Origin of the sequence: Pseudoalteromonas sp. DSM 26666 (genome assembly GCF_900116475.1) — a bacterium.
GTDB lineage: Bacteria > Pseudomonadota > Gammaproteobacteria > Enterobacterales > Alteromonadaceae > Pseudoalteromonas > Pseudoalteromonas tetraodonis.
In genome coordinates this window covers 36,514-94,184 of the sequence record NZ_FPAR01000009.1, presented here as the reverse complement: position 1 = coordinate 94,184, position 57,671 = coordinate 36,514, and the positions used below count along the sequence as shown (strand labels likewise).

The 57,671-nt window shown below is 41.4% G+C and carries 53 protein-coding genes and 1 riboswitch (1 of these 54 running past the window's edge); of the genes, 27 read left to right on the top strand and 26 right to left on the bottom strand.

Annotated elements, in window-relative coordinates; genetic code table 11:
* The 3 genes from cysQ to BM380_RS15205 all read left to right on the top strand — a co-directional run.
* Window positions 1-605, top strand: the 3' portion of a protein-coding gene (gene cysQ / locus BM380_RS15215) for a 3'(2'),5'-bisphosphate nucleotidase CysQ (protein WP_033103599.1). Its footprint begins 166 nt before the window's first position; 605 of the gene's 771 nt are visible here — the last part of the coding sequence; its start codon lies beyond the left edge, outside the window; the stop codon is at window positions 603-605.
* A 299-nt stretch (window positions 606-904) separates the two neighbouring features.
* The gene (locus BM380_RS15210; protein ID WP_058154035.1) at window positions 905-2,176 is read left to right on the top strand and encodes an aromatic amino acid transport family protein; all 1,272 of its coding nucleotides are present in this window, start codon (window positions 905-907) and stop codon (window positions 2,174-2,176) included.
* 128 nt (window positions 2,177-2,304) lie between these two features.
* On the top strand, window positions 2,305-3,642 hold the full coding sequence (locus BM380_RS15205; RefSeq protein WP_064663601.1) for a M24 family metallopeptidase: 1,338 nt from the start codon (window positions 2,305-2,307) through the stop codon (window positions 3,640-3,642).
* A gap of 63 nt (window positions 3,643-3,705) precedes the next feature.
* Here BM380_RS15205 and speD read toward each other — a convergent pair whose 3' ends face one another.
* The 8 genes from speD to BM380_RS15165 all read right to left on the bottom strand — a co-directional run bounded on the left by speD (window position 3,706) and on the right by BM380_RS15165 (window position 11,540).
* Window positions 3,706-4,518, bottom strand: coding sequence for an adenosylmethionine decarboxylase (gene speD / locus BM380_RS15200; RefSeq protein ID WP_013463831.1), 813 nt, complete (start codon window positions 4,516-4,518; stop codon window positions 3,706-3,708).
* Between the two features lie 87 nt (window positions 4,519-4,605).
* A complete protein-coding gene (locus tag BM380_RS15195; RefSeq protein ID WP_028835943.1) occupies window positions 4,606-5,019 on the bottom strand; it encodes an OsmC family protein in 414 nt (137 codons plus the stop codon).
* 95 nt (window positions 5,020-5,114) lie between these two features.
* Complete coding sequence (locus BM380_RS15190) at window positions 5,115-5,453, bottom strand: DUF3802 family protein (RefSeq protein WP_013463829.1); 339 nt, start codon at window positions 5,451-5,453, stop codon at window positions 5,115-5,117.
* A gap of 137 nt (window positions 5,454-5,590) precedes the next feature.
* Entirely contained in the window at window positions 5,591-7,060 is a 1,470-nt protein-coding gene (gene astD, locus BM380_RS15185; RefSeq protein WP_090495059.1) for a succinylglutamate-semialdehyde dehydrogenase, read from the bottom strand.
* A gap of 15 nt (window positions 7,061-7,075) precedes the next feature.
* Window positions 7,076-8,092: an arginine N-succinyltransferase gene (astA, locus tag BM380_RS15180; protein ID WP_028835942.1), complete on the bottom strand. Its 1,017-nt coding sequence runs from the start codon at window positions 8,090-8,092 to the stop codon at window positions 7,076-7,078.
* An 84-nt stretch (window positions 8,093-8,176) separates the two neighbouring features.
* Window positions 8,177-9,382, bottom strand: coding sequence for an aspartate aminotransferase family protein (locus BM380_RS15175; RefSeq protein ID WP_013463826.1), 1,206 nt, complete (start codon window positions 9,380-9,382; stop codon window positions 8,177-8,179).
* Window positions 9,383-9,752: 370 nt separating this feature from the next.
* Window positions 9,753-10,913, bottom strand: a complete 1,161-nt coding sequence (locus BM380_RS15170) for an HDOD domain-containing protein (protein ID WP_028835941.1) — start codon at window positions 10,911-10,913, stop codon at window positions 9,753-9,755.
* Window positions 10,914-10,958: 45 nt separating this feature from the next.
* Entirely contained in the window at window positions 10,959-11,540 is a 582-nt protein-coding gene (locus BM380_RS15165; RefSeq protein WP_090495057.1) for an anthranilate synthase component II, read from the bottom strand.
* Window positions 11,541-11,771: 231 nt separating this feature from the next.
* On the opposite strand from BM380_RS15165, the gene BM380_RS15160 reads away from it, so the two are divergent.
* From BM380_RS15160 to glpD, 3 genes are all read left to right on the top strand, one after another.
* Window positions 11,772-12,014: an HP1242/YdcH family protein gene (locus tag BM380_RS15160; protein ID WP_013463823.1), complete on the top strand. Its 243-nt coding sequence runs from the start codon at window positions 11,772-11,774 to the stop codon at window positions 12,012-12,014.
* A gap of 168 nt (window positions 12,015-12,182) precedes the next feature.
* The gene (gene glpK, locus BM380_RS15155) at window positions 12,183-13,688 is read left to right on the top strand and encodes a glycerol kinase GlpK (protein ID WP_090495056.1); all 1,506 of its coding nucleotides are present in this window, start codon (window positions 12,183-12,185) and stop codon (window positions 13,686-13,688) included.
* 5 nt (window positions 13,689-13,693) lie between these two features.
* Window positions 13,694-15,196: a glycerol-3-phosphate dehydrogenase gene (glpD, locus tag BM380_RS15150; protein ID WP_090495055.1), complete on the top strand. Its 1,503-nt coding sequence runs from the start codon at window positions 13,694-13,696 to the stop codon at window positions 15,194-15,196.
* Between the two features lie 7 nt (window positions 15,197-15,203).
* Here the strand turns inward: glpD and BM380_RS15145 are convergent, their stop codons facing one another.
* Window positions 15,204-15,602 (bottom strand): acyl-CoA thioesterase, encoded by a 399-nt coding sequence (locus BM380_RS15145; protein WP_024602231.1) that lies wholly within the window; start codon window positions 15,600-15,602, stop codon window positions 15,204-15,206.
* A 31-nt stretch (window positions 15,603-15,633) separates the two neighbouring features.
* Between BM380_RS15145 and BM380_RS15140 the strand changes: the two genes are divergently transcribed.
* Window positions 15,634-16,338, top strand: coding sequence for a 2OG-Fe(II) oxygenase (locus tag BM380_RS15140; protein ID WP_024602232.1), 705 nt, complete (start codon window positions 15,634-15,636; stop codon window positions 16,336-16,338).
* Window positions 16,339-16,544: 206 nt separating this feature from the next.
* Here BM380_RS15140 and BM380_RS15135 read toward each other — a convergent pair whose 3' ends face one another.
* From BM380_RS15135 to BM380_RS15110, 6 genes are all read right to left on the bottom strand, one after another.
* The gene (locus BM380_RS15135) at window positions 16,545-17,777 is read right to left on the bottom strand and encodes a cysteine desulfurase-like protein (RefSeq protein WP_090495053.1); all 1,233 of its coding nucleotides are present in this window, start codon (window positions 17,775-17,777) and stop codon (window positions 16,545-16,547) included.
* A 10-nt stretch (window positions 17,778-17,787) separates the two neighbouring features.
* A complete protein-coding gene (locus BM380_RS15130; protein WP_013463817.1) occupies window positions 17,788-18,420 on the bottom strand; it encodes a 2OG-Fe dioxygenase family protein in 633 nt (210 codons plus the stop codon).
* Between the two features lie 201 nt (window positions 18,421-18,621).
* Window positions 18,622-21,219 (bottom strand): bifunctional aconitate hydratase 2/2-methylisocitrate dehydratase, encoded by a 2,598-nt coding sequence (acnB, locus tag BM380_RS15125; RefSeq protein ID WP_028835937.1) that lies wholly within the window; start codon window positions 21,217-21,219, stop codon window positions 18,622-18,624.
* 255 nt (window positions 21,220-21,474) lie between these two features.
* Window positions 21,475-22,539 carry an OmpA family protein gene (locus BM380_RS15120; RefSeq protein ID WP_013463815.1) on the bottom strand — a complete coding sequence of 355 codons (1,065 nt, stop codon included), beginning with the start codon at window positions 22,537-22,539 and terminating at the stop codon, window positions 21,475-21,477.
* Window positions 22,540-22,860: 321 nt separating this feature from the next.
* Window positions 22,861-24,270 carry a protein adenylyltransferase SelO gene (locus tag BM380_RS15115; protein ID WP_090495051.1) on the bottom strand — a complete coding sequence of 470 codons (1,410 nt, stop codon included), beginning with the start codon at window positions 24,268-24,270 and terminating at the stop codon, window positions 22,861-22,863.
* An 8-nt stretch (window positions 24,271-24,278) separates the two neighbouring features.
* On the bottom strand, window positions 24,279-24,977 hold the full coding sequence (locus BM380_RS15110) for a DNA-3-methyladenine glycosylase I (RefSeq protein ID WP_058154018.1): 699 nt from the start codon (window positions 24,975-24,977) through the stop codon (window positions 24,279-24,281).
* Between the two features lie 187 nt (window positions 24,978-25,164).
* Window positions 25,165-25,344, top strand: a riboswitch (Lysine riboswitch).
* A 127-nt stretch (window positions 25,345-25,471) separates the two neighbouring features.
* Between BM380_RS15110 and dapA the strand changes: the two genes are divergently transcribed.
* The 5 genes from dapA to BM380_RS15085 all read left to right on the top strand — a co-directional run bounded on the left by dapA (window position 25,472) and on the right by BM380_RS15085 (window position 30,653).
* A complete protein-coding gene (gene dapA / locus BM380_RS15105) occupies window positions 25,472-26,356 on the top strand; it encodes a 4-hydroxy-tetrahydrodipicolinate synthase (protein ID WP_090495049.1) in 885 nt (294 codons plus the stop codon).
* A 15-nt stretch (window positions 26,357-26,371) separates the two neighbouring features.
* Entirely contained in the window at window positions 26,372-27,112 is a 741-nt protein-coding gene (locus BM380_RS15100) for a 2,3,4,5-tetrahydropyridine-2,6-dicarboxylate N-succinyltransferase (RefSeq protein WP_090495048.1), read from the top strand.
* Window positions 27,112-28,317: a PLP-dependent decarboxylase gene (locus BM380_RS15095; protein ID WP_090495047.1), complete on the top strand. Its 1,206-nt coding sequence runs from the start codon at window positions 27,112-27,114 to the stop codon at window positions 28,315-28,317. Before BM380_RS15100 ends, BM380_RS15095 begins: the two co-directional genes overlap by 1 nt.
* A gap of 5 nt (window positions 28,318-28,322) precedes the next feature.
* Window positions 28,323-29,444, top strand: coding sequence for a succinylglutamate desuccinylase/aspartoacylase family protein (locus tag BM380_RS15090; RefSeq protein WP_090495045.1), 1,122 nt, complete (start codon window positions 28,323-28,325; stop codon window positions 29,442-29,444).
* A 177-nt stretch (window positions 29,445-29,621) separates the two neighbouring features.
* Entirely contained in the window at window positions 29,622-30,653 is a 1,032-nt protein-coding gene (locus BM380_RS15085) for a phospholipase A (protein ID WP_090495044.1), read from the top strand.
* Between the two features lie 54 nt (window positions 30,654-30,707).
* Here the strand turns inward: BM380_RS15085 and BM380_RS15080 are convergent, their stop codons facing one another.
* Window positions 30,708-31,601 (bottom strand): bifunctional GNAT family N-acetyltransferase/hotdog fold thioesterase, encoded by an 894-nt coding sequence (locus tag BM380_RS15080; RefSeq protein WP_028835930.1) that lies wholly within the window; start codon window positions 31,599-31,601, stop codon window positions 30,708-30,710.
* 122 nt (window positions 31,602-31,723) lie between these two features.
* Here BM380_RS15080 and BM380_RS15075 point away from each other — a divergent pair, with 122 nt between their 5' ends.
* The gene (locus tag BM380_RS15075) at window positions 31,724-32,470 is read left to right on the top strand and encodes a spermidine synthase (RefSeq protein ID WP_090495042.1); all 747 of its coding nucleotides are present in this window, start codon (window positions 31,724-31,726) and stop codon (window positions 32,468-32,470) included.
* On the opposite strand, the gene dtd is transcribed toward BM380_RS15075, so the two are convergent.
* Both dtd and BM380_RS15065 read right to left on the bottom strand, forming a co-directional pair.
* Complete coding sequence (dtd, locus tag BM380_RS15070; protein WP_090495041.1) at window positions 32,467-32,904, bottom strand: D-aminoacyl-tRNA deacylase; 438 nt, start codon at window positions 32,902-32,904, stop codon at window positions 32,467-32,469. The genes BM380_RS15075 and dtd overlap by 4 nt on opposite strands.
* Window positions 32,905-33,786 carry a virulence factor BrkB family protein gene (locus BM380_RS15065; protein WP_090495064.1) on the bottom strand — a complete coding sequence of 294 codons (882 nt, stop codon included), beginning with the start codon at window positions 33,784-33,786 and terminating at the stop codon, window positions 32,905-32,907. It lies immediately after the preceding gene.
* Between the two features lie 86 nt (window positions 33,787-33,872).
* Here BM380_RS15065 and BM380_RS15060 point away from each other — a divergent pair, with 86 nt between their 5' ends.
* From BM380_RS15060 to BM380_RS15045, 4 genes are all read left to right on the top strand, one after another.
* Window positions 33,873-34,526: a DUF2959 domain-containing protein gene (locus BM380_RS15060; protein WP_013463802.1), complete on the top strand. Its 654-nt coding sequence runs from the start codon at window positions 33,873-33,875 to the stop codon at window positions 34,524-34,526.
* A gap of 138 nt (window positions 34,527-34,664) precedes the next feature.
* Complete coding sequence (locus tag BM380_RS15055; RefSeq protein ID WP_013463801.1) at window positions 34,665-35,756, top strand: MBL fold metallo-hydrolase; 1,092 nt, start codon at window positions 34,665-34,667, stop codon at window positions 35,754-35,756.
* Window positions 35,757-35,844: 88 nt separating this feature from the next.
* Window positions 35,845-36,270 (top strand): BLUF domain-containing protein, encoded by a 426-nt coding sequence (locus BM380_RS15050; RefSeq protein WP_016900061.1) that lies wholly within the window; start codon window positions 35,845-35,847, stop codon window positions 36,268-36,270.
* Window positions 36,271-36,349: 79 nt separating this feature from the next.
* Window positions 36,350-37,081: a CBM9 family sugar-binding protein gene (locus BM380_RS15045; RefSeq protein WP_175527472.1), complete on the top strand. Its 732-nt coding sequence runs from the start codon at window positions 36,350-36,352 to the stop codon at window positions 37,079-37,081.
* A gap of 159 nt (window positions 37,082-37,240) precedes the next feature.
* Here BM380_RS15045 and BM380_RS15040 read toward each other — a convergent pair whose 3' ends face one another.
* Window positions 37,241-37,558, bottom strand: coding sequence for a hypothetical protein (locus BM380_RS15040; protein ID WP_090495038.1), 318 nt, complete (start codon window positions 37,556-37,558; stop codon window positions 37,241-37,243).
* Between the two features lie 210 nt (window positions 37,559-37,768).
* Window positions 37,769-39,592: a translational GTPase TypA gene (typA, locus tag BM380_RS15035; protein WP_013463797.1), complete on the bottom strand. Its 1,824-nt coding sequence runs from the start codon at window positions 39,590-39,592 to the stop codon at window positions 37,769-37,771.
* Window positions 39,593-40,100: 508 nt separating this feature from the next.
* Here typA and glnA point away from each other — a divergent pair.
* The 5 genes from glnA (at window position 40,101) to BM380_RS15010 (ending at window position 45,185) form a co-directional block, all read left to right on the top strand.
* Complete coding sequence (glnA, locus tag BM380_RS15030; RefSeq protein WP_013463795.1) at window positions 40,101-41,507, top strand: glutamate--ammonia ligase; 1,407 nt, start codon at window positions 40,101-40,103, stop codon at window positions 41,505-41,507.
* A 114-nt stretch (window positions 41,508-41,621) separates the two neighbouring features.
* A complete protein-coding gene (locus BM380_RS15025) occupies window positions 41,622-42,143 on the top strand; it encodes a DUF4124 domain-containing protein (RefSeq protein ID WP_024601187.1) in 522 nt (173 codons plus the stop codon).
* Window positions 42,144-42,223: 80 nt separating this feature from the next.
* Window positions 42,224-43,294: a nitrogen regulation protein NR(II) gene (gene glnL, locus BM380_RS15020; RefSeq protein ID WP_013463793.1), complete on the top strand. Its 1,071-nt coding sequence runs from the start codon at window positions 42,224-42,226 to the stop codon at window positions 43,292-43,294.
* 15 nt (window positions 43,295-43,309) lie between these two features.
* Window positions 43,310-44,695, top strand: a complete 1,386-nt coding sequence (ntrC, locus tag BM380_RS15015; RefSeq protein WP_010391999.1) for a nitrogen regulation protein NR(I) — start codon at window positions 43,310-43,312, stop codon at window positions 44,693-44,695.
* 31 nt (window positions 44,696-44,726) lie between these two features.
* Window positions 44,727-45,185, top strand: coding sequence for a Crp/Fnr family transcriptional regulator (locus tag BM380_RS15010; RefSeq protein ID WP_090495036.1), 459 nt, complete (start codon window positions 44,727-44,729; stop codon window positions 45,183-45,185).
* A gap of 1 nt (window position 45,186) precedes the next feature.
* Here BM380_RS15010 and BM380_RS15005 read toward each other — a convergent pair whose 3' ends face one another.
* Both BM380_RS15005 and BM380_RS15000 read right to left on the bottom strand, forming a co-directional pair.
* Window positions 45,187-45,852, bottom strand: coding sequence for a hypothetical protein (locus BM380_RS15005; RefSeq protein WP_013463791.1), 666 nt, complete (start codon window positions 45,850-45,852; stop codon window positions 45,187-45,189).
* Between the two features lie 56 nt (window positions 45,853-45,908).
* Window positions 45,909-46,187, bottom strand: coding sequence for a hypothetical protein (locus BM380_RS15000; RefSeq protein WP_013463790.1), 279 nt, complete (start codon window positions 46,185-46,187; stop codon window positions 45,909-45,911).
* Window positions 46,188-46,431: 244 nt separating this feature from the next.
* Here BM380_RS15000 and BM380_RS14995 point away from each other — a divergent pair, with 244 nt between their 5' ends.
* From BM380_RS14995 to BM380_RS14980, 4 genes are all read left to right on the top strand, one after another.
* Window positions 46,432-46,815 (top strand): RNA-binding S4 domain-containing protein, encoded by a 384-nt coding sequence (locus tag BM380_RS14995; RefSeq protein WP_013463789.1) that lies wholly within the window; start codon window positions 46,432-46,434, stop codon window positions 46,813-46,815.
* 96 nt (window positions 46,816-46,911) lie between these two features.
* Window positions 46,912-47,340 (top strand): hypothetical protein, encoded by a 429-nt coding sequence (locus BM380_RS14990; RefSeq protein ID WP_013463788.1) that lies wholly within the window; start codon window positions 46,912-46,914, stop codon window positions 47,338-47,340.
* 200 nt (window positions 47,341-47,540) lie between these two features.
* A complete protein-coding gene (acnA, locus tag BM380_RS14985; RefSeq protein WP_033102717.1) occupies window positions 47,541-50,285 on the top strand; it encodes an aconitate hydratase AcnA in 2,745 nt (914 codons plus the stop codon).
* Window positions 50,286-50,442: 157 nt separating this feature from the next.
* The gene (locus tag BM380_RS14980; RefSeq protein WP_024601183.1) at window positions 50,443-50,679 is read left to right on the top strand and encodes a hypothetical protein; all 237 of its coding nucleotides are present in this window, start codon (window positions 50,443-50,445) and stop codon (window positions 50,677-50,679) included.
* Between the two features lie 10 nt (window positions 50,680-50,689).
* Here the strand turns inward: BM380_RS14980 and BM380_RS14975 are convergent, their stop codons facing one another.
* The 4 genes from BM380_RS14975 to BM380_RS14960 form a co-directional block, all read right to left on the bottom strand.
* Window positions 50,690-51,220 (bottom strand): DUF4124 domain-containing protein, encoded by a 531-nt coding sequence (locus BM380_RS14975; RefSeq protein WP_013463785.1) that lies wholly within the window; start codon window positions 51,218-51,220, stop codon window positions 50,690-50,692.
* 136 nt (window positions 51,221-51,356) lie between these two features.
* On the bottom strand, window positions 51,357-52,097 hold the full coding sequence (locus BM380_RS14970; RefSeq protein ID WP_028835921.1) for a phosphoadenylyl-sulfate reductase: 741 nt from the start codon (window positions 52,095-52,097) through the stop codon (window positions 51,357-51,359).
* 42 nt (window positions 52,098-52,139) lie between these two features.
* Entirely contained in the window at window positions 52,140-53,837 is a 1,698-nt protein-coding gene (cysI, locus tag BM380_RS14965) for an assimilatory sulfite reductase (NADPH) hemoprotein subunit (protein ID WP_028835920.1), read from the bottom strand.
* Window positions 53,838-53,899: 62 nt separating this feature from the next.
* Window positions 53,900-55,714 carry an assimilatory sulfite reductase (NADPH) flavoprotein subunit gene (locus BM380_RS14960; protein WP_090495034.1) on the bottom strand — a complete coding sequence of 605 codons (1,815 nt, stop codon included), beginning with the start codon at window positions 55,712-55,714 and terminating at the stop codon, window positions 53,900-53,902.
* A gap of 298 nt (window positions 55,715-56,012) precedes the next feature.
* On the opposite strand from BM380_RS14960, the gene BM380_RS14955 reads away from it, so the two are divergent.
* On the top strand, window positions 56,013-57,626 hold the full coding sequence (locus BM380_RS14955) for an endonuclease (RefSeq protein WP_090495032.1): 1,614 nt from the start codon (window positions 56,013-56,015) through the stop codon (window positions 57,624-57,626).
* Window positions 57,627-57,671 lie beyond the last annotated feature (45 nt).

Sequence of the window (57,671 nt, the reverse complement as noted above, 5' to 3'; positions counted from 1 at the left end):
AAGAGCTCACCCCCGATATTCCTGTGCTTAGTGAAGAAAGTGCCGATATTGGTTGGGATGTACGCCAAACATGGAAAAGCTACTGGCTGGTTGACCCAATCGATGGCACCAAAGAATTTATAAAAAAGAACGGCGAGTTTACCGTTAATATTGCCCTAATCGAAAATGGCAAACCGGTTTTAGCCGTGGTTGATGCCCCTGCACTGGGTGTATCTTATTTAGCCGCCGAAGCCATTGGTGCTTTTAAAGATAAAGGCGATGAGCGCATCGAGCTTAAAGTGACCACCAAGCCTAACAAAGGCCTTATTCGTGTTGTAGGTAGCCGCTCGCACCCTTCCCCTGATTTAGCTGAATTTGTAAAACGCTTTGATGAGGTTGAAATGGTGTCAAAAGGCAGCTCACTGAAACTGTGTTTAGTCGCCGAAGGCAGCGCCGACATATACCCGCGCTTAGGCCCAACTTGTGAATGGGATACCGGCGCAGGCCACGCCATCGCTGAAATAGCCGGCGCTAAAGTCACTCAACTTGATGGCAGCCCGCTTTTGTACAACACCAAAGATGAGTATTTGAATCCATTTTTTGTGGTATCAGCACTCGAAGAATAAAGGCAGTTGAGCGTAAGTTGGGTTGAGCGAGCCGAAACCCAACAAGTATTTACCACTTTAACAAATACATATAAATATTTTCCTCACACTCTTAACTCCAAAAGTGATGATTATTCACTCATTTCGCGGCATACTCCTGCACTAATTGCGCAGCTTTTAAACACTGTTTCATATTCGTGACAGTCAGTAACTAATACGCTACAACAAATTTATATCCAAGACATAAAAACACATGAAATGAGTGCCTAAAAACTATATTCTTCGGCGCAATTATTATGATAAATAATGGATACACACACATGACAACATCTCAAGGTGCAACGCTTTCAAATGCACCAACACAAGACGCACACACGTCTAAATCAAAATGGAACCTGCATGATACGCAGTGGACACTGAGCCTTTTTGGCACCGCAGTAGGTGCAGGTATTTTATTTTTACCGATTAACATTGGTATTGGTGGTTTTTGGCCGCTGATTATTATGGCGTGTTTAGCCTTTCCGATGACCTTTTTAGCCCACCGTGGCTTGGCGCGTTTTGTATTATCGTCAAAAAATAAAGAGGCTGATTTTACCGATGTGGTAGAAGAGCACTTTGGCGTAAATGCGGGTCGACTGATCTCCTTGTTATACTTTTTATCAATTTTTCCTATTTTGCTTATTTACGGTGTGGGTTTAACCAATACGGTAGACAGCTTTATGGTCAATCAGCTAGGGATGGAGTCGCCGTCACGCGTTGCGTTATCGGGTATCTTAGTTGCGCTGATGATTGGCTTAATGATGGGCGGTGAGCGCTTAATGCTGCGCGCCTTTGCTATTTTAGTGTATCCGTTAGTGGGTATATTATTCTTTTTATCGCTGTATTTAATCCCAAGCTGGCAAATGCCGGATACAAGTTTGCCTGAGCTAGGCAGCTTTAGTAAAACACTTTGGTTATCAATTCCTATTATTGTATTTTCGTTTAGCCATGCAGCGGCTATTTCAAGCTTTGTTAATAAACAACGCAGCCACTACGGTGAACTGGCAACGTCTAAGTCAGAAGCGATTTTAAAGCGCACTAGTTTATTACTGATCACCTTTGTTTTGTTATTTGTGTTCTCATGTGTGCTATCACTTACCGGTGAACAAATGGCAGAAGCTAAAGCGGCAAACGTTTCTGTTTTGTCTTACTTAGCTAATATTACAGAAAACTCATTCATTGCAACGCTGGGACCTTTGGTTGCCTTTATTGCGATAATGTCGTCGTTTTTAGGTCACTTTTTAGGGGCGCGCGAAAGCTTTACCGGATTAGTAACTAAACACTCAAGCATGAGCCCTAAAGTGGCTGACAAAGTGGGTGCGGTACTGATGTTTTTTGCTATTTGGTTCTGCGCGGTTAAAAACCCAAGCATACTAGATATGATGGATCAGTTATCGGGCCCAATCATTGCGATGATTTTATTCATTATGCCAATGATTGCGGTTTACAAAGTACCTAGCTTACAAAAATACCGTAACCGTTTAAGTACCTTATTTGTACTGGCGGTCGGTTCGTTAGCCGTGTGTGCGTTACTGTACAGCATGCTTAGCTAAACGTTTTGACTCTAAAAAGCCCAGTATTTTGCTGGGCTTTTTTGTGCCTGCGGTTTATCGCAAATGATTTTTTTATCGTATTGCTTGTGAGATGTTAGCTTATATATTCGCCTAAAAATAAGCCAACTATGCAAAACAATAAATGCGTTTTTTTATTAGCCTTTATACTCATACTTCTTAGCCCTGTAATTAAAGCCGCTGAGTCCCCGACTATTTTATCAATGAAAAACAGGGCCGCGTTTATCGATAGCATTACCGAAAAACGCATCAATACGTTATTACCCACATTAATGCAGCAACACAATATAGATATGTGGCTAATGATAAGCCGCGAATATAATGAAGATCCGATATTAAAAACCATGCTGCCAGCAACGTGGTTGTCGGCAAGACGCACCACCATTTTAGTGCTAGCACGCAATGCCTCAGGGGCTGTAGATGCTTTTGCTATTGCGCCTTATAAAATAGGGAATGTGTTTAAAAAGGCATGGGACAAGCAAGCCCAGCCCAATCAGTGGCTTGCCCTTAATGAGCTTATTGAGCAATACCAACCGCGAAATATTGCTCTCAATACATCTACAGACTGGGCACACGCTGATGGCTTAGTGCTTGGCGATTACACCACTTTAATGGCCAACTTACCTGCGACATATAAAAATAAAATAACCTCAGCCGAGCCGCTGGCTGTTGCATGGTTAGAGCAACGCATTCCAGAAGAAGTGGACATGTACAAACACATTGTTGCTATTGCTCATTCTATTATTGCTGAGGGCTTTTCAAATAAAGTAATTACGGTGGGCAAAACAACCAGCGACGACTTAGTATGGTGGTTTAGAGAGCGCGTAAGGGAGCTTAAACTGCAAACGTGGTTTCACCCAAGTATTGCAATACAACGCGCCGACAGTAAATCGTTCCACCACGAAGACAGTTTTACCAATGGCTATGCCGACAATGTTATTCAAGCTGGCGATTTACTGCATGTTGATTTTGGTATTACGTATTTACGCCTAAATACCGACACTCAACAACATGCGTATGTTTTAAAACCAGGCGAGACAAAAGCCCCAGATTACCTTGTTGATGCGTTAAAAAAGGGTAATAAGCTACAGGACATTTTTACGGCTGAATTTACAGCTGGGAAAACGGGTAATCAGGTATTAAAAGCCGCCCGCGAAAAAGCCATTGCACAAGGTTTAAAACCCACTATTTATACGCACCCGCTTGGCTATCATGGCCATGCAGCTGGCACGACATTAGGCATGTGGGATTCACAGCAAGGTGTGCCGGGTGATGGCGATTACCCACTGCATTTAAATACCGCTTATTCTATTGAGCTTAACAATGCGGTGTTTATAAAGCCGTGGAATAAAGAAATAAGAATAATGCTAGAAGAAGACGCCCTATTTGATAAAACCGGTGTGTGGTATCTAAATGGCCGACAAACCGAGTTATTACTGATTAAGTAGCATTAAACAACACATACAAAAATGGCGCTCAGTGAGCGCCATTTTTTATTTAATGCGTTGCTATTATTCTGTATCTGGCAGATTACGACCATAGAATATTTCTTGCATTTCACGTGTTAGTTTTGAGCGAATCTCTTCTTCTTCGTCATCTGACAAATCATCAGTAGATAAACCAAATAAATACGTATTTAAATCGGTTTCTTTTAACATCATTTTGGTATGAAACAGGTTTTCTTGATACACGTTCACGTCCATCATTTGGTACGCTTCTTTAGTATCTTCTGTCATGAAGTTTTGAATCGAGTTAATTGCATGGTCAATGTAATGTTTAACGCCGTTAATATCGCGGGTAAAGCCACGTACACGGTAGTCAATTGTAACCACATCTGACTCAAGGCTATGGATTAAGAAGTTTAACGCTTTAAGTGGCGAAATAATGCCACAGGTTGATACTTCAATATCAGCACGGAAAGTACAAATACCATCATCAGGGTGTGCTTCAGGGTACGTGTGAACACAAATGTGGCTTTTATCAAGGTGTGCAACCACTGAGTCAGGTAACGGCCCTGGTGCTTCGTCAGCATCATAATTTTGCTGCTCTTCTACCGGCTCTTCTGAAACCAAAATAGTTACGCTGGCACCTTGTGGCTCGTAATCTTGACGTGCAATATTTAAAATATTGGCACCAATAATATCAACCACATCACCTAAAATGTCGGTTAGTCTATCTGCACTATACTGCTCATCGATATATTCTATATATTCTTTACGTTGTTGCTCTGTTTTTGCATAGCAAATATCGTAAATACTAAAGCTTAGGCTTTTAGTTAAATTATTAAAGCCATGAAGTTTAAGTTTATCGAAGGGTTTGTTCATATAAACCAACCTATAAATTAGTGAAATCTGCACCTGCAGAATGAAAAGTTCGCGGATTTTATACGAATTTTACTCACGGAAAAAGCGTTATTTTCCCTGATCTTGAACAACTTCATGGCTGTGGGTAATTTCTACTGTTTTATCAAGCATTAATGCAACTGAACAATACTTTTCTGCCGAAAGCGAAACCGCTCTTTCTAGGTGCTTTTCAGACACATTATTACCGGTTACAACAAAGTGTAAATTAATTTTGGTGAACACGCGCGGGGCTGTTTCTGCTCGTTCAGCGGTTAACTGCACATCTACTGATGAGAACTCTTGCTTAGTTTTTTTTAAAATACTCACCACATCAACCGATGAACAACCACCAACCGACATCAATACCATTTCCATTGGGCTAGGTGCTGCTCCGTCACTGCCCGCATCAAACACGACATTATGATTACTGCTAGAGCGACCGATGTAAGTATTACCTTCAACCCATTTTACATTTGCTTGCATTGTTTTATCTCAATAATTTATATTCATTACACGCAGACACTCGCGCGCATTTAAAATTAAATAGCGAATAAAGCGTGGTTTTAAAGGGGGAAATATTAACTAATAGCGTTATCAAATAAGTTTTTGACTAGCCCTGCAAACTCATCAATAAAAGCATGCTGTTCGACTGTGACGGTGTGAGAAGTCACACTGCTGAGTACTTCTTGTAAGTCGTAAACAATGCCATCAACTTCGCGTACAATTTGACTACGCTGCTCTGTAGATAGATCGGGGTGTTGTTGACAAATGCGTATGACATTTTCGGCAATTACATCTTCAATTAACTCAATAACCGTTGGTGCACCTGGCTTTATTTCACCTGGTTTTTCAAACAACGCTAAGTTCTGAGTTAGGTACATTATTAAGTCATCGTACCCTTGCCTGTTTAAAACCATTGTCTACTTACCTCAAAAATACTGGTTGCTTAATTTAAGCAGAAAGCACTGATAATTGCTAGCTTTGTGAGATTGCAGTACAAAAAAAGCAGCTGAAGCTGCTTTTTTAGTGATTTATTACTAGTTTAAAAAATCGATTAATCGATTTTTAAACCTGGGCTTAGTGTTGCTGGCATGGTTACTTTTTCAAGTTCCACAGACGCAACAGGGTATGCACAGTAGTCAGCGGCATAATAAGCGCTTGCTCTGTGGTTACCTGAGGCACCAATACCGCCAAACGGCGCTGCACTTGATGCACCGGTAATAGGACGGTTCCAGTTAACAATCCCCGCACGGATACGACGTAAGAAATGATCGTAATCGGCTTGGTTATCACTTAGTAAGCCTGCTGATAAACCAAAGCTCGTGTCGTTTGCTTTATCAATTGCTTGGTCAAAGTCATCAAAACGGAATACTTTTAGAAGCGGACCAAAATGCTCTTCATCTGGGAAGTCATTGATATTTGTACACTCAATAATACCCGGTGTAACAAAACCAGTGTTTGCTGTGTGCTCAAGTTCAACCAGCACTTCGCCACCCATGGCCTTTAACTCATCTTGTGCTTTAACCATTCCAGCGGCAGCGGCCGTTGAAATCATAGAGCCCATAAATGGTTGGTCAGCATCGTCATAATTACCAACTTTGATTGCTTTAGTGGCTGTAATTAGGCGTGCTAAAATTTCATCGCCTTTAGCACCTGTTGGTAAAAACAATTTACGCGCACACGTACAGCGTTGGCCGCTTGAGATAAACGCAGATTGCACAATATCGTGCACAACAGCAAGCGTATCTTCTGCATCTTTAACGATTAGCGGATTATTACCACCCATTTCAAGCGCTAAAATCTTACCTGGTTGACCTGCGAACTGTTCATGTAAAATATGACCCGTACGAGAAGAACCTGTAAAGAATAAACCATCAATGCCTTTGTGTGACGCCAATGCTTTACCTGTTTCAACCTCACCTTGTACAAGGTTAATAACCCCTGCTGGTAAACCGGCTTTTTCCCATAGTTTAAGGGTTAGCTCAGCCACCATAGGTGTTAGTTCAGAGGGTTTAAATACCACGGTATTACCAGCTAAAAGTGCAGGTACAATGTGGCCATTTGGTAAATGCCCAGGGAAGTTATAAGGACCAAATACAGCAACAACACCGTGTGGCTTATGGCGGATCATCGCACGGCCTTGCGGCATCGCGTTTTCAACGTCGCCGGTACGCTCTAAAAATGCTTTTTCAGCAATGGCAATTTTTCCGACCATGGCACCCGCTTCAGTACGCGTTTCCCAAAGTGGCTTACCTGTTTCTTGAGCTATTGCCACAGCCAACTCTTCGCTATGCTCTTTTAACGTTGCAGCAAAGGTTTTTACAATTTCTAAGCGCTCAGCAAAGCTTTTATCAGCCCAGCTATAAAATGCTTCACGCGCAGAGGCTACGGCGCTATCTACTTGCTCAGCGCTTGCAGCTGATGCCTGCCATATAACATCGTTATTTGCAGGGTTAACTGAGTTAAATTCGGTGCCTTGGCCTGGTGACCATTGACCATTAATAAATTGTGCAGGATGAGTCATATACTTTCTCCTAAATTAAACTGGGGTAGCCGTAACAAAATCGCCCGATTTCAAATGTAATGCATCAGCAAGTTCTTGCGTAAGCACTAGGCTGTTTGATCGCTCATCAAATGCCATTGGCGCTACTGTTGCTCTAAAGTCTTCAAGTTTGTCATTGGCTAACAACACCATGGTATCGCCTGTCATTTCGCCAATTTCAACGCTAAAGTTTTGTGCATTGCGAATTGTCGCAATGTTATCTACTTTTGCTTCAACGGTTGGGCCCGCATCAAAAATGTCAACGTAACCATTAAAAGTAAAACCTTCACTTTTTAATAGTTGAATTGCAGGGCGCGTATTGTCATGCACTTGACCTATAACCGCTTGCGCGTCTTTACTCAATAAGTTGACGTAAATTGGGTATTTAGGCATAAGCTCAGCAATAAATACTTTTTGCCCTATTCCCGTCAGATAATCTGCCGTTGGGAAGTCCATAGAGAAAAAGTGCTCTTCAAGCCACTGCCAAAATGGGCTACTACCGTTTTCGTCAGATACACCGCGCATTTCTGCAATAACGGTTTGTGCAAAGCGTTGTTGATGCTGTTTTATAAACATAAAACGTGCTTTTGAAAGCAGCTTACCGTTACAATTTTTACGATAGCCGTTTTTTAAAAACAGTGTGCACAGCTCTGTCGCCCCAGTGTAGTCATTACAAAGGGTGAGAATATCTACCGCTTTATACACATCTAGCGTGCGCGAAGAGTGAATCACTTTACTCAAATGATAATGATAAAATGCGTCATCTAAGCCAACTGCGGCTTCAATACCTGAAGTACCGACTACTTCACCAGTTTCAGTATCTTCAAGAACAAATAAGTAACCCTCATCACCTGGTTGTGATGTCGTTTTTGTAAATGAGTTAACTGAATGCGCTATCTTCTTTTGTAATAACTCTTCATTATTAGGCAAAGAAGTAAAGCCATGTCCCGACTCGTCGGCGATGGTTACTAAAGCTGCATAATCACTTTTTTGGATTGGGCGAAGGATCATCATGAATCCGCTTACTCCCTTATATATAACGGTAAATAGGAACTGCAAGGCAAACTACGTTTGCCCCTAAAGAAGTTGAATTAGCAATTACGCATTTACAACGTGGGCTACTGCTTTTTCAAAGCGTGCCATACCTTCGCGAATATCCGCTTCTGGTATTACTAAAGAAGGTGTGAAACGAACCACATCAGCACCAGCAACCAATGACATTAAGCCATGCTCAGTACCGGCAACTAAAAACTCTTTTGCACGGCCTTTGTATTGCTCGTTTACCACAGCACCAATTAATAAACCTTGGCCACGAATTTCACTAAATACGTTGTACTTGTCGTTAATGGCATTTAATAGCTCAGTAAATAACGCCGACTTTGCTTTAACGCCTGCTAAAACTTCTGGGTTATTTACAGTATCAAATGCAGCTTCTGCAACCGCACACGCTAGTGGATTACCACCGTAAGTAGAACCATGAGTACCTACTTTGAGGTGCTGTGCAATTTCAGTGGTTGTTAGCATAGCGCCAATTGGGAAACCGCCACCGAGAGCTTTTGCTGAGGTTAAAATATCAGGCACTACGTTTAAACCTTGGTATGCGTATAGCTCACCTGTACGGCCAACACCTGATTGTACTTCATCAAAAATAAGCAGTGCGTTGTGTTTAGTACATAAATCGCGAACGCCCTGTGCAAATTCGTCAGTTGGCGAAATGATACCGCCTTCACCTTGAATTGGCTCCATCATTACCGCACAGGTGTTATCGCTGATCAGTGCTTCAAATGCGGCAAGGTCATTGTAATCACAATGAACAATGTCGCCTGGCTTAGGACCAAACCCATCTGAATAGGCTGCTTGACCGCCTACAGTAACGGTGAAGAATGTACGGCCATGGAAACCTTTATTAAAGGCGATGATTTGCGATTTTTCTGCGCCAAATTTATCAAGCGCAAAACGACGCGCTAACTTAAGTGCCGCTTCGTTTGCTTCTGCGCCTGAGTTTGCAAAGTAAACTTTTTCAGCAAATGTCGCATCAACCATTTTTTTAGCTAGGCGAAGTGCCGGCTCGTTGGTCATTACATTTGATAAATGCCAAATTTTTTCGCCTTGCTCTTTTAATGCGCCCACTAATGCAGGATGGCAATGGCCAAGACAGTTAACGGCAATACCACCAGCAAAGTCGATAAACTCTCGTCCTTGTTGATCCCATACACGAGAGCCTTCGCCTCGAACAGGAATTACGCTTGAAGGTGCGTAGTTAGGAACCATTACGTGATCAAATAATTCGCGATTGACTGTCATTTTATTTCCTCTTAATTGTGTGCATCACAAAGCAGTAGAATAGGGGTGTGATTATTGTTAATAACCAAATGTGCCGGCAAAAATTAATAACTGTATATTTGCCTGAAACTACGTTGTGGTTCAATTTTCAGGCGCTCATTATTTCAGAAATTTAGGGGGATGTCTCTTCAAAAACTTTCATGTACCCCTTTAAAATAAAGGGCTTAAGATATTATTTCATAGATAGTGAATAACTATTTGAGAGCTAATTATGATGTGCATTTACCTTAGTGAGCGCCTCTACAACGAAAAAAGCATGGCGCTTATAAATCAACTACACATGAATAAGTAGAATTAAAGTGAATGAATAGTCGCAAAAAAATTAACAGATTTAATCAATTTGAAGTGCCAAATTAGTAAAATTACCTGTTTTTAGGGTATCTAACTCTTTTTTAGTGAACTGATAATAGCTAAACCAGCTTTGTAATTCATCGTCTTCAATCAGCTGGTGCTCTTTTAAATTTAAATATTGAGAATAACAGCGAGCCTTTAAAATCACTTGCGATAATGGCAATAAACTATCGCCCTTTTCAACCCCATTCACTAACTGCTGCATAACACTGTTAAAGGGCAAATATTTGAACGACATGGTTTCTATGACCTTGGCGCTGACAAGCAGTGATTTTTCGTGTAGCAGTGTTGTTAAAAATAACGGATCTGGTTTTAGCTCTAATAACGCGGTGTGTAGGTTTTTATCACCTTCTTCACGAGCACGCAGTACTTTGCGCTGCCATACCTGATCAAACACTTTTAGGTATAAGCGCACTAAAGCAATTTGCCCTACATTAAGTAACATGCCCAATGTAAACGCATGCATTGGGTTTACCCCGTTAAGCTGGGCAAGCGTTTGCGCTGCAATGGCACACGACATGGTGTTGTCTTTTAACCTGCGTTTTAATAACGTGAATGGTTCTGTGCTGTGTGGCATCCAATGACGCACAGCAAAGGTAGGCACTACCAGCTGTAAATTATCTAACCCTACATAACGCAATGCTAATGCAGGCGAGTCTACTTTTACTGAGGTGGTTTTACTGCGCTGCTTACGATAAAAGGGTAAATTAACTAAGGTAACCAGCTCTCGCCCCAACCAACTTAAATCGTTAATTAGCGGCTCTAAACGGCCAACCGAGGCGGCGCGAGTAGCCAGTATATCGAGTATGGCGCACACGTTATCTTCTATGCCAATGGTGTCTTTAATCACAAAATCGATGTCTTCAAGACGTTTAGCAATCACGCTTTCAATAACGGTATGGAGTTTTTGACTGGTTTTAGCCTGTAACTTTTGATGTGAAGAGCTTTTTTGTTGGCGCTTTTGCTGCGCAGCTACTTCTACTTCTAATAAGGTGCGTTTTTTAACGGGTTTGCCGTCATTAAGATCTAAGGTATGAATAAAGCCAATTTGCTGATTGGCAAAACTATGACCCAGTAGCAAATCATGCGCTCGTTGGTTTAGCACATTAACAATACGCTGTTGCTGCAATATGTCGGTCATAAGCTCTATCTTAGGGCAAAAAGTAAATAGCTTGCAGGTATAAGCCTAGAAGCGCGTTAAAAAGTTATCAAGTAAAGCTAAGCCCTGCTCGGTCAAAATCGCTTCAGGGTGAAATTGCACACCTTCAAGTGCGAGCTCGTTATGTAATAATCCCATAATTTCATCACGCTGCCCAGCGATGCTTTGAGTCCATGCTGTTACTTCTAACTCCTTTGGCAATGAGTGCGCTTCAACAATTAATGAATGGTAGCGGCACACCGTAAATGGATTAGGTAGGCCTTTAAACATGCCTTGGTGCTGATGATAAATAGGCGATGTTTTTCCATGCATAACCTGTTTAGCTCGCACTACTTTACCACCTAGCACTTGAGCAATGGTTTGGTGCCCCAAACAAATACCTAATATAGGATAAACTCCTTTAAACTGCTCTACCACAGATAACGACACTCCCGCTTCAGTCGGGTTTTTAGGCCCTGGAGAAATCACAATATGATCTGGGTTTAACTGTTTGATCTCACTCAGCGTTATTTGGTCGTTACGTTTTACCAACACGTCTTGATCTAAGCGCTGAAAATACTGTACCAAGTTATAGGTGAACGAGTCGTAGTTATCGATCATTAAAAGCATGTAATAAAGTACTCAAAGTAATTAGGGCCTGTCGCAGGCATATTCTAACTGAAGCCTTTGCAGGTGTCAGTGTTTTGCAGCCCAGCAAACATAAATAGACACACTAACAACCAATAACGGTTGATTTATTTTAGATCAGCCCAAGCTCTGTTGTATGGGGACACCCCAAGTCACTGATCATTTTTATATAACGTGACGTGCATTATGCAACAGCCATTTAAGGAGTAACCTATGTTAGGCGAAGACCATTCATTAACTAAAGATTTTCCTGATTACACGCAAACTATTGCAAAACTTAATGCAAACGATGAAAACTTTGCAACCAAAGCAAAACAATACAATGAAATCGATAAAGAAATTCGAGTACTTGAGCTACAAGACTCACCCATAGATGACGAAGCCATGCAGCAGTTAAAACACGACAGAATGGTATTAAAAGATTGGCTACATCAACAATTAACGGATGCTAATTAATTGTTGTTATTTGGCGCCTATTAAATTGTAGGCGCCAGAATTGAGTGTTCACCTCCCTCTCCTACCTTTCGCTCATCTATAATTTTAACCATTATGGTGCAAAAGCATTGCTATTCGTTTAGCTTAAAGACAAGCTGTCTTTATCTAAATTAAACAACACTATTTTTTATGTCTAAATACATACTCTCGATTGACCAAGGAACGACAAGCTCTCGAGCTATTTTATACACTAAAGATGCCGAGGTTTTTGACACGGCTCAACAAACCTTCCCTCAACACTTTGTGAAAAATGGTTGGGTTGAACATGACCCTGTAGATATTTGGCAAACCGTATTAAGCAGCGTTAAAAACGTATTATCGCAGCAACAAGTCACTGCCGCCGACATTATTGCCATTGGCATTGCTAACCAACGAGAAACCACCTTAGTGTGGAATAAAAAAACCGGGCAACCTATCTACAATGCGATTGTGTGGCAAGACCGACGTACCAGTGACTATTGCGATAATTTACGTCATGCTGGGCATACACAAATGGTGAATGATAAAACCGGTTTAGTGCTCGATCCTTACTTTTCTGCAACCAAAATTCGTTGGATTTTAGATAACGTCAAAGGCGCTAAAGAGCAAGCACACGCAGGTGAACTGGCGTTTGGTACGGTAGACTCCTACTTACTATGGCAATTAACCGATGGTAAAGTACACAAAACCGATGCTACCAATGCCTCTCGTACATTACTGTTTAACATTCACCAGCAATGCTGGGATGAAGAGTTACTGGCTTTATTTAATATTCCAGCGTCGATGCTACCTGAGGTAATGGACTCAGCGGCTGACTTTGGGGTGACTGCAAGCGAGCTATTTGGTGGTGAAATTCCAATTTGCGGTATAGCAGGCGATCAACAAGCCGCCTTAATTGGTCAAGCTTGTTTTGAAGAAGGAATGGCAAAAAGTACTTACGGAACGGGCTGCTTTTTAATGCTTAACACTGGTGATAAAGCACTAAAATCAAATAATCGTTTATTAACCACTCTTGCGTATCGGCTCAACGGCAAACCCACCTATGCGATTGAAGGCAGTATTTTTATGGCTGGTGCCACCATGCAGTGGATAGTAGAAGGCTTAAAGTTATTAGAAAACGCGGGAGAAAGTGAAGCCCTCGTCAAAGATGTTCCCTTGGATCATGGGGTATTCTTGGTTCCCTCGTTTACAGGCTTAGGTGCGCCCTATTGGGATGCAAATGCCCGAGGCGCAATTTTGGGCCTAACCCGAGACTCAGGCATTAGCACTATTGTTGCAGCTGCCTTGCAGTCGGTGGGTTATCAAACCAAAGATTTACAAAAAGCCATGGAAGGTGACGGACTCCGCCCTAGTATTCTAAGAGTTGATGGCGGCATGGCAAACAATAATTGGGCAATGGCGTTTTTAGCCAATATTTTAGGCGCAAGCGTTGAGCGCCCCACTCTAACCGAAACCACTTCGTTAGGGGTTGCTTACTTAGCCGGTTTGCAAACTGGGGTGTATGAATCAACTGCGCAGCTTGCCAGCATGTGGAAAAGCGATCGTCGCTTTGAACCAACCATGAGCAGTGAAGAGCGCAACGATTTATACGCAAAGTGGCTACATTGCATTGCACAAGTTAGACTTTCTAATAGCAATGACGGCGAGAGTGAGTAAAATCTATGAGCGCACACGACAACGAATATGACTTACTCATTATTGGCGGCGGTATTAATGGCGCTGGCATTGCTGCCGATGCCAGTGGTCGCGGTTTAAAAGTATTATTGTGTGAGCAAAACGATTTAGCCTCAGCCACCTCCTCTAATAGCAGCAAGCTTATTCATGGCGGGCTACGCTATTTAGAGAATTATCAATTTAGATTGGTAAGAGAGGCATTACGTGAACGTGAAGTGCTATTAAAAAAAGCGCCGCATATTATGTGGCCGCTTTCTTTTAGGCTACCGCACCAAGCACACTTACGTCCTTCTTGGATGATTCGTGTGGGGTTATTTATTTACGATCACCTAGCAAAACGTGACACCTTACCTGCCTCAAAAACGATTGAATTTGACACCAATAGTATACTTAACAACAGTATAACCCATGGCTTTGAATACGCTGATGGGTGGGTTGATGACGCGCGTTTAGTGATTTTAAACGCCCAAGCGGCTCATAATTTAGGCGCCACCATTGCAACACGCACCCGCTGCATTAAAGCAACGCGTAACGCAGATTATTGGGATGTGATTTTAGAGCAGCAAGCCAGCAAGCAGCACCTAAATATAAAGGCAAAAAGTGTTGTAAATGCCGCAGGCCCATGGGTCGCGTCATTATTTGAAGATGTATTTACCCAGCCCACACCGCACACTATTCGCCTTGTGAAAGGCAGTCATATTGTAGTGCCCCGACTCCACGATGAGCCAGTTGCCTATATTTTACAAAATGAAGATAACCGCATTGTATTTGTCATTCCTTATGAGCAAGATTACTCACTGATTGGCACCACTGATGAAGAGTACACCGGCGATATTGCTGATGTAAAAATTAGTGAGCAAGAAATACAGTATCTCATCAGTATCACTAACCATTACTTTAAAAACACAATAAGCGCGGCCGATATTGTGCACAGCTTTAGTGGGGTGCGGCCACTATTAGATGACAAATCAACAGATGCTCAAGCGGTGACCCGTGATTACAAGCTGATATTAAGCAACGACACCGATCATGCCGCTTTATTAAGTGTGTTTGGCGGTAAAATTACTACCTATCGAAAGCTTGCAGAAAATGCCGTCAATAAATTAGTGCCTTTTTACCCAAAGATGAGTGGCTCGTGGACGAAAGATGCCCCTTTACCAGGCGGCGACTTTAGTAACCAAACATACCTTATCGCTCAGTTAGAAAGTAGCTACCCTTGGCTGGCAATCGACACCTTAAAACGTATGGTTCGCAGCTATGGCACGCTTAGTTATCAATTACTGGGGAACAGCCAAGCAATCGGCGATTTAGGTTATCACTTTGGTCATGGTCTGTATGCGCAAGAAGTTGATTACTTAGTAAACCATGAATGGGCAAGAACCAGCGCAGATATACTTTGGCGACGAACAAAGCTTGGGCTGCGCTTTTCAGAAAAACAAGTCATTGCCTTGGGGCAATATTTAACTAAACATCCAGCTTGTCATAGTTAAGCTGCGATTAACTAACTGCTACAAGGTGCTGTGTTAATGCGGCTTTTTCATCAGTCGAAAGTGGTTGCTTTGTTTTACTAACAAAGTCATAACGTACCATCACCGTTTTACCAATAGCGCAGCACTTATCTTGCTGCCATGCTTCTTGGCGGATCACAAATGAACTATTGCCAATTTGCTCTATGCTGGTATTAATTGTCACCTCATGGGCATAAAATAGTTCGCCAACAAACGACACTTCAACTTTAGCAATGATTAACTTCCAGTTGTGTGGATTTAGATCTGGCGTAAAAAATTTAAAAATAGGTACTCGGGCCGCTTCAAACCATACGGGGAGTACGGTATTGTTGATGTGTCCGAGTGCATCCGTTTCGCTAAAACGCGGCATCACTTTTTCAGTAAACATAATAATCCAATAATAATTAAACAGGTAACTCATGACGGACTTTATCCGCGTGTATGACAACGCGCTCAGTAATGAATTTTGCGATAACTTTATCACTACCTTTTCTCAAAGCCCGCATATTAAACAAGGGATGACATCGGGCGGTGTTGATCTTAATAAAAAAGATAGCCACGACTTATACTTAAACAATCATCCTGAATACGCAGAACAATTAAAACATATTCAACAAACCACTGCACAGTATGTTTTCAACTACATTGAAGAACATATTTTTATGATGATTGGGGCATTTGGTTTAAAGGTATATCACCCAAAAACAGGACAACCGGTTGATTTAACTCACGCCAACTATGACGAGGTAGGTAAACCACAACTCCCCTTATTGGTGCAGCAAATTTTTAGACTCGGTAATATTCAAGCGCAAAAATACGAAGTAAATAAAGGCGGTTATCCGTATTGGCACAGTGAGGTGTATCCGCAGCTACAGCATAATGAAGCACTGCATCGGGTGTTGTTATTTATGTTTTATTTAAATGATGTTGAAGAAGGCGGAGAAACCGAGTTTTATTATCAAAATCGTAAAATAGCCCCTAAAAAAGGCAGTATGGTGGTTGCCCCAGGCTACTTTACCCATACACATAGAGGCAATAAGCCAGTATCAAACGATAAGTATATTTTAACCTCATGGGTTTTGTTTAATCGAGCAGAGCAAATTTATGGAACGCCACAAAGCTAAAGCGGTCAGCGGTCAGCGGTCAGCGGTCAGCGGTCAGCGGTCAGCGGTCAGCGGTCAGCGGTCAGCGGTCAGCGGTCAGCGGTCAGCGGTCAGCGGTCAAAAATTAACTAACTGCTGACTACTGTCAAGTATTTGCACTTTAATAAACAATAATTAAAGTGCAGATTTGCATTAAACTGAAAGCTGACGGCTTATAGCTGACAGCTTCAAATCAGCTCATCAAACAAATTAAAGAGCGTGTCCATTTCTTCTAGGGTGTTGTAGTGCATACAACCAATGCGAACTACGCCGCCCTTATCAAGCACACCCAGTTGTTTGCATAAACCTTGGGCGTAAAAATTACCATCCCATACGCATACATGTTGTTTACCCAAAAATTCAGACACTTGGCGAGGCTCTAACCCTTCAAAGGTCAGTGCGAACGTAGGGGTACGCTCACTCAAACGCTCTAAATCGTCTATACCAAACAACTTAATTTTTGGGTAGTTAACTAGACGCGTTAAAAAGTATTCACTCAATGCCATTTCATGTTGTTTTGTTTTAGCAAACGCAACACGTAATTTTTCTCGGCGTGAGTGACTGTCATCAAGTTCGCTAATCGCCGCTATGTAATCAACCGCCGCAATAAAGCCTGCAAGTGCCTCAAAACTTTGTGTGCCGGTTTCCCAGCGACCTGGTGCAACATCTTTTGCTGGCTCTACTTTATAAGGTGTAAACCCTTCTAAGTGCTCAGTTTTACCATAAACCATGCCTAAGTGCGGGCCAAAAAACTTATATGCAGAACAAGCTAAAAAGTCGCAATCTAACGCTTGTACATCAATCAGTTCATGTGGCGCATAATGCACCGCATCAACATACACCAACGCACCCACATTATGAGCAAGCTCTATAATACGTTTAATGTCGTTAATAGATCCCGTGGTGTTTGAGGCATACGTAACGGCAACTAATTTAGTATTACTGTTTAATAGGCTTTCAAAATGCGCCATATCTAAACTGCAGTCGGCTTCATTAACCAGTGCAGTATTAACCACAACGCCCTTATCTTCAGCGGCTTGCTGCCAAGACGATACATTTGAAAAATGATCAGCATTGGTCACTATAATTTCATCACCTGCTTGCCAATTGCGTGAAATTGCTCGGCTAAAGCTAAATGTTAGGCTAGTCATATTAGGGCCAAACACAATATTTTGTGCACTGGGCGCATTTAACAAATCAGCCGCCGCTTGACGCGCATTCGCCATCAGCTCAACCGTTTTGTCACTTGAGAAAAACGCACCGCCCAAGTTTGAATTGTAATGCCCTAAATAAGCGGTCATGGCACTGAGTACCGACTGGGGTACTTGTGAGCCACCTGGCCCATCTAAAAACACCGGTGACTTGCCATCAACAGTTTGCATTAAAGCAGGAAATTGCGCGCGCAATTGCATTAAATTCATTTTATTTCTCTTAAGCAGTTAGTACAAAGCAATCCAGGTAACCTGGTTTGTTAGCATCAATTTTGTTCATTGGCGTGGCGTTATGCCATACCTGACGGTCATTAATTAGTGCAAACATGCCGTCTTTTATTTCCATTTTAAAACACGGTTCAGCTTGTTGGTTTTCATAAACCAATAGCTCACCACCTTCTAAATTTTCATGAGAAACACCACATACACACACATGGTCAAACCCATCTTGATGCACACCTTCTGGAGCTGCTGGCGTATCGCTATCAATGGCAAGCATTCTAAATTGGTGAATTTCAATATCACGCTCTGCGTCAATGCCGGTGATCGCTGCAAATTCGCTAACAATGCTTTTCATACCCTCAGACTCAAGCAAGCTTTGCTCTAAGTTTTCGTAAGTACGCTCAACATTACCTTGAAAGGTATTAATTGAATCGTCTTGCACAAACGCTTTGGTCGCTTGAAGATTAAGCTCACCATTTTGTAATTTAACCACTGAATAACGGCGTTTACGAAACGCACCATCTGCATAAGGATTTGCAGGTAAGTTATCAAAAGAAGGCTTAACCAAATCAATATTGGCTTGGTTAATAAAACGAAGTTGCAGTAAATTCTGGTTGTTTAATGCGGTCATAAAATCCTGCTTATAATAATGATAATATTGTCGAGGATTTTAATGCATATAGAGAGGATTTTTTGCTTTATTAACCATATCAATGACGACATTTAACGAAAGTTAATACAATCATGTAACGAATTAAGCATTATCTATCTAATATTTTATTTGGACAATAAAAAACCCGCCGAAGCGAGTTTTTTAAACACACTCTATAAATTATACAGCTTGCTGAATAATTACGTTGTCTGCCTTTTTAGTGTACTGAGGCATACGGTGGAAGTTCAAGTAACGGTAGGTATCTGCTGCCGTTGCATTGATCTTCGCTGCATATTCTTGGTACTCAGCGGGTGTAGGTAATTTACCTAAAATTGCCGCTACTGCTGCCAGCTCTGCTGATGCTAAGAATACGTTTGCCCCTGTACCTAAACGGTTAGGGAAGTTACGTGTAGAAGTAGACACGACCGTTGCTTTGTCCGCAACACGTGCTTGGTTACCCATACACAGTGAACACCCTGGCGTTTCAATACGTGCACCAACACGACCAAAAATACCGTAGTAACCTTCGTCTGTAAGTTGGTCTTTATCCATTTTCGTTGGTGGAGCAACCCAAAGCTGTGTTGGGATACGCCCTTTAAAGCCATCGAGTAATTTACCTGCAGCACGGAAGTGACCAATATTAGTCATACAAGAACCGATAAATACTTCATCGATTTTCTCGCCTGTCACATCAGAAAGTAGGCGTGCATCATCAGGATCATTTGGCGCACACAGTACTGGCTCTTTAATCTCAGCAAGGTCGATTTCAAGTACGTGTTTGTACTCTGCGTCTTTATCAGCTTCCATTAGCTCTGGGTTTGCTAACCAGTCTTGCATTGCAGTAACACGACGTTCAATCGTACGTACATCGCCGTAACCTTCAGAAATCATCCACTTAAGCATAACAATATTTGACTCAAGGTATTCGCTGATAGACTCTTTAGAAAGCTTAACAGTACAGCCAGCAGCTGAACGCTCTGCAGATGCATCGGATAGCTCAAACGCTTGCTCAACCGTTAAGTGCTCAACCCCTTCAATTTCTAGTATGCGACCAGAGAATTCGTTGATTTTACCTTTCTTCTCAACCGTTAATAGGCCTTCTTTGATACCGAAGTAAGGGATAGCATGTACAAGATCACGTAAAGTGATACCCGGTTGCATTTCACCTTTAAAACGAACCAAAATTGATTCAGGCATATCTAGTGGCATTACACCCGTTGCAGCTGCGAACGCTACCGCCCCCGAACCTGCTGGGAATGAAATACCTAATGGGAAACGTGTATGTGAATCACCACCCGTACCTACGGTATCTGGTAATAACATACGGTTTAACCATGAGTGAATTACACCATCACCAGGGCGAAGCGATACACCGCCACGATTCATAATAAAATCAGGAAGCGTATGGTGCGTGTTTACATCGATTGGCTTAGGGTAAGCGGATGTATGACAAAAAGACTGCATTGTTAAATCTGCAGAGAAACCTAAACAGGCTAAGTCTTTAAGCTCATCACGCGTCATAGGACCTGTTGTATCTTGCGAGCCAACCGTGGTCATTTTAGGTTCACAGTATTGGCCTGGGCGAATACCGGCAACGTTACATGCTTTACCAACCATTTTTTGCGCAAGCGTAAAGCCTTTGTCTGATACTTCAGTCACTGCTGGTACTTTAAATACGTCAGTTGCGCCTAAACCTAATGATGTACGTGCTTTGTCTGTAAGACCACGACCAATGATCAATGGAATACGACCACCAGCACGAACTTCGTCCAAAATTACCTCTGATTTAAGTTCAAATGTAGAGATCACATCATCAGTACCATGACGTTTCACAACACCTTCATAAGGGTAGATGTCGATTTGGTCACCCATGTTGAATTCATCAACATTTAATTCGATTGGTAACGCACCCGAGTCTTCCATTGTATTGAAAAAAATAGGCGCAATCTTGTTACCTAAACATACACCACCCACGCGCTTGTTTGGTACGAATGGGATATCATCCCCCATAAACCAAAGCACAGAGTTTGTTGCAGACTTACGCGAAGAGCCTGTACCAACAACGTCACCTACGTAAGCAAGTGGTAAGCCTTTAGTTTTTAATTCTTCAAGCTGAGTGATTGGACCTACTTCACCGTCTTTGTCAGGGTTAATACCATCACGCTCATTTTTAAGCATGGCTAATGCATGAAGCGGAATATCAGGACGTGACCATGCATCTGGTGCTGGTGATAAATCATCTGTGTTTGTCTCGCCAGTGACTTTAAATACCGTAACAGAGATTTTTTCAGCAACGGCTGGCTTATTGATAAACCATTCTGCCGCAGCCCAAGACTCTATAATTTGCTTGGCGTATGCATTACCTGCTTTTGCTTTTTCTTCTACATCGTAGAACGCATCAAACATTAATAATGTGTTCGAAAGGCCTTTTACTACAATTGGCGCTAACGCTTCGTCATCAAGTAGTTCAACCATTGGCGCAATATTGTAGCCACCGAGCATAGTACCTAGTAACTCAGCTGCTTTTTCTTTAGAAATCAACGGAGAAACAGCTTCACCTTTAGCAACAGCCGCTAAAAATCCTGCTTTAATGTAGGCTGCATCATCAACACCTGGTGGTACGCGGTTGATCAGTAGTTCTAGGATGAACTCTTCTTCACCTGCCGGTGGCGTTTTAATTAGCTCAATAAGATCAGCCGTCTGCTGAGCATCTAATGGCGCTGGTACGATACCTAACGCGGCACGTTCTTCTACGTGTTTACGATATTCTTGTAGCACAGTATTGCCCTCTTGGTGACGTTAAAGTATTCGGTGGTGTTTACTAAACACACCATAACCCAATACTTATAGTATTCTATCTGCCGATTATAAAGCTTTTGTGCATAGATTAAAATCCATCCAGTTATGCAACTAGTTATACCGATTATTAATAATATGAATAGTGAACAAAGTAAAACCAACTCCCATGAATACCTATTAAGCAGCCATAAAAAAACCCAGCCTAAGCTGGGTTTTTACTCAATAATGAGACTATTAACGTAATACTTTTACACGTTTAATAGATTTTACGTGTGCTTCAACGCGGCGGTTTTCAGCATGCGCTTTTGCCGTATTCGCTTCATTTTTAAGGCGTTCTTCACCTAAACCTGCCGTTGTAATGCGATCTTCTGCAATACCATCAGCAATTAGCTTTTTAGCTACTGCATCAGCACGTTTTTTAGATAACCATTTATTGTAAGACGCTTTACCTACTGCAGACGTATGACCTTCAAGAAGCACTGTTGTATCTGGGTACTCTTTTAAGAAAGTCGCTACTTCGTCAATATCATTTAAGTACTGCTGCGAAACTGAAGAATCATTGTTAGGAAATGTTACTAACAAGCTTACTGTTACTTCAGTATCTTCATAAAGTGTACAACCATCGCTACCAACAGCATCTGTCATAGGTGTATTGGCACATTTATCATCTACATCAGGGATGCTGTCTTTATCTGTATCAGCAAGTGCTACCGGCACAGGAACAATTTCTGGCTCTGGCTGTGGTGCAGGCTCAACCGGTGCTACTGGCGCCGATTTTTGACCAAAGAAGTAGTTTATACCTAATTTAGCGCCAACATCTGTGTAGCCTTTGTCTAAACCTTGGTAAACACTGGTTTCAGCATTAACAAAGAAGTTGTCTGTAACAAAGTGTCGGTAACCTACACCTGCGTTTACAAACGTGTTGTCATCAACAACATCAATATCTTTCAGACCAAATAAACCGTAGAAAGGACCGCCACCAAAGTGGTAAAGTGCATCGATACCGTAACGTTCGCCGTCAATATCGTTGCGGTTGTTCAATACTTTGTCGTGAGCATTAAAGTCTAGGTCTGCGTACTCTAAACGCGCACTCCAGTAATCATTAAAGCGGTAGCCTAATTCAGCACCCCAGCCTGTTGACTCATTAACGTCAAGGCCAGCTTGCTCACGCATGTTTTTCCACGAAGCATCGTAATAATCGCCGAATGCACCGATGTAAAAGCCTTCTTGCTCGGCTGCGAAAGTAGATGCGCTAGTTGCAGCTAACGCAATAGCCATTGTAAGTGATTTTAATTTCATTGTTTTCTTCCCATTTTAACAACTAAAAATGTAGCTAAGCATTGCTAGCTCTTCTAACTTACCTATACAGTAACTGAGTCTTTGTTAATCAATACTTAACGCAAATATATTTTTTTCAATATCTAGGATAATAAAACTAGCTCATAAAAAATGTCGATGAACACAGGCTAGCTCAAAAAGCAAACAATCGCTTTAAACCCCACACGATCACTGGCTTTTATGGAGTTATGGTATCACCCGTTCATAGTTTGCTCTATGAATGAACGTCGCTGGGGTAAAAAATGACCTTTTATATTCATTTTAAAATGCAATAAACCATACTTAAGTACCGCAAAAAGTACGATAATTCTTATCATCTTCGGGCGACGTTTGAAACTCTGTGGCCTGCACATGGTTTGTGTAAGGGCTCGCCATCACTTGGCTAAAACGACTGAGTAGCTCACTATCCCCATGCGTAGTGTACTGCGTAATAATATCTTCAATAATATGATTACGCGGAATCACACTTGGGTTTGCCTGTCGCATCATATTATAACTGTGCTCATTAGTTCGTGTTTGCCATTGCTGCGCCCATGATACGAGTGCTGATGGTATTTGCGCTTGTCCATTTAACGACTCAGTGAGTGCATTAAAAGTATTGGTATAATCAAGCTGGTGTTGTTTTAATAGCCCTAGTAACTCCCCCACCAGCTCATTATCTTTATCATCAGCTATTGTTAGCCCTAACTTTTGTGCCCACATAGCGCTAAATTGTTGGTTAAATTGCGTTGAAAAGCCCTCAATTAAAGGCGTCATCATTGCCACCGCTTGCTCGTCATCGTCACTGATCAGCGCTATTAGACTCTCTGCTAAGCGGGCACAGTTCCAACTTGCCATGTTTGGCTGATTACCAAACGCATAACGCCCTTGTTTATCAATAGAGCTAAACACGGTATCAAAATCAAACTGGTTCATCATGGCACATGGGCCGTAATCTATGGTTTCACCACTAATTAAGGTGTTATCGGTGTTCATAACTCCATGAATAAACCCCACCCTCATCCAACTTACGACTAATTTGACTTGGTTGGCGATCACTGCAGCTAAAAAATCTAAATAACGCTGAGCGCCAGTGCTGTTAATCTCGGGATAGTGTCTTTGAATGGCTAAGTCGGCTAAGTTTTTTAGGCTAGTAACGTCACCTTGAGTGGCTAAATATTGAAACGAGCCCACCCGAATATGACTGCTGGCGAGTCGGGTTACAATAGCACCTGGTTGAGGTGGGTTGCGATAAACGGTTTCGCCACTGCCAACCACGGCTAAACAACGCGTTGTTGGAATGCCAAGCGCGTGCATAGCTTCGCTCATTACGTACTCACGAATAGCTGGACCTAATGCACAGCGGCCATCGCCTCCGCGCGAAAATGGCGTAGCACCAGCGCCTTTTAATTGCAGATCCCAAAGCTGATTTTTATCATCGCTAATCGCACCGAGCAAATGTGCCCTACCATCCCCTAGTCGCGGTGAAAAGTGACCAAACTGATGACCAGAATATCCCAGTGCCACCGCAGAAATCGCTTGGGGTTCATTACCGCTAAATATATTTGCTCGAGAATCGGCACTCACCTGTATATTAAATTGCTTAGCTAGGGGCTCATTCCATAACAATAACTGTGGCGCTGTCACCTTGGCTGGATGATCGCTAATTGCAAACCCCTCACCAATGTCGGTATACCTTGGCACTAATTTCATGTTTAATCCTATTGTTTTTGGCTGATACCTACGCGATTGTCGCCTACACCATAAGCGACAATTAAGCTTAGCTCTTGCATGCTTAAGCCGCTTTGCTGCTGCAGTTCATTAAAGAATGCCTGCGCCGCACTTAGTGACTTTTTAGTTTGTAATCCGCCATCTATAATTTTATGGGCACGCAAATAGCTTTCTACGTCTCTTGAAAGTAAAAAAGTATCTTTTCCTAAGGCGCGCAGCGCATAAGGGCCGGTATTACCACCAAGCCTTGCACCATGCTTTTTTAAATACGCCCACAAGCCAATAATATCTTCACTTGGCCAGTTAGCAATAAACTCACTAAAGCTGCCGTATTGCTCTGCAACTTCGTGGATCATATACGCATTTTCAGTAATAGTTTTTACTTTTTTATAGTTGCGTACAATCCGCTCATCACTGGCTTTTTGCTCAAGCATATCCGGTGGCATCATCAATAGTTTTTCAACATTGAAATCCCAGAAAACCTCTCTAAATCCGGCCCACTTACTGTTGATCACCGACCAATAAAAACCACTTTGAAAAACTTTCCGAGTAAATTCTTCTAGCCAATCATCATCATTTAATGTGAGGAGTTGTTTGTTAGATAAAGGTTTTGCGAGTAACAACTTAAGCATTTTTTCAGAGCCCTTTCGCTCTACCGCTCGCTTATAAATATCACTAAATTTTTCCATCTGCTTAATACCTTACTTCGACAATAGTACTAGTGTACGAGAAAAGCAGCTAATACGTAATAACTGTCAATCAGGATGAATCTATCTATATTTAGTCACTTGACACCTAGACGGCTAAAGTGGTTTAATCGCCACACTTACCCTATTACATTGTATTTGCTGATTGATTTTTCAATAGCAAGTGCAAAGGGCTGGAAGAGGTGCGTTATTCAGGTAGCGTATGTTAGGAGCGCAAACTCCATTGAGCATACGTGAGGGGAATTAACGCCGAGAGGTAACACTTTTTTGTGAAAGGTTGCTTCGGGCGACTAGGTTGAATCCTAGCGACTGTCACCAATAACATATTTGGTGGAGAGCTTCTGGTCTTAGTATAATAAGGCCGTGCGCCCTGTTATATAAGCCCATTCGCTCTTCGAATTATAAATACATTCAAAGAGTCAGGCACCCTAAATACCCGCCAATAACTCGACGAATGCCCTATAAGTTCGTGAGAGATGATCAACAACTTCAATATTAACAATTTCCATTTATGGACTGCGCTGATCACCCCATTTGATCAAAATGGCCTAGTTGATTACGCAACCTTAGACACCTTGCTGGCCGAACAAGAAGCCGCTAACAATGGCATTTTACTGCTAGGTAGCACTGGCGAAGGGTTAGCCCTGACCCTAAAAGAGCAGCAAGCCATCGTAGAGCATGTTTGCCAATTACAGCCGAGCGTCCCGCTTATGGTCGCAGTCGGTGGTAGTAACTTAAAGCAGCAGCTTGAATGGGTTAACTACTGCAACCAACTGCCTATTCATGGTTTTTTACTTGGCTCGCCTTTGTACGCCAAACCCGGTGCAGTGGGGCAAACCCATTGGTTTGAAAGCCTGCTCAATGCCAGTTCTCATCCTTGTATGCTTTATAACGTACCAGGACGTAGTGCGGTTAGCATTCCCATTGCAACCATTGAAAACCTCAAACAACATAAAAATTTATGGGCACTCAAAGAAGCCAGTGGCTGTATTTCTCAATTTGAAGCCTATCGACAAGCAGCGCCTGATTTAGCTATTTTTAGTGGTGACGATGCCCTCATGCCTTATTTTGCCCAAGCGGGCGCTAAAGGGTTGGTCTCAGTTGCGGCTAATGCATGGCCAGTACAAACCCATGAATTTGTAAAGCGCAGTTTAAGCGGCCAACACCCTAATCTTTTTGTCCAGTGGTCTAGTGCTATCAATAGCTTATTCTCAGTAGCCAACCCTATCCCAGTCAAAGTGTTAATGCATTTACAAGGGCGTATTGGCAGTCCGTATTTACGCCCACCTTTAACACACCTTGAGCTGACACACACAGATGACATTTCATCGGCAAACAACACCATTTTATCTTGGCATTAAATACAGGTTTTTATAATGAACTGGTTAGAACTATTAAATAATTTAGAAACGGGCGCGGTTCGCGCAGCAACACAAGGCGAAAACGGCCAATGGCACGCTAACGTAGAAGTAAAGCAAGGCATTTTAGAAGCCTTTAAAAACGGCACTAACATGGAGTTTCCTGGTGGCTTTGTAGATAAACATAATCTAGCGCCGCAATGCTTTGAAGCCACAGCAGGCGTTCGCATGGTGCCAGGTGGTTCAAGTGTGCGCCGTGGTGCACATGTTGCCAAAGGCACTATTATTATGCCACCTGCGTACGTAAATATTGGCGCCTTTATTGACGAGGGGACTATGGTAGATAGCCACGCATTGGTTGGCTCATGTGCGCAAGTGGGTAAAAATGTTCATTTGAGCGCCGCGGTACAATTAGGCGGGGTACTTGAGCCCATTGGCGCAAGCCCTGTGGTCATAGAAGACGATGCATTCATTGGTGCAGGCTGTGTGATTGTTGAAGGCGTGGTAGTTAAAAAAGGCGCGGTACTTGCCCCAGGTGTTCGCTTATCTGCAACCATCCCTGTTTATGACTGCGTAAATGAGCGCCAGCTTGATAAAGGCGAAGCAATCCCTGAATACGCGATTGTGATCCCGGGCTCTCGCCCTGCGTCAAACGATTGGGCGCATGAGCAAGGCTTAAGCATGTCGTGTGCGTTAATTGTTAAATACCGTGACGAGCAAAGTGACGCGTCATTATTGCTTGAAGAGGTTTTACGTTAATGACCTTTTTGAGCACGCCCGTTAAAAGCGCTATTGATAAGCTATCAACTGAGCTTGATACGCCCTTTTTTGTTTATGATCTTGATTCACTAAACACACATTTAACGCGTTTAGTAGCACAAACCGAGGTAAAACTCTGGTATGCAGTTAAAGCGAACCCGTTATCTAGCGTGATCCAACGCTTAAATAACGCTGGTTTTAACTTTGATGTCGCCAGTAAAGGCGAGCTTGAGCAAGTCCTTGCTCAAGGAATTAACAGTGAACGCGTGCTCAACACGGGGCCTGCAAAAAGCCCTAAACAAATTAAGCACTTTATTGCGCGTGGCGTGCGTACCTTTGTGGCCGAAAGTCTCAATCAGGTACGTTGGCTCAACGAACAAGCGATTGCTCAGCAGTGCCAGTTGCAGGTTTTGCTGCGTGTTCAATTACGCTGGCCCGAGGGTGATAAAAACCCGCTAGGGGGCGATAGTCTTACTCCATTTGGCTTAGGGTGCGACGAGTGGCAGGCGCTAAATACCAGTGACTACTGTGCACTTAATTTTGACGGTCTGCATATTTTTCAGTGGGGCAACATGCTTAGCAGCGACAAACTCGCTGAGCTGTGGACACAAATGATTACGCCGTTAAGGCAACTTGCTGAGGATTTAAATATTAACCTCAAGGTGCTGGATTTAGGTGGTGGTTTAGGTATTCCCTATACGCTTGATACGCCCACTCTAAGTTGGGATGCACTCATAGAGGCGCTTGCAAAAATTAAATGCGATGCGGGGGTTACTGAGCTATGGATGGAACTAGGTCGCTACGCTGTAGGCGAATGCGGCCACTACGCCACACCTGTTGTTGAGCGCAAACTAAATTACGGCCAACAACAGGTGATTATGAGCGGCGGCATTAATCATTTATTGCGCCCTGCGGTCACCAGTCAAGATTTCCCTGCGCGTTTATTACGAGATTCAAATGCAGAAAATCAAGCAATGAGCCTATACGGCCCCTTATGTACTGCACTTGATTGCTTAGGAGAGCACCAATTACCCAGTGATTTAAATGAGCAAGACTGGCTAGTATTTAGTCAATGCGGTGCCTATGGTTTTACCGAAAGTATGCCGTACTTTTTATGTCATGAACTGGCCGGTGAATATGTTATACACAATGGCGTATTGAGTTGCGTGCGACAAGCAGAAGATGCAAGCCACTACTTGAGGTAAAAAAGATGAATAACACCACAGCTATTAGCCAAGAAAACATCGTGGTTGGCGAAGTCGCAAACGGACTACCACTGACTATTCCTGTGTATCGTTTAAAAGGCGATGGCACCGGCCCAAGTGTGTATGTACAAGCAAATATGCATGGCGCAGAAGTGCAAGGCAACGCGGTAATTTACCAATTACTTGAGCAACTAAAAACACTTAATTTAAAAGGTGATATTACCTTAGTTCCTTACGCTAACCCCATTGGCTGTAATCAAAAATCGGGGGAATTTACTCTTGGCCGATTCGATCCCATTACGGGGACTAATTGGAATCGCATGTATCACTGCAATAATAAACTTGCGACCCAGTTTGCACAGCAGTTCAGCGATGCCGATGATAAGATTCTGAAAACAGCCTTTAAAGCCGCGTTAATTAATGACGTTGAGCAACAACTCAACGGCCCTGATTATCGTTTAACAACGGGGAAACGGATTGCGCTAAACTTACAAAAATTGGCGCATCAAGCAGATATAGTTTTAGATTTACACACCGGCCCTATTTCTAGTCAGCACTTATATTGCCCTGAGTATGCGACCGATAGCGCGCGTTACTTTAATATTCCCCATGTGCTGGTTATTCCTAATGCCTTTGATGGCGCAATGGATGAAGCAAGCTTTTGTCCATGGTGGCAGCTTAGTGAGCAACTTGCTCAGCAAGGGCGTGAATTTAACGTGCAAGTTGAAGCCTTTACGGTAGAGCTTGGCAGCCAAGAAAAAATCGATTTAAGCGCGGCACTAGACGATGCCAATAGTATTTTAAGTTATTTAAATCATAAGCAAGTATTTGTTGATGCCCCCTACAAGCCAAAATTGATGACAAGATATGGCTGCCAACTAAATGATTATATTGCTTATTACGCCCCCATGGGTGGCATGGTCGAATACCTAGCACCTCTTGGCGGGCATGTTAAAGCTGGAGAACCCATTGCTAAAATACTGCGAATGGAGCGCTATTTAAGCGAACAACCGCTGCAAACTCTAAGCTTTGATCTCGATGCAATTGCGATATTGCATTTTGCCTCAGCGAGTGTGAATCAAGGTACCGAGCTGTATAAATTTTTTACTAACGTCTTTGAGCTTTAGCTCACCCCTTCTCATTGCGTGAGAGTTAGCTAGTAAATAACTAGTTACACAGTAAAAGCGACTTAGGTCGCTTTTCTTTTTAAAGTATTAAAGTTCAGGACAAATTCACCATTTATGTGTTAAAAAGGCGCTATAATTAGCAAAATACTGACTTCCCTCACTTACAAAGGAATTATAATGAGTTGGCGCCATTGGATACTACTTTCTACATTACTTAGCACAACCGTTGTTGCTGAAGAAACAGCGAATAACGAGCAAAACAATGAACTTGAGCTGGTTAAACAATGTATTTTAAATGAAGTGATCGGTGGAGACGGTAAACAAACGCTCGATCAATTACGTAAAAAGTGTTCTGCCGTTGAAGAAAGCAAGCAGCTAACGGCTATCGACAAACGCCAAGCCCGTGAAGCGGTTGGTAAAAAAAATCGTAATGTAATTACCCCGCATAAACGTAATTATATTTTACCTGTTTCTTATATGTCGAACCCAAACACTCGCCCGTTTGATGGATTTGCAGAGTTAACCGATAAAAAAGATGGCGACCCACTTGATAACCTAGAAGCTAAATATCAGCTATCAATTAAAGTGCCTTTGTATGATGAGTTTACTGACTCAGACCAGGCGATATTTTTTGGCTTTACTTTGCAGTCATACTGGCAAGTATATAACGACGATATTTCTTCCCCTTTTCGTGAAACCAACTACGAGCCAGAAGTATTTTGGATTAATTACTTAGACCCTGAAAACGTTTTATGGGGCGATGAAATGGCAATAGCCATTGGTATTTCGCACCAATCTAATGGTCGTAGTCAGCCAAACTCGCGTTCTTGGAATCGCATTTATGCCGATTTCATTTGGGAAAAAGACGGCTTTGTATTTAGCTTTAAACCTTGGTATCGCATTCCTGAAAACAAAAAGCCTGCGCCGTTAGATGCACGAGGTGACGATAACCCAGATATCTATAAATACATGGGTTACTTTGAATTTGGTGGCGCGTATCGCTTTAACGATCATGAATTTAGTTTTATGACTCGCAATAATTTAAATTCAGATAACCGCGGGGCAATTCAGCTTGATTGGTCATTCCCTCTATGGGGAAGAGTACGCGGCTATGCGCAGTACTTTAATGGTTATGGTGAAAGTTTAATAGACTATAACGCCGATATTGAACGCTTTGGTGTGGGTATATTACTGACAGATTTACTGTAAAAATGCTTATAAAAAAAAGCCAAGCAACTCGCTTGGCTTTTTCGTTTATTCTTATTATTTTTTAACCACAAACTGCCCTTCAAACTGAGCAACCACCTCGTCACCATCAAAAATGGTTACCGGCACTAGGTAACTTGCTTTACCCGCATCTTGTAACTCATTTAAGTTCCCTTTACAGGTTTGAATATTCACACAGCCCTTAGGGTCAGTATTCAGTGGCTTTAAATACTTAATGTTGGCATCTGCTAACACGATATTCCCTTCAAGCCCGGCTTCTTTTAATGCTAAATACGTTGCACCCCAACCCGTTAATGTAGCTAGGCTATAAATAGAGCCTGCAAACATAGTGTTGTGTAAATTTAAGTTAGCATTTAAATCTGCACGAGTAGTAAATTGCCAATCTGTGTAACTTTCAACTTTTATTCCCATTGCATCACTAATGGGGATTGATTCACGCCATGTGTTTTGCAGTACTTGAGTCCAATTTGGGTGGCGAAACCAACCTGGTTCACTCGGTTTGAGCTTAACCATTTTATAATGCTGTACATCACCATAAGCCAAATGTGCTTTTTCTTTATTTTCATAGCCATGGCGCTGATAAAATTCCAGTGCACGTTCGCGAGCAAACAACACTAATTCATCAGCATCTTGATTCCACGCTATTTTTTCGAGTTCATGTAACAAGCGGCTACCAATATGTTGATTACGATTACCCTCTGCAACCGCCATATAACGTACTTGAGCTTGTTGCTGATTATTAAAGTGCAAACGAGCCACACCCAATACTTCACCCGCTTTATTTTTAATGAAGCGATGCTCAGCCTCTTGCTCTAAATCGTCTTGCTCAGAGCCCCGAGGTTCGCCCCATGGGGCACGTAAAACCTGCCAGCGTAATTGGTAATAGGCTTGCCAGTCTTCACTACTTTGTGGGGTGCTCACTTGAAACATACATACTCCATAAATTAAAAATGTAAAATATTACGCTGTGCATTTTGTGAAAAACACCATACTCGATCTGGATAAAACTGCAAATAAGACTTTGGTGCTGAGAAAACAGCTGTAAAAAATTAATGACAAAAGCCGTTGCGATTTACCTCTGCTGGTTTATGCTCAATAGCATGAATAAATATATCCATTGCAATAGTGGCCTGATCAGCCAACATTTTATTGAGCATAGTTCATCGCTAGGCCAGTTACTTTATTGGCATAATCAGCATGGTGAGCACATACAAGTAAGAGAGTATCAACAACTTCGCTGGCTACTCATTAATAACACCTTGCAGTCTGTTATTTTAAAAGCAAAACCACATGCATTGCTGTTTCCACACCTTGCTTATTTAGCAACGGTTTGGCAACAGCCACCTACACCTAAAAAAGTACTCGAACTGGGGTTAGGTGGCGGTGCCATTCGTAATTACTTATTAGAACAGTATCCTCAAGTACAGGTTACTTCAGTAGAGAAAAGCCCCCATATTATTGACTGTTATCAACAATTTTTTGCCCCTAGTGAACAACAACAGATTCATTGCGAGGATGCGCAAACAATTTTAAAATCAGCAGAGCATATGGACTGGGTCATTTTAGATTTATTTAGTGAATTAGACGCCCCGCGATTTTTATTTGATTCATGCTTTTATCAAACAATTTATGATGCACTTGATCAACAGGGCATCTTATTTATTAACTTTTTATCGCAGCACTCATCACAACTCACTCAGTTACAACATGTACTACTGACTGTATTTGGGAAGGCTATTAGTATTCAAAAAATTACCGGCTTTGTTAATCATATTGTGATTGTAAAAAAAGCACGTTAAGCGGTTAAATTAAAGGTAACCGGCCCATCGTTACATAAACTCACCTGCATATCGGCTGCAAATTCACCGGTCGCGACCTTAATACCGAGTAATTTAGCCTGCTCTACAAAGTAATTATATAGCGCTTGCGCTTGGTCTGGTGTAGCTGCCGATGAAAAGCTAGGCCGCATGCCTTTTTTTGTATTGGCTGCGAGCGTAAATTGCGATACGACTAACAGTTCGCCTTGTATGTCTTTAAGGCTGAAATTCATTTTATCGTTTTCGTCATTAAAAATACGGTAATTGGTGACTTTGTGTAATAGTTTATCAGCGCTGCTTTCATCATCTTCTTTTTCCACCCCCAGCAATAATACAATGCCTTGTTTAATTTCACCGACAAGCTGTTGGCCTATCACCACATTAGCGTGTGTTACTCGTTGAATTAATCCCTGCATTTACTCTGTATCCTCTGCTTGTTGATCTTTTTTATTGTAATGCTGCATGTTAATACACACGGTGAATTCAGCGCCTAGTAGCACCACGACCCACGACAAGTAAACCCATACAAACAAAATGGGAATGGTTGCTACCGCACCATAAATCACTTCGTATGATGGAAAATGGCTAATGTACAAAGCAAAGCCTTTTTTGGTTAGCTCAAATAACATGGCAGCAAATAGCGCACCGGGAAAGGCCGCCTTAAACGAAACGCGAGTATTGGGCACTAAGGTGTAAAGCATAATAAAACCAGCCATAGAAATCGCATAAGGGAGTAGCTTTAACAAGAAGCCACTAAACCCTGGAATCCCCTGATCGGCAAACGATACCAACGACACAATATATGAGGTGACACCGATACTGGCGCCCAGTAATACGGGCCCTAAGCTGAGTACCATCCAATATACGGCAAACGATATCATCATCGGGCGTTTTTTCTTTACTCGCCAAATACGGTTTAGCGTGGCATCTACATTACGAATAAGTAGCAAGGCAATGGCTGCTAAAAAGCCAATACCTACTGCCGTCATTTGATTGGCATTACTAGCAAACGAGCTAATATGCTCTTTAATAACACCAGAAGAGGTCGGCACAAAGTTAGTAAACAAAAAGCTCTCAATGGCTAAACGGGTCGACTCAAATCCTGGGAAAGCAGAAAATATTGCCACACCTACAGCAATAAGTGGGACTAACGAAAGTAAAGTAACGTACGCTAAATACCCTGCATTAATGGTTATTTGATCGTCAATACAGCGATTAAAATATTGCATCCACCAGCCTGGTTGCAGTTTTAAAAACGCCTTAACTTGCTGTTTATAATGGGAGAGCTTATCATTCATACAATTAACTTTGTTGGTGAGCTTTTGATTATAATAACAATCAAGGCCATAATTTACAGCATTAACACTCGTAAATAGGAATTCAGATGAAAAAACAAACATTTTTAGGGACAACCATACTTGCGTTAATGCTGATGCTCTCTGGTTGTCAGTCTGCTTATTATTCGGCAATGGAAAAAGTAGGTGTTCATAAGCGTGATATTTTGATTGACCGCGTTGAAGAAACAAAAGACTCACAACAAGAGTCTCAACAAGAATTTCAATCAGCACTTGAGCGTTTAACTACACTCATTAATTTTGATGGCGGTGAATTGCAAGATGCTTACAATCAACTTAATGACGATTACGAGTCAAGCCTTCAAGCGGCAAACGAAGTATCAAGTAACATTAATAAAGTTGAAGACGTAGCAGAAGCTTTATTTGATGAGTGGAATGATGAGTTAGAGCAATACAAAAGTGCCTCACTTAAACGTGAAAGCAGCAAAAAGTTAGCAGCAACACAACGTCAATTCGACCAGTTACTTCGCTCAATGCGCAGCGCCGAGAGTAAAATGGAGCCGGTATTATCATCTTTAAAAGACAACGTATTGTATTTAAAGCATAACTTAAATGCGCAAGCGGTAGCGGCTATCAAAGGTGAATTTACTAACTTAAAGCGCGATATTCAGTTATTAATGAATGATATGAACAAATCGATTGAAGACTCAAATAAATTTATTGAGCAAATGAATAAATCCTAAATATTTAACCTATTAAACTGAGCCCGCTAAAAATAGCGGGCTTTTTTATACACACTTTTTGTTACTTTTTTGTCCTTTTTTAGCAAACTGCTTTTGTTACACTTTCAGTAAGATAAAAATAACAACTAAAAATGAATTATGAAAATACATACACTTAGCTTAATCATCGCCTCCAGTGTGCTCGTTGCATGCAGCACTGCGAATAATATTGAGGTTATTGCTGGCCCTAATACCGTTATTCCACTTCATCAACAAGGTGAGCAAGCTGGGCGCTACCACAACCTCTACCCAGGCAAAAAAAGTTATCCTGTTAGCTGTGAAACTGATTGCTACCCAAAAAACAATAACTTAGTTTGTGAAACAGAGGCTGAAAACTGCCAATATCAAGGTCAGCAAAAAAATCCGCAGGTTAATGCGGGCTTTACTATTCGTTGGCTCGGACACGCAGGCTTTGTGATCAAAACCCCGAATGGCCAACAAGTTGTGTTTGATCCCGTAAAAGAGCAATTTGACTCGCCTATTGATTTAGCTTTTCGCCTTACTTCAGGATTTTATCGCAAGCCTGGCGACTGGCTCACAGACAATGAATTGAAAAACTTAGTCGCCGTTATGTATTCTCACATTCACTACGATCATTTCAATAAAGCCGATATTGAAGAAATTGGTAATCAGCCTCGCTACCTAACCCCCCTTGGTATGGCTGATAACTTTCCAACAGGTGGCTTTAACATTAGTGAAATGGCATGGTATGCAAAAACTAAAATTGATGATTTAACCATTCATGCGCTACCTGCGCATCATTTTAGTAGCCGTGTGTTAGTGCCTTTTATTTATGAAGATAACAATAAAGACCTATGGAATGGCTGGTTACTTGAGCAAAGTGGCAGCACTTTATTTTTTGCAGGCGACACAGGTTATTCAAAACACTTTAACGATATACAGCAAAAATATGGCGATATCGATGTGTGCTTAATGCCTATTGCCTCTTATTACCATAAAGAGAACGGCAACTGGTACCGTTATGTACATACCACTCCTGAGGATGCATTAACCGCAGCACAAGCGCTTAACTGTAAAGTAATGATACCGTGGGGCTATGGTAACTCAAGTTGGAAGATGGGCGATCACAGCAGCCACTCTGCACTACTGCGCTTATTGCATATGCATAAAAAAATGAACTCGAAGATACCCCTGTATATTTTAAATGAAGGTGAAAGCATCCAGCTTTAATTAGTCATTTACACAAAATGCGTTTACATAATTAGTAATAACCCCCTCACTGAACTATCTTTAATTAACTAAACAGTCAGGGGGTTTTATGTTTCTTGTGCGACTCATTTACGCCAGTAAAATAAGTAGTGGTTTTGGGCCTGAAGATATAGAAAATATTTTACAAAGTGCGCGAACCTACAATGTAAAAACAAATGTCACCGGCATGTTATGTTTTAGTAATGAATACTTTTTACAATGCCTTGAAGGCTCCAGAACCGCTGTTAATAATACCTATCAACAAATATTAAATGACAAACGCCACCACAATGTAATTATGCTCAACTATACCCAAATTCCCGAAAGAGAGTTTGAAACATGGTCAATGGGCTATGTGCCGCAATCACAGCTAACCGAGTTACTTAATCTAAAATACTCGGGTAACATTGACTTTAACCCTTTTAAAATGTCGGGTGAAAGCGCGCATTTATTAATGCTGGCATTAAAAACAAGCATAACTGGGGCAATAAGTTAATATAATAAATACAACTATGAGATTGTTTTTAATTGCTATTTAAGCCAAGCTAAATCATCTTTAATTGATGAGCTTATTAATGAAAAAAACACTACTCGCTTTTAGTTTACTTTTCACCCAACCACTTATGGCTATTGAAGTTAGTCATACATCAACAGCTATTATTATTGATGGTGTCTCTGAAAGTACATGGGATAGCGCCACATGGCATCCTATGCCGCACCTAATGGATGGCGCACTTCCCTCATCAGAGGCCGATTTTAAAGGCCGATACCGTCTTCTATGGGATGAAAACTACTTGTATTTACAAGCAGATATTAGTGACGATGTGCTGATTGATACTCACCCAAATCCAACTGATAAATACTGGGATGATGATGCCTTAGAAGTGTTTATAGATAGTGACGCATCGGGTGGTAATCATCAGTTTAATCATACCGCGTTTGCTTATCACATTGGTCTTGATAACCAAGCAGCCGATTATGGCCCTGATAAAAAAGCGCATTTATATACCGACCACTTAGTTAGTAACTGGAAGCGTAATACCACTGCGCCCTATAACATCACGTGGGAAGTGGCGATAAAACTCTACCCGAATGATTATCAACAAGGCGCACAAAACACTCCGCTTAAATTAACTGAAAAACACGTTATTGGCTTTATGCTCGCATATTGCGATAACGACGGCAGTAAAGTTCGTGAGCACTTTATGGGCTCACACGAAGTAAAGCCAGTGAACGGTGACAGAAACCGAGGATTTATAGACGCAGATGTATTTGGTAAAATCACTTTGCTACCGAAAAGTAAGTAATCACTAACTAAATAATTGATAACGAAGGTTGGGTTGAGCTAAGCGAAACCCAACAAAAATACCCTATTAACAAAAACAGAGACTTTGCAATATAGATTATTTAATTCTCAAGCACGTTTTTCCTTATATAAAGAGCGCTGCGCCCTAATAAAGCTAATTTCAGCCACTCTTTTGCTCATGATTAATAATTTTAAGAAGCAAATCAATTCTGCGATTTGTTTTTTTGGTCTGCTCCCTAATCATTCCCTGCACCACAGCTGAAGCAAGGAAAATAAAACATATTATTTGAAATATTTCAGTTTCAATATCATAGAAGCTATTAGCAATTGATAACAAAATAAAGGGTAAAAAAATTGATATGAGATCTTTCAAGCCCCAATCATTTTTTCCTAACGTTTCAAATTCATCTTTATATTTTTGCAGTTCAGCAATATGTTCTATCTCTAGTTTTGCCATAATTTCATTTTCGGTATTCACACTAGCTCACACGCACATAGTAAATATAGCTTTGATAATAACTTAATACCTCTTTTAGGTTCAATATTAAAAACTGTTTAACAGTATCGAACCAACTGCGATGCTTTAACCTGTGGACTTACGCTCTTCTCTGGCTAACTATTATCCACAAAAAAGCCGCTGTATTTTGCAATACAGCGGCTTTTAAAATCATGATTCTAAATTAATAGATTATGACTTAGGCGCACGACCCGCACGTTTACGCTCATTTTCAGTTAAATGACGTTTACGAATACGAATGTTCTCAGGTGTAACTTCTACTAACTCATCATCAGCAATAAACTCAAGCGCTTGCTCAAGTGAATAGTTAAGAGCTGGTGTTAGTGTTTGTGCTTCATCGGTACCAGATGCACGAACGTTAGTAAGTTGCTTACCTTTAAGCGCATTAACTGTAAGGTCGTTATCACGGCTATGAATACCGATAACCATACCTTCGTATACTTCAACACCGTGACCGATGAATAAACGGCCGCGCTCTTGTAAGTTAAATAATGCGTTAGTTAGTGCTTTACCTGTTGCATTTGCAATCATTACACCGTTCTTACGAACACCTAGCTCGCCACCTTTGTGCGGACCGTAGTGATCGAACGTATGGTAAAGTAAACCAGAACCCGATGTTAACGTCATGAACTCAGTTTGGAAACCGATTAAACCACGGCTTGGGATCATAAAGTCCAAACGCATACGGCCTTTACCATCTGGGGCCATATCAGTAAGCTCACCCTTACGAAGACCAATTTGTTCCATGATAGAACCCTGGTGCTCTTCTTGACAGTCAATTGTTAGTGTTTCATACGGTTCTTCTAACACACCATCAACAGTACGTAAGATAACTTCTGGACGAGATACCGCTAACTCGTAACCTTCACGACGCATGTTCTCGATTAAGATACCTAAGTGTAATTCACCACGACCCGATACACGGAAGCTATCTGGGTTATCAGTGTCTGCAACGCGAAGTGCAACGTTGTGTACTAGCTCTTTGTCTAAACGCTCACGGATATTACGTGATGTTACAAACTTACCTTCTTTACCACAGAAAGGTGAGTTATTTACAGAGAACGTCATCGTTACTGTTGGCTCATCAACACTTAGTGGAGGTAATGCTTCAACGTTGTTAGGACAACAAAGCGTATCTGAAATCTTAAGCTCGCCAAGACCCGTTACCGTTACGATGTTACCAGCGTAAGCTTTGTCAGTGTCAATACGCTCAAGACCTAAGTAGCTTTGTACTGAACCAATTTTACCGTTACGTTTAGACCCGTCAGCGCTAATAACCGTAACTTGTTGGTTAGGTACAACTGAACCGCGTTTGATACGACCAATGCCAATTACACCTTTATAAGAGTTGTAATCAAGCTGTGAAATCTGCATTTGGAAGTCACCTTCAGGATCTGCATCCGGTGGTGATACTTCGTCAACGATCATCTTGAACATAGGTTCCATGTTATCAGATGCTTCGTCTAAATCTAATGTAGCCCAACCATTGATTGCTGATGCGTAGATTACTTTAAAGTCTAACTGTTCATCAGTTGCGCCTAGGTTATCGAATAAATCAAAGATTTGATCCATAACCCAATCAGGGCGAGCACCTGGCTTATCAATTTTATTGATAACAACGATTGGCTTTAAGCCTTGCGCGAATGCCTTTTGCGTTACGAAACGCGTTTGTGGCATTGGACCTTCCTGAGCATCAACAAGTAGTAATACTGAGTCAGCCATCGAAAGTACGCGTTCAACTTCACCACCGAAGTCGGCGTGTCCAGGAGTATCTACGATATTGATATGGTAATCATTCCATGAGATAGCGGTGTTTTTCGCTAAAATGGTAATACCACGTTCTTTTTCAATGTCGTTTGAATCCATCACGCGCTCTTCATTACCGCCGCGTGTTTCTAATGTACCTGATTGCTCAAGTAGTTTATCAACCAGTGTTGTTTTACCGTGGTCAACGTGGGCGATAATTGCTATATTTCTTAACTTTTCGATGCTCATATATTCACTCAGAGAAATTGAATCTCATTGATCCTGCAGGGGCTATACGTTCTCACCTGCGCTTTCACGAGATGTCCCAGCATAGGATTTAAAAGGGCGCATATTATCCCCTATAAATGGAATGGATGAAAGTTTATCCAAAATAAAATTTCAAACTTTCTCAATAAAATAATTAACCCATTGTTTTAAAATAATTAATTATGATAATTAATTTTTAGATATTTATATAAAAAGATGGTTTTGGGTTAATTTAAAGCGACTTTACTGCGTATTTTGCATTTTCTTTGTGCTAGTCTAAGGTGATTAATTTACAAGCAATTATTGCTTTGTAAATATTGCACCATTTTGGAAAAATTACGCACTAAGATGGTGCTTAATCTATATCACCTTTATTTTATTTATATTTTTTTACATAAAAAACAAATAATTATAATAGTGGCACAAAATCAGCTTGTAGATATTCAACGTATCTAAGCAGCAATAATAAAACCCAATAGTTGGAGGACACATGTCACAATCGGTTTTAGATTTTATTAAAGAAAATGACGTTAAGTTCATTGATTTACGCTTTACTGACACAAAAGGTAAAGAGCAACATGTTTCTATTCCTCATCATCAAGTTGATGAAGACTTTTTTGAAGATGGAAAGATGTTTGACGGTTCTTCAATTGCTGGCTGGAAAGGCATCAACGAATCAGACATGGTGTTACTACCAGATGCAGATTCAATTAAACTTGACCCTTTCACAGAAGAAACAACACTAATCGTTCGTTGTGACGTGGTTGAACCTTCTACATTACAAGGTTACGAACGCGACCCTCGCTCAGTTGCTAAGCGCGCTGAAGAGTACATGCGCTCTACGGGTATTGCTGACACTGTTTTATTTGGCCCAGAACCAGAGTTTTTCGTATTTGACGATGTTAAATACAAATCTGACATGTCAGGTTCAATGTATAAAATTGATTCTAAGCAAGCAGCTTGGAACTCAGATAAAGAATATGCAGATGGCAATACAGGCCATCGCCCAGGTGTTAAAGGCGGTTACTTCCCAGTTGCACCTGTTGATGATTTCCAAGATTGGCGTTCTGCAACGTGCCTAGTTTTAGAAGAAATGGGTCAAGTTGTTGAAGCGCATCACCACGAAGTGGCGACTGCCGGTCAAAACGAGATCGCAACGCGTTTTAATACTATGGTGTTAAAGGCCGATGAAATCCAAGAAATGAAATATGTTATCCACAACATGGCTCACCTTTACGGTAAAACGGCAACATTTATGCCTAAGCCGGTTGTTGGTGATAACGGTTCTGGTATGCACTGTCACCAGTCTTTAGCAAAAGATGGCGTAAACTTATTCGCAGGTGATAAATACGGCGGACTTTCTGAAGATGCACTTTACTACATTGGCGGTATCATCAAACATGCTAAAGCGATCAACGCTTTTGCTAACGCGTCAACTAACTCGTACAAACGTTTAGTACCTGGTTTTGAAGCTCCGGTAATGCTTGCATACTCGGCTCGTAACCGTTCGGCGTCAATCCGTATTCCAGTTGTGCCATCTGCAAAAGGTCGTCGTATCGAAGTACGCTTCCCAGATCCAACAGCTAACCCATACCTTGCTTTCTCAGCAATGCTTATGGCTGGCCTTGACGGAATTAAAAACAAGATCCACCCTGGCGATGCTATGGACAAGGATTTATACGACTTACCAGCTGAAGAAGCGGCAGAAATTCCAACAGTAGCCTCATCATTAGATGAAGCACTAGCTGCACTTGATTCAGACCGTGAATTCTTAAACCAAGGTGGTGTATTCACCAATGACCTAATCGATGCTTACATCGCACTTAAGTCAAAAGAAGTTGAAAAACTTAACATGACAACTCACCCTGTTGAGTTCGAAATGTACTACAGCTGTTAATTTATTAACCGATAAATAATGTGTGTTTTAAGCCCGCTTTGCGGGCTTTTTTTATGGTAAATTTAACGGTTCTACACTAAAGTGAAGTTAGTTTAAACAATGCAGGATAGCTGGATGGTAGGTAAGATTTTGTTGCTATTAATAGCTTTAATGTTAAGCCTTAATAGCCATGCGAGCGATAAAAAAATTTACGCATGGAAAGACAAAAATGGGGTGTTGGTTTTTTCAGATACTCCTCAGCCTGGCGCTAAAGAGGTTAAACTCACGAGCCAACATCTCAGCATGCCCGCTACAAACACCGATATTCTTGATACTGCTCCTACTAAAACAGCAGTAAAGTTTAGTATTAGTATTTCATCGCCTGAACCAAACCAAACTATCAGGGAAAACACCGGCTCTGTGTATGTCTCTACCCGTATTGCCCCTCGATTTGAAGCTGGATTTACCATTGGTTTATTTTTAAATGGCGTTGCCATTGGTGAACCTAGTGACACCACTACACTGGCGTTAAGAGATGTGGAGCGAGGCCAACACACACTGCAAGTTAAACTTTATAATAAACAAAATCAGGTAATTGCAACCAGTCCTGAAAGTGTATTTTTTATGCACCGTAAAGGCCTTAACATAGGTCGATAATTACAATTAAGTACGCGTGTTTAGCGTATATTTTCTAAAAACCTTGCCTACCTTCCCAGGCGCACTAAAATGGTGCAATGATGATTAATAAAACACATTTTAGCCCAGAGCTACTGAATATAATTTGGCAAAACCAAACCACCGCCCTGATGTTACTTGATGAAAGCTTTCAGCTTATTTACGCTAACACCAGTGCCAGTGAATTACTTGGCTTAGGCGAAAAACGTTTGCTAGGACAAGCATTCGACGATTTATTTAACTACCATTCTATCGACTTAAAACGCATTGCACAGTACTCGTTAGTTGATGGTGTAGACTGCCACCAGCACAGGGCTGACGTGGTGTTTATCGATTCTCGCCATGCAAAATTAGCGGTGAGTACTCGGCGAATAAAACATAACGACACCTATTATATTTTATTTGAATGTCGACAAACCGATGACGAAATAAAGCACGACCAAGTCTCAAATCAAATGCATCAATACCAAGCTGCACGTAACTTAATTCGCGGTTTAGCTCATGAAATTAAAAACCCGCTGGGTGGAATTCGCGGGGCGGCGCAATTATTGCAGTACGAGGGTGATCAACAAGAAAGAGATCAATGTGCAGAACTGATAATTGAACAAGCCGATCGGTTGCGTGAATTAGTTGATAGACTCCTTGGGCCTAACCAACTACCGCAAAAATCGTATGGCAATATACATCAAACATTAGAGTCGGTTGTTAAACTCAGTACGTTAGATAACAACCGCGATATTCGGTTAGTTAAAGACTACGACCCGAGTATTCCTGATGTCTATATTGATCAGAGCAAGGTTCAACAAGTGGTGCTTAATATTGTGCGTAATGCGCAACAGGCATTGGTGGATGGTGGCGAAATAAAAATAAAAACACGGATTAATTATCAGCATCGTCGCCCGGGAAAAGCCCCTAAAAAGGCATTGCTTATTCAAGTAATGGATAACGGCCCAGGTATTGATGCTAATTTACGCGACACCTTATTTTACCCTATGACCACTAATAAAGAAGGTGGCTCGGGACTTGGATTATCTATAGCGCAAACCTTGATTGATCAACATGATGGCTATATCGAATGCGATAGTTGGCCAGGACATACTGAATTTAATATTTATCTGCCATTTACAGATTAATACTTTGGAGTTTGCATGAAAACAGCTTGGCTTGTAGATGATGATGCCTCAATTCGCTTTGTACTAGAAAAAGCACTGACTCGCGCAGGGTTTGAAGTAGAAAGCTTTGCAGATGCGCAAAACGTTCTTAATGCACTAAAATTTAGTCAACCCAGTGTGTTAATTTCAGATGTAAGAATGCCGGGGATGGACGGGATGGCGTTACTTGAGCTGATAGCTGAGCAAACCCCTGGCCTACCCGTTATTATTATGACCGCACACTCTGATTTAGACTCAGCGGTTAATGCTTTTCAAAAAGGTGCGTTTGAGTACTTAGCTAAACCGTTTGATTTAAATGAAGCCGTTGCGCTAGTGGAAAGCGCCTATCGTGCTAATTCGACCAAAAAAACCAAACGAAAAAGCGCGCCACCCAAAAGCGCTCATATTATTGGCGAAGCCCCTGCTATGCAGGAAGTGTTTCGTGCTATAGGCAAACTCTCAGCATCCAGTATGAGCGTACTCATCAATGGTGAATCAGGTACCGGTAAAGAGTTGGTTGCCAGCGCCTTGCACAATCACAGCCCGCGTAAAGAAAACCAATTTATTGCTCTTAATATGGCCGCTATTCCTAAAGAGTTAGTTGAGTCTGAATTATTTGGCCATGAAAAAGGCGCTTTTACGGGGGCCGATAGCGTGCGTAAAGGGCGCTTTGAACAAGCCAATGGCGGTACCTTATTTTTGGATGAAATAGGTGATATGCCACTTGATGTACAAACCCGCTTGTTACGCGTATTAGCCGATGGCGAGTTTTACCGCGTTGGCGGCCATCAAAGTATAAAAGTGGATGTGCGCATCATTGCTGCCACTCACCAAAATTTAGAAGAGCTGGTAAAACAAGGTAAGTTTAGAGATGACTTATTTCATCGTTTAAACGTGGTTCGCTTACGCTTGCCGGCTCTACGCGAGCGCCCCGAAGACATAGAACGCTTAGCGCTACACTTTTTACATAAAAGTGCAAAAGACCTGCAAGTAGATAGTAAAGTACTTAGCCCTAAAGCGATTAAACAACTGTGTTTATTTAATTGGCCAGGAAATGTTCGCCAGCTTGAAAACACCTGTCGATGGTTAACCGTAATGGCACCTGGGGAGCTGATTGGTGAGCAAGATTTACCCCCTGAAATTATTGATAATGCCGCCGCAACTCAAGAAGGCGATTGGCTAGATTCATTTCAGCAATGGCTTAATCAAGAGTTTAAACAAGGTAAAGAAAATATTTGGCCGGATATTCAAGCCCAGCTGGAAACCCGCTTAATAAAAACAGCACTCGCTAATTGTTCAGGCCATAAGCAAGAAGCCGCGGTAAAAATTGGTTGGGGTCGCAATACGTTGACCCGTAAATTAAAAGAGCGCAATATTAGCTGATATTTTATAAGGCTAGCGCCCTAGGTAATTGATGAAGTTAATTGAAAACATCCCTTTGTTTAAGCAAATGGAAATTATAAATCGCTTAGAATTCTTTAAAGAGTTCACGCTTAATGAACGTCAAATTCTTTTAGAGTCGTTTGGATTATTATACTTAGTAAGTAAAAATCAGTTTTTATTTAAAGAGTTTGATAATGACAAGCGACTTTTTATTGTCCTCAGTGGCTCTCTGATGGTGTTTAAGCATAGTCACCTACTGGAACTGGGCAGTATAGAGCCTGGTGAATTTATTGGTGAAGGCGCGTTTATTAATAACCGAGAGCGCAGCATTAATGCACGCGCCAAAGAAAATGCCATCGTACTGGCTATTACTGCCGATGCCCTTACCCGCCTACCTAATGTTATACGCGAAAAAATTAAAGACCGTATTATTGAAGGAATGAGCCTGCGCATAGCTAAACTAAGCGAACATATAGAAACCCACTGTTAAATCAGTCCATATAAACAATTTGTAGTGAGCAATCAAGCCAACCTGGGGTGTTAACGCTTGCGGTATATGTGTAGGTATCTGACGGCTTGGCGCCAAAGGGGGTATTTACAAGCGGCTGCGAATGACTGTATGTTTGCGAATAGTCTTTAAAATAAACAACAACATAACCATATAAATATTCCCAGTTTAGCCTCACGATTGCGCCACTTGGTAATGTAAACTCAACAGCTTCATTTGCAAATTTGACTGCTAAATCATTGTATTTATCTTCGCTGCAATGAGTTGTTCTCAGCTGTTTAGGCATAACAAAATTTCTATTGGCATCAGCATTTTTTAAATAAAAGCCTATATTGCCATCACCATAAAAATGATTTGAACGACTTGTATAATTAACTTGTGGCGCGTACCCTAGCTCTTGCATTATAGCTGCAAGTTGCTCCGTCTCTTTGGGGTAAATTTTATCGCTTGAGAGTAGTAATGTGGCCTCACCAAAATCTGATGGGATTGCTAGTTCTACATATTCATAGGGAAGAGTTTGTGCATTTAGTGCAGCATCTAGCTGGTTGCGCTGTTCACCTTGCAAGTTTTCAATAAAAACATAAACAGTAGGTCGCTGGCACGCAGCTAATAAAAACACCAATACACATATTAAAATTCCATTTTTCATTATCACCCCCGATCGATTACAAGTGTAGTCTATAAGGGGGGATTTAAAATGGCAATTTAATTTATTTGGTTATTTAACCATGCATCAACACTCTGGCGATTATAAAGTACTTCATTAAATAAACGATGTCGTTCAAATACCAGCTCGCTTTGTTTGGTTTTAAGCCCGCTGACTAACTGACTATGGGTGTCATTAAACTTGGAGATAACTGAAAAACCACGTTCAGTGTCTTCTTGTACCTGCTGAGCCAAATGCTTTCTAACATCATCAGCAGTTAACATATCTGAATTGTCTAAGCCCATTAGCTCTTTTTTCATCGCTAATCTTATGCCCATGTTTTACTCCACTGTTTATATTCAATCTCTTTTTACGACAGATATTGGCAATAAGCGCGCCAATGTGTAATTTTTTTCACGCGAAGTGTAGTCTTGAATTACTTCAGTTTTTTTAAAGACAAATGAAAGAGGTAAAAAGTTTCATAAAAAATACACAATCATCGCATCTAACAAACGCACTTTGGTGCAAAATAACCAGCTAGCCTTTATACTACAGCTAATGCCACCCCCACAGAGAAACATGATGAACGAAGAATATATAGAAATTGAATTAGAAGAAGAGCCTATAGAGCTTTGTAAATTATTAAAAGTATTAGATCTAGTTGAAGGTGGTGGCCAAGCAAAAAATCTAATTAGCGGTGGCTATGTAGGTGTTAACCATGAAATTTGTACAATTAAACGGAAAAAATTATACAGTGGCGATGTTCTTACATTTGATGGCGAGTTGTTCCAACTGACGCTAAGTGAAGATGCAACTCCTGCAGAGCGTCCTGTTATTGATGAAACAGTTACAGCAGAAAAAGCCGCGCCAGTAGCAACAACAGAGCCGGCTAAAAATAAGCGCAAACGTACTAAAAAACCTAAAGTGGATGAAAAAACGGGTCGTCGTCCTATTTCGTTTGGCTAACATTCGCTTACGTCATATGTATTATTAAAAGCCAGTTTGCATCACTGGCTTTTTTATTCTTTAATAGAATACCAATAATAAAAAATCGATGCTTACATGTCAGAAAACACTGCAAACCGCTGGATAAAACCCGTACTCATCACCGCCCTGTTATGGAATATATTAGGTGTTTTTGCATTTATCATGCAGCTATTATTAACACCCGAAATGGTAAGTAAACTCCCACAAGAACAACAACTTGCTTATAACAGCCAACCTCTATGGGCTACTTTAGCGTTTGCTATTGCAGTATTTGGCGGCGCATTAGGGTGCGTACTTTTATTATTCAAAAAGTCACTAGCCACATTAACATTAATAATCTCTTTGGCAGCGGTTTTAGCTCAGCAATACTATAATTTTATGATTATTAATAGCATCAGCTTGTTTGGCGTTAGCGCTATTTTTATGCCTATTGCAGTGACCTTAATTGCGATTGCATTGGTGTATTTAAGTTTCCACTTAAAACAACAGGACTACTTTAAATAACACTTTTTTGAGTTTAGTTTTGTGGCCAATTATTACTCAGAGCATCCCTTGAATTTTAACTTTTGGCCTTCATCTCTATTTATATAACAGTCAAAAAAATTACACTGCATGGTATTTTTTTATCATGGTACACAGTTTGCAAACTACTACAGAGGTCACTTTTTCAAGAATATCAATCTAATTTATTGAAGGGACAAATAATGAAAAATAGTTTCGACACCCAACAACAGCTTACTATCAATGGCGAGCAATACCATATTAACTCGCTCATGGGACTTGGCGATAAAGCCAAACGCCTGCCTTTTTCGTTAAAAATATTACTAGAAAATTTATTGCGTAATGAAGATGGTGTGAATATTAAAGAGCAAGATATTCAGGCACTACTAGATTGGGATCCAAAGGCTAAGCCCTCGGCCGAAGTAGCCTTCACCCCTGCCCGCGTAGTAATGCAAGATTTTACCGGTGTCCCTGCTATTGTTGACTTAGCCGCCATGCGTGATGCGATGGAAAAGCTTGGTGGCGATCCTGCAAAAATAAATCCGCTTTCTCCGGCTGAACTGGTGATCGATCACTCAGTACAAGTGGATGGTTACGGTAAAGATGGCTCATTCGACTTAAATTCAAAACTAGAATATGAACGTAATAAAGAGCGCTACGAGTTTTTACGTTGGGGTCAAACCGCATTTGATAATTTAAAAGTGGTGCCACCAGCCACCGGTATTGTCCATCAAGTAAATTTAGAATACTTAGCACGTGTAGTATTTAATGATACAAAAAACGGTAAATCGTTAGCTTATCCAGATACACTGGTTGGTACTGATTCTCACACAACCATGATCAACGGCCTAGGCGTACTCGGTTGGGGTGTAGGCGGTATTGAAGCCGAAGCCGCCATGCTTGGCCAACCTATTAGCCTACTTATTCCTCAGGTCGTTGGCGTTAAATTAAATGGCCGCTTACCTGAGGGCACTACAGCAACAGATTTAGTATTAACTGTTACTGAAATGCTACGGAATCATGGTGTGGTAGGTAAGTTTGTTGAGTTTTATGGTGACGGGCTTGCCGACTTACCACTGGCCGACAGAGCGACTATTGCCAACATGGCACCAGAGTATGGTGCAACCTGTGGTATTTTCCCTATTGATGATGAAACGATTAATTACTTACGCTTAACTAATCGCGATGAAAAGCAGCTTAAACTGATTGAAGATTACGCAAAACATCAAGGTTTATGGCGTAATGATGGCGATGAAGCACATTATACCGATAAGCTAGAACTAACTTTAGATGATGTAGTACCAAGTCTTGCTGGCCCGAAACGTCCACAAGACAGAATCACACTGGATAAAGCCGGTGATGTTATTGGTCAACACTTAAAAGACTTCCAAGACGAACGTATGGCACGTCGAGATAAAAGCGATGAAGAGCAAGCGCGTATTGAAAGTGAAGGCCCTACTACCAATCCTGACGAACCCACTGATGAAGCGCAGTTTATGGGCGCAGCAAAAGTTAACTTTAATGGCCAAGAGTTTGAATTAAACGATGGCGCCTGCGTCATTGCTGCAATCACAAGCTGTACTAATACCTCTAATCCAAGCGTAATTTTAGCGGCAGGATTAGTGGCTCAAAAAGCACGTCAATTAGGTATTAATGTAAAACCTTGGGTTAAAACGTCTTTAGCACCAGGTTCGCAGGTGGTTACCGATTACCTTGAAAAAGCAGGGTTAATGGATGATCTTGATGCGCTTGGTTTTAACTTAGTTGGTTATGGCTGTACCACCTGTATCGGTAACTCAGGCCCATTAGCGGATGAAATTTCAGAAGCTATTCAAAAACATAAACTAATTGTAAGCTCTATTTTGTCGGGTAACCGTAACTTTGAAGGGCGTATTCACCAAGACGTTAAAATGAACTTCCTCGCGTCGCCACCACTTGTAGTAGCTTATGCTATAGCAGGTAGAACCGATATTGATGTATACAACGAACCACTTGCGCAAGATAAGCATGGTAACGATATATACCTTAAAAATATTTGGCCAAGCGTTAAAGAAGTGAGTGAGCTTGTAAAAAATACGGTAACTAAAGAAATGTTCGAAAAAAGCTACGCCAATGTTTACGATGGCGACAGTCGCTGGCAAAAAATTCAAATACCTGATGGTAAGCTTTACGATTGGGATGCTGCCTCGACTTATATCAAAAAAGCGCCATTCTTTGATGGTATGAGTGTTGAACCACCGGGGATCCCAAAAATAGAAGGTGCGCGCTGTCTAGCTAAACTAGGCGATTCAGTGACTACCGATCATATTTCACCAGCAGGTGCGATTAAAGCGGAGGCACCCGCAGGACTTTATCTACAAGAAAATGGGGTAGAAAAAGCACAGTTTAATTCTTATGGTTCTCGCCGTGGTAATCACGAAGTGATGATGCGTGGTACATTTGCTAATGTGCGCCTTAAAAACTTACTCGCCCCCGGTACTGAGGGCGGTGTCACTCGCACTCAACCTGACGATAAGCTAGAGAGTATTTATGATGCGGCAATGGCATATCAAGAGAGTGGAACACCATTAGTGGTTCTAGCAGGTAAAGAATATGGTACCGGCTCCTCACGAGATTGGGCTGCAAAAGGCTCATTACTACTCGGTATTAAAGCTGTGATAGCACAAAGCTATGAGCGTATTCACCGCTCGAACCTGATTGGTATGGGCGTATTACCTTTACAATTTAAAGAGGGTGAAAGCCATGAGTCATTGGGCTTAACGGGGCAAGAACAATTTGATATTCAAGGTTTATACGACAAAACCGACGAAGTCAGTGTCATTGCCACTAACAGTGAAGGTAAACAAGTTAGTTTTAGTGCCGATGTGCGTATTGATACCCCTAAAGAGTGGGATTACTACAAACATGGCGGGATTTTGCAGTACGTATTACGCAATATGCTCGACTAACTAGCCATTAAACAAGGTAGCTTAAAAGCCTAGCTCAGCAATGAGCTGGGCTTTTTTACATTCGCTATAGAGTAAATATTGATACACCCTTGCGCTAAATCAATGTTGCTCTATCAAGATACCATACACTAAGAAGACACGCTGCGCAGAGGTCGCCATGTCTTCAATAGTAATGATAAGACTGCTTAAAACATCTATTTTGCTTGGGTTATGCCTGATTGTGACAGGCCATGTATTAATTGTATCGAGCTACTTTACCAGCCAGTACGGTATTAAAGGCATTATTACTGCAGCAGCGTGCATTGCAATTGGTGTGTTTTTATCACTGCCAACTAAAATTTATTTAACCATATTATTAATGGAAGCAGAAAAGCGCTACTTGAAATCGCAGTAACTCCCTAGGGCTAAAAGCCGCTGAAACTTTCGACTTCTTTACTGCGTTGCTCAATTCTCTTTTTGGCTTTTTCAGCATCTTCAAACAACTTATTGATTGACTCACTGTTGTATATTTCAGGCGCTCGCTGAGGAAAAGGTTTTGCCGCAGATTTAGCACTGCCACTTAATATAGCCGTATCTTCGGCTACCACAACATTAATATCTGCGGGATCAAGATGCACTTCAATACTCTTGCCATTTTTATTTGGCACATCGGAGAAATGCCACTGCCCTTGCTCATCTTGCCACTTATAAATTTTACTTTGAGAGTCAGATGCTAACGGTGACGATGTGATTTTATCTCCTACTTTTTTAAGCTCAAGTGTGAGCTGTTCGAATGTATTAGATGAAAGCGCTACCACTTTATCTTTAATAGAAAAAGATTCATTTTTAATCAATGAGCTGGTGAGCCAAGGTTGCCCATTTGGCTTTTTAAGATAAAACAAAGAGATAAGAGCAATGACCATTACTGATATTGCTAAGTAGGTAAAGTATTTCATAGCGTTCCTGCTGTAAATTTAATCCTTTATTATCATTAATATAATAAAAAAACAGCAGTCAGGCAATTATTTTCCACAAAATAAAAACGCAGCTTTAGCTGCGTTTTTAAATTTATAGCTTTGAATAATAAGGTAATTAAATTCCATCACCATCAATATGTAAGCCACACTCACGGTTCAACCCAAAAAAGCGAGTTTCTTCTTCGCTCATACCTGGCTCTAATTTACGCGTAGTATGTACATCACCCATCGACACATAGCCTTGCTCCCATAACGGGTGATATGGCAGGTCATGTTTAGTGAGGTATTGGTACACATCACGATTGTTCCACTCAATAATAGGGTACACTTTTACTGTACCCCGGCTTATTTCTAAAACTTGTTTTTCAGCACGGCTCGACGATTGATCTCGACGCAAGCCACTAAACCAAGTGCTCGCGTTAAGCTCTTTTAAAGCACGCGTCATTGGCTCTACTTTATTGAGCTGGTTGTATTGCTTAATACCTTCTTCACCAAGCTCCCATAGTTTTCCAAATTTAGCCTCTTGCCATGCAGGGCTCAACTGCGCTTTATACACTTTTAAGTTAAGTGATAAACGCTCGCTCATCTGATCGATAAACTGATAGGTTTCTGGAAATAGATAACCCGTGTCTGTTAATACAACAGGTATATCGGGGCGCTGTGATGTCATTAAATGCAACATTACCGCTGCTTGAATACCAAAACTCGATGATAAAAACGCGGTGTCAGGCAAGTGCTCTAGCGCCCATGCAACGCGCTGCTCAGCATTCATGTTAGCCAGCAAACCATTCGCATCAGCTAACATAGCCTGTTGACTTTGCTTATCTAGCTGTAATATGTTTTTAAATTCACTCATGGTCAATTTTAAACCTCACCAGCGCGGTGCGCTGCTTTTAAATTATGCGTAAAAATCGGTAACAGATACTTTTACTTCTGCAACAATACCCTTGCGAATAACAAAATCACCAAAGCATTCGCCTTCATTGCGCTCACTAACCCATTGCCCAATCAGCTTATCAAATGCCTCTAGGTAAACTTCTTCGCCCACATTTTCAAGATAAAGCTTAGGGATACGCGTACCCTCCGTATTCCCGCCAAGGTAAACATTGTACTTACCTGGGCCTTTACCTACTAATCCAGCTTCAGCTAGCATGGCACGACCACAGCCGTTAGGGCAACCAACCACACGCATAATAATGCTGTCATTTGGTACTCCATGCTTAGCCAATAAGCCTTCTATTTTTTCAATTAAACTCGGTAAGTAACGCTCGGCTTCAGCCATCGCTAAAGGACAAGTGGGCAGTGACACACACGCCATTGAGTTTTTACGTTGCTCAGTGTCTTTGTCATCAATCAAACCGTGTTCACGCGCTATTTTTTCAATGATTGCTTTTTGATCCGCAGGCACACCGGCAATAATTAAGTTTTGATTGGCGGTCATGCGAAAATCACCTTGATGAATTTCTGCAATCTTACGACACCCTGTTTTCAGTGGCTTATTGGGGTAATCTAAAATACGACCACTTTGAATAAAGAGCGTTAAGTGATGTTTACCGTCAATGCCTTCAACCCAACCAATACGATCCCCTCGATGAGTAAACTCATAAGGGCGGCTTGGTGCAAAACTCACGCCTGCACGTTTTTCAACTTCTGCTTTAAATACATCGGACCCAACACGGTCAAGTGTGTATTTAGTTTTTGCGTTTTTACGGTTAGAACGATTACCCCAATCACGTTGCACAGACACTACGTGCTCAGCAATTTTTAAGGTATCTTCAAGGGCAATAAAACCAAAATCATCGGCTTTTCGTGGATACGTTGCAGTATCACCATGGGTCATGGCAAGGCCACCCCCTACTAGCACGTTAAAACCAACTAATTTACCGTTATCAGCAATCGCCACAAAGTTTAAGTCGTTTGCATGAACATCCACTTCATTATTTGGTGGAATTGTTACTGTGGTTTTAAACTTACGCGGTAAATAAGTTGAACCTAAAATAGGCTCTTCTGTGGTTTCGCTTTTTTCGCCATTGAGCCAAATCTCTGCATACGCTTTGGTTTTAGGTAATAAGTGTTCAGAAATCTTTGCCGCCCACTCATACGCCTCCTGGTGTAACTCAGACTCAACAGGGTTAGTGGTACAAAGTACATTTCGGTTCACGTCACCGGCAGTTGCAATAGAATCAATACCCACGCTATTAAGTAATTGGTGCATACCTTTAATTTCAGGTTTTAATACACCATGAAACTGAAATGTTTGGCGCGTAGTTAAACGAATACTGCCATAGCTGGTTTTCTCCCCAGCAAACTTATCAATTGCTAACCATTGCTCGGGCTTAATAATGCCGCCAGGCATACGCGCACGCAGCATGACATTATGTAGTGGTTCTAGCTTTTGCTTAGCACGCTCAGGACGAATATCGCGGTCATCTTGCTGGTACATGCCATGAAAACGAATTAACTGGAAATTATCGGCAGTAAAACCACCGGTAATTTCATCTTTTAAATCTTGCGCTATAGTGCCGCGTAAAAAGTTACTTTCTCTTTTTAAACGTTCGTTATCAGAAAGCTTTACGGTTTTATCTTGTTCGCTCATTTTAAATCCTAAATTTGTTACAGTGACGGCTGTTAGCTTTTAATAAAATAAACAACGTGCACTTAGTACACGTCTTTCTGATAGCGATTTGCGCTACGCAAATCTTTTAAGTATTGATCGGCCTCTTCATTACTTTTGCCGGTATTTTCTGTGATGATATCAATTAAGGCATTGTGTACATCTTTAGCCATACGGTTTGCATCGCCACACACATAAAAATGAGCACCCGCTTCTAGCCAGTCAAATACTTCTTTTGAGTTTTTACGTAACTTGTCTTGCACGTAAACTTTTTCTGCTTGATCACGGCTAAACGCCACATCTACTTTACTCAATAAGCCTGATTTTAAGTAACCTTGAATTTCTACTTGGTATAAAAAGTCTTGGGTAAAGTGTGGGTTACCAAAAAACAGCCAGTTTTTACCCGTAGCCTCTCGCGCATCACGTTCTTGTAAAAAAGCACGGAACGGTGCAATACCTGTACCTGGCCCTACCATGATGATCGGTTTGTCATCATTTACTGGTAAGCGGAAGTTGTCGTTATGTTCACTAAATACTTTTACTTTACAGCCTTCTTGCGCACGGCGTGCTAAATAGCCTGAACAGCCACCTAAATGCTCTGTGCCAAACGCTTCAAACTCAACCAATGCAATAGTTAAATGCACTTCGTCCTCAACCTCGCTTTGGCTAGAAGCAATTGAATATAAGCGCGCTTGCAGTTTACGTAGGCAATCAACCAGTGTTTGCGCCTCTAATTTAGCTGGGTTTTGTGCAACCACATCAAAAATTTGGCGAGGCTCAATATATTCGCGCATTGCGGCTTTATCTTCCACAAGCTTAAGAAGTTCAGGCGTGCCTGTAGCCGTGGCATATTTTTCGACAAAACCAGGGTACGATTGTGTCAGCTCTAGTTTTTCAATTAAGGCATCACGCACGCTAAGTTCTTCATCGCCAAGTTTAACGCGGCTAGTTGGATCAATTTGCGTTTGTGCTAGTAGCTCATCTACACGGGCTTCATCATTTAAAAAGTAAATGCCTAACGAGTCACCCGGCGTATAGGTAATGTCAGAGCCTTCAAGTGAAATTTCAACATGGCGTACATCTTTGGTTGAGTCACGACCGGTAATTTTTTGCACTAAGCTTAGCTCTGCCGCAAACGGGTTTTGCTTAGTGTATTGGCTAGCCGCTGTCGTGGGCGTGCCAAATGGCATTGATACAACTTGGCCGCCTGTGGCATCTTGCTGAGCTTTTAAATCTGGTTCAAACGCATTTAACGCGCCCTCAATCCAAGTGGCGGCTTCATCATCGTAATCAACGTCTAGGTCGGCACGTTGATAAATAACCTCTGCACCGAGTTTAGTTAAACGCTCTTCAAAGTCTTTAGCGGTTTGACAGAAAAATTCATAGCTAGAATCACCTAAACCTAATACCGCGACTTTAACGCCATCAAGCTTTGGCGCTTTTTTGGTAATTAAAAATTCGTACAATGTTTCGGCATCTTCAGGTGGCTCACCTTCACCATAAGTTGATACAACAACGGTTAAAAACTTTTCTTTTTTCAATGCGGTTGGCTTGTAATCTGACATGCTAACCAGCTTTGCAGCTAACCCACGAGATTCAGCTTGCTCTTTAAGCTTAGTCGCCACCGCTTTAGCGTTACCTGTTTGTGAACCATACAAAATAGTAAGTACTGCTGCCTCAGAGGTTGCCGGTGTACCTGCAATTGGCGCACCTAGCGCTGCTGAATTAGCATTAGCAGCTAAATAGCCGCTAACCCACGCTTGCTGAATTGGATTAAGCTCAGCCACTAAACCTTGTAGCTTTTGTACTTGCTCTTGCGAAAGCGGACTTGCTAGCGCATTGAGTTGACCTAACAACATGAATTTTTCCTCATAACCCTGAACGTTAAACACAATGCTTGTTCACATTGTTTAAAATGAGTGCCACCTCATTCAGAAGGTTCTGTTGAGGTTAATTGAGTATGCAGGATAGCCGTCTAAGCATAGATAAAAAAAGAATAGAATCTGCTTTGATATTCCATTTAGTTATTAATCTCGTTAAAAACCAGTGAAATTAACCTAAAGGTTTTTTATTGCCTTTTATGAAATTCTAATTTAACAATTTTGCAACCTTTATAATCTAATGTATATTGCTTAAAAAAATAAATTAGGAACAAACATGTTACACGGTATATATAAAAATAAGTTACTTCTGAGCACGTTGTTATTGAGCTCTTTGCCTGCGATGGCTAATGTCGTCAATGGTAATTTTGAACAATGGACAGGCAACACTCCACAAGCGTGGACGGTGATTGATAGCGGTATTAACGTATCTGCCAACAGCACAGTCGTGAGTACAGGCTTACAAGCAGCTGTGATTAGCGTAAATACAGGCACACAAAGTAACACTGATTTTTTACAGCAAGTCGCAGTTGAAATGGGCAAAACTTATGAGTTCTCAGTGGATGTGTATCATACCGAAGGTCATCTTAAGGCCCGTTTGTTCATAGATGGTTATCAAGGCTACTCAAACCCTGCTTTAACAAACCAGTGGCAAACCATAACTTACAGCTATACCGCTGATAGTAGTAAAACGATTGATGTCGGTTTACGCTTTTACGATACAAGCGGCTTTGATGGTAGTGAGTTAGTTTATGTTGATAACTTCTTACCTAATAATGATAGCGGCGGCGGTTCTCCAAGCTGCGCAGATAACAGCCTTACTTTTAACCTAACCACAGATAACTACGGCGAAGAAACCAGTTGGCAAATAACACACAACCAAGTCGGTATAGTTGCAAGCGGCAGTGGTTATGCCGCAAATACTCAATACACCGAACAATTATGTTTAACCAATGGCGACTATACATTTACTATTAACGACAGCTACGGCGATGGTATTTGCTGTTCATATGGCAGTGGTAGCTACGCCTTGAATAATGAAGCCACATTGCTTGCCAGTGGATCAAGCTTTCAATCAAGTGAGTCTACCGCATTCTCATTAGGTGAGACTCAGCCAACACCGACGCCAACCGGCTACTATGTGACAACCCAAGGCTTAACTGGATACACGCTAAAAACTGAGCTTTATAACATTATTAATAACCATAACGCTCAAGGTTATTCTGCTATTTGGAGTTTTTACGACGCATCAGCACGCGATAAATACTTTGAAAATGATAATAGTATTTTAGATATGTACAGTGAAAAGCCAAATGGAGTTGATAGCTACACTTATACTGCTGTAAGCGATCAGTGCGGTACCTACAATAGCGAAGCCGATTGTTATAACCGTGAACATTCATTTCCTAAAAGCTGGTTTGGCGGCACCATAGAACCAATGAACTCTGATGTTCATCATATTTACGCCACTGACGGCTATGTAAATTCAAAGCGTAGCAACTTCCCTTTCGGTGAAGTGGCCAGCGCTACGTTTACTTCAACCAATGGCAGTCAATTAGGTTCTGCAAGTAGTGCGATTAATTACACTGGTACTGTATTTGAGCCTATTGATGAATTTAAAGGTGACTTTGCTCGCGCTTATTTTTACATGGCTACACGCTACCAAAACGTAATCGGCTCTTGGCAAAATAACACTACGGCTAGTAATGCAGTACTTAACGGCTCTAGTAACCAAGTATTTGAAAATTGGGTCGTGTCTATGTTGTTAAAATGGCATAACAACGACCCCGTTAGCCAAATGGAATTAGACCGCAATCAAGCAGCGTTTGAATTTCAGGGAAATCGTAACCCGTATATCGACCACCCTGAATTTGTAGAGATGATTTGGTAAAAGGACTTCGGGCTTCGAACTTCGGGCTTCGGGCTTCGGGCTTCG

Bases quoted from the DNA above. Each gene is read 5' to 3' on its own strand.
- BM380_RS15210 (WP_058154035.1), top strand. From the start codon at position 905: ATGACAACATCTCAAGGTGCAACGCTTTCAAATGCACCAACACAAGAC.
- BM380_RS15205 (WP_064663601.1), top strand. From the start codon at position 2,305: ATGCAAAACAATAAATGCGTTTTTTTATTAGCCTTTATACTCATACTT.
- speD (WP_013463831.1), bottom strand. From the start codon at position 4,518: ATGAACAAACCCTTCGATAAACTTAAACTTCATGGCTTTAATAATTTA.
- BM380_RS15195 (WP_028835943.1), bottom strand. From the start codon at position 5,019: ATGCAAGCAAATGTAAAATGGGTTGAAGGTAATACTTACATCGGTCGC.
- BM380_RS15190 (WP_013463829.1), bottom strand. From the start codon at position 5,453: ATGGTTTTAAACAGGCAAGGGTACGATGACTTAATAATGTACCTAACT.
- astD (WP_090495059.1), bottom strand. From the start codon at position 7,060: ATGACTCATCCTGCACAATTTATTAATGGTCAATGGTCACCAGGCCAA.
- astA (WP_028835942.1), bottom strand. From the start codon at position 8,092: ATGATGATCCTTCGCCCAATCCAAAAAAGTGATTATGCAGCTTTAGTA.
- BM380_RS15175 (WP_013463826.1), bottom strand. From the start codon at position 9,382: ATGACAGTCAATCGCGAATTATTTGATCACGTAATGGTTCCTAACTAC.
- BM380_RS15170 (WP_028835941.1), bottom strand. From the start codon at position 10,913: ATGACCGACATATTGCAGCAACAGCGTATTGTTAATGTGCTAAACCAA.
- BM380_RS15165 (WP_090495057.1), bottom strand. From the start codon at position 11,540: ATGCTTTTAATGATCGATAACTACGACTCGTTCACCTATAACTTGGTA.
- BM380_RS15160 (WP_013463823.1), top strand. From the start codon at position 11,772: ATGTTAGGCGAAGACCATTCATTAACTAAAGATTTTCCTGATTACACG.
- glpK (WP_090495056.1), top strand. From the start codon at position 12,183: ATGTCTAAATACATACTCTCGATTGACCAAGGAACGACAAGCTCTCGA.
- glpD (WP_090495055.1), top strand. From the start codon at position 13,694: ATGAGCGCACACGACAACGAATATGACTTACTCATTATTGGCGGCGGT.
- BM380_RS15145 (WP_024602231.1), bottom strand. From the start codon at position 15,602: ATGTTTACTGAAAAAGTGATGCCGCGTTTTAGCGAAACGGATGCACTC.
- BM380_RS15140 (WP_024602232.1), top strand. From the start codon at position 15,634: ATGACGGACTTTATCCGCGTGTATGACAACGCGCTCAGTAATGAATTT.
- BM380_RS15135 (WP_090495053.1), bottom strand. From the start codon at position 17,777: ATGAATTTAATGCAATTGCGCGCGCAATTTCCTGCTTTAATGCAAACT.
- BM380_RS15130 (WP_013463817.1), bottom strand. From the start codon at position 18,420: ATGACCGCATTAAACAACCAGAATTTACTGCAACTTCGTTTTATTAAC.
- BM380_RS15120 (WP_013463815.1), bottom strand. From the start codon at position 22,539: ATGAAATTAAAATCACTTACAATGGCTATTGCGTTAGCTGCAACTAGC.
- BM380_RS15115 (WP_090495051.1), bottom strand. From the start codon at position 24,270: ATGAAATTAGTGCCAAGGTATACCGACATTGGTGAGGGGTTTGCAATT.
- BM380_RS15110 (WP_058154018.1), bottom strand. From the start codon at position 24,977: ATGGAAAAATTTAGTGATATTTATAAGCGAGCGGTAGAGCGAAAGGGC.
- dapA (WP_090495049.1), top strand. From the start codon at position 25,472: ATGATCAACAACTTCAATATTAACAATTTCCATTTATGGACTGCGCTG.
- BM380_RS15100 (WP_090495048.1), top strand. From the start codon at position 26,372: ATGAACTGGTTAGAACTATTAAATAATTTAGAAACGGGCGCGGTTCGC.
- BM380_RS15095 (WP_090495047.1), top strand. From the start codon at position 27,112: ATGACCTTTTTGAGCACGCCCGTTAAAAGCGCTATTGATAAGCTATCA.
- BM380_RS15090 (WP_090495045.1), top strand. From the start codon at position 28,323: ATGAATAACACCACAGCTATTAGCCAAGAAAACATCGTGGTTGGCGAA.
- BM380_RS15085 (WP_090495044.1), top strand. From the start codon at position 29,622: ATGAGTTGGCGCCATTGGATACTACTTTCTACATTACTTAGCACAACC.
- BM380_RS15080 (WP_028835930.1), bottom strand. From the start codon at position 31,601: ATGTTTCAAGTGAGCACCCCACAAAGTAGTGAAGACTGGCAAGCCTAT.
- BM380_RS15075 (WP_090495042.1), top strand. From the start codon at position 31,724: ATGACAAAAGCCGTTGCGATTTACCTCTGCTGGTTTATGCTCAATAGC.
- dtd (WP_090495041.1), bottom strand. From the start codon at position 32,904: ATGCAGGGATTAATTCAACGAGTAACACACGCTAATGTGGTGATAGGC.
- BM380_RS15065 (WP_090495064.1), bottom strand. From the start codon at position 33,786: ATGAATGATAAGCTCTCCCATTATAAACAGCAAGTTAAGGCGTTTTTA.
- BM380_RS15060 (WP_013463802.1), top strand. From the start codon at position 33,873: ATGAAAAAACAAACATTTTTAGGGACAACCATACTTGCGTTAATGCTG.
- BM380_RS15055 (WP_013463801.1), top strand. From the start codon at position 34,665: ATGAAAATACATACACTTAGCTTAATCATCGCCTCCAGTGTGCTCGTT.
- BM380_RS15050 (WP_016900061.1), top strand. From the start codon at position 35,845: ATGTTTCTTGTGCGACTCATTTACGCCAGTAAAATAAGTAGTGGTTTT.
- BM380_RS15045 (WP_175527472.1), top strand. From the start codon at position 36,350: ATGAAAAAAACACTACTCGCTTTTAGTTTACTTTTCACCCAACCACTT.
- typA (WP_013463797.1), bottom strand. From the start codon at position 39,592: ATGAGCATCGAAAAGTTAAGAAATATAGCAATTATCGCCCACGTTGAC.
- glnA (WP_013463795.1), top strand. From the start codon at position 40,101: ATGTCACAATCGGTTTTAGATTTTATTAAAGAAAATGACGTTAAGTTC.
- BM380_RS15025 (WP_024601187.1), top strand. From the start codon at position 41,622: ATGGTAGGTAAGATTTTGTTGCTATTAATAGCTTTAATGTTAAGCCTT.
- glnL (WP_013463793.1), top strand. From the start codon at position 42,224: ATGATTAATAAAACACATTTTAGCCCAGAGCTACTGAATATAATTTGG.
- ntrC (WP_010391999.1), top strand. From the start codon at position 43,310: ATGAAAACAGCTTGGCTTGTAGATGATGATGCCTCAATTCGCTTTGTA.
- BM380_RS15010 (WP_090495036.1), top strand. From the start codon at position 44,727: ATGAAGTTAATTGAAAACATCCCTTTGTTTAAGCAAATGGAAATTATA.
- BM380_RS15005 (WP_013463791.1), bottom strand. From the start codon at position 45,852: ATGAAAAATGGAATTTTAATATGTGTATTGGTGTTTTTATTAGCTGCG.
- BM380_RS15000 (WP_013463790.1), bottom strand. From the start codon at position 46,187: ATGGGCATAAGATTAGCGATGAAAAAAGAGCTAATGGGCTTAGACAAT.
- BM380_RS14995 (WP_013463789.1), top strand. From the start codon at position 46,432: ATGAACGAAGAATATATAGAAATTGAATTAGAAGAAGAGCCTATAGAG.
- BM380_RS14990 (WP_013463788.1), top strand. From the start codon at position 46,912: ATGTCAGAAAACACTGCAAACCGCTGGATAAAACCCGTACTCATCACC.
- acnA (WP_033102717.1), top strand. From the start codon at position 47,541: ATGAAAAATAGTTTCGACACCCAACAACAGCTTACTATCAATGGCGAG.
- BM380_RS14980 (WP_024601183.1), top strand. From the start codon at position 50,443: ATGTCTTCAATAGTAATGATAAGACTGCTTAAAACATCTATTTTGCTT.
- BM380_RS14975 (WP_013463785.1), bottom strand. From the start codon at position 51,220: ATGAAATACTTTACCTACTTAGCAATATCAGTAATGGTCATTGCTCTT.
- BM380_RS14970 (WP_028835921.1), bottom strand. From the start codon at position 52,097: ATGAGTGAATTTAAAAACATATTACAGCTAGATAAGCAAAGTCAACAG.
- cysI (WP_028835920.1), bottom strand. From the start codon at position 53,837: ATGAGCGAACAAGATAAAACCGTAAAGCTTTCTGATAACGAACGTTTA.
- BM380_RS14960 (WP_090495034.1), bottom strand. From the start codon at position 55,714: ATGTTGTTAGGTCAACTCAATGCGCTAGCAAGTCCGCTTTCGCAAGAG.
- BM380_RS14955 (WP_090495032.1), top strand. From the start codon at position 56,013: ATGTTACACGGTATATATAAAAATAAGTTACTTCTGAGCACGTTGTTA.